Annotated in this window: 53 protein-coding genes (1 of these 53 only partly in view); 17 read left to right on the forward strand and 36 right to left on the reverse strand. The window is 45.3% G+C overall.

Going from position 1 to position 57,671, the window contains the following annotated elements; translation table 11 throughout:
* Nucleotides 1-369, forward strand: partial view of a glycoside hydrolase family 16 protein gene (locus AC6H3C_RS12210; RefSeq protein WP_497521149.1) — the final stretch only. It extends 654 nt beyond the left edge of the window; only the last 369 of its 1,023 coding nucleotides appear in the window; its start codon lies beyond the left edge, outside the window; the stop codon is at nucleotides 367-369.
* Nucleotides 370-508: 139 nt separating this feature from the next.
* Here the strand turns inward: AC6H3C_RS12210 and AC6H3C_RS12215 are convergent, their stop codons facing one another.
* From AC6H3C_RS12215 to AC6H3C_RS12230, 4 genes are all read right to left on the reverse strand, one after another.
* Nucleotides 509-2,797, reverse strand: coding sequence for a patatin-like phospholipase family protein (locus AC6H3C_RS12215; protein WP_497521150.1), 2,289 nt, complete (start codon nucleotides 2,795-2,797; stop codon nucleotides 509-511).
* Nucleotides 2,798-2,895: 98 nt separating this feature from the next.
* Nucleotides 2,896-3,819: a YitT family protein gene (locus AC6H3C_RS12220; protein WP_497521152.1), complete on the reverse strand. Its 924-nt coding sequence runs from the start codon at nucleotides 3,817-3,819 to the stop codon at nucleotides 2,896-2,898.
* 125 nt (nucleotides 3,820-3,944) lie between these two features.
* Nucleotides 3,945-4,292: a 50S ribosomal protein L19 gene (gene rplS / locus AC6H3C_RS12225; protein ID WP_497521154.1), complete on the reverse strand. Its 348-nt coding sequence runs from the start codon at nucleotides 4,290-4,292 to the stop codon at nucleotides 3,945-3,947.
* A gap of 146 nt (nucleotides 4,293-4,438) precedes the next feature.
* The gene (locus tag AC6H3C_RS12230; RefSeq protein ID WP_497521156.1) at nucleotides 4,439-6,121 is read right to left on the reverse strand and encodes a dipeptidase; all 1,683 of its coding nucleotides are present in this window, start codon (nucleotides 6,119-6,121) and stop codon (nucleotides 4,439-4,441) included.
* Nucleotides 6,122-6,369: 248 nt separating this feature from the next.
* On the opposite strand from AC6H3C_RS12230, the gene AC6H3C_RS12235 reads away from it, so the two are divergent.
* A complete protein-coding gene (locus AC6H3C_RS12235; RefSeq protein ID WP_497521158.1) occupies nucleotides 6,370-7,089 on the forward strand; it encodes a flavin reductase in 720 nt (239 codons plus the stop codon).
* 10 nt (nucleotides 7,090-7,099) lie between these two features.
* Here AC6H3C_RS12235 and AC6H3C_RS12240 read toward each other — a convergent pair whose 3' ends face one another.
* The 8 genes from AC6H3C_RS12240 to AC6H3C_RS12275 all read right to left on the reverse strand — a co-directional run bounded on the left by AC6H3C_RS12240 (nucleotide 7,100) and on the right by AC6H3C_RS12275 (nucleotide 15,327).
* Nucleotides 7,100-8,596 (reverse strand): IMP dehydrogenase, encoded by a 1,497-nt coding sequence (locus tag AC6H3C_RS12240; protein WP_497521160.1) that lies wholly within the window; start codon nucleotides 8,594-8,596, stop codon nucleotides 7,100-7,102.
* Between the two features lie 136 nt (nucleotides 8,597-8,732).
* A complete protein-coding gene (locus AC6H3C_RS12245; protein WP_497521161.1) occupies nucleotides 8,733-10,799 on the reverse strand; it encodes a hypothetical protein in 2,067 nt (688 codons plus the stop codon).
* A 139-nt stretch (nucleotides 10,800-10,938) separates the two neighbouring features.
* Nucleotides 10,939-12,258 carry a cell envelope integrity protein CreD gene (gene creD / locus AC6H3C_RS12250; RefSeq protein WP_497521163.1) on the reverse strand — a complete coding sequence of 440 codons (1,320 nt, stop codon included), beginning with the start codon at nucleotides 12,256-12,258 and terminating at the stop codon, nucleotides 10,939-10,941.
* Between the two features lie 62 nt (nucleotides 12,259-12,320).
* Nucleotides 12,321-12,617 carry a winged helix-turn-helix domain-containing protein gene (locus AC6H3C_RS12255; protein ID WP_497521165.1) on the reverse strand — a complete coding sequence of 99 codons (297 nt, stop codon included), beginning with the start codon at nucleotides 12,615-12,617 and terminating at the stop codon, nucleotides 12,321-12,323.
* Entirely contained in the window at nucleotides 12,589-13,242 is a 654-nt protein-coding gene (locus AC6H3C_RS12260) for a hypothetical protein (protein ID WP_497521167.1), read from the reverse strand. The genes AC6H3C_RS12255 and AC6H3C_RS12260 overlap by 29 nt, the downstream gene beginning before the upstream one ends.
* A gap of 102 nt (nucleotides 13,243-13,344) precedes the next feature.
* Nucleotides 13,345-13,629: a hypothetical protein gene (locus AC6H3C_RS12265; RefSeq protein WP_497521168.1), complete on the reverse strand. Its 285-nt coding sequence runs from the start codon at nucleotides 13,627-13,629 to the stop codon at nucleotides 13,345-13,347.
* 49 nt (nucleotides 13,630-13,678) lie between these two features.
* Entirely contained in the window at nucleotides 13,679-14,692 is a 1,014-nt protein-coding gene (locus AC6H3C_RS12270) for a phosphotriesterase family protein (RefSeq protein WP_497521170.1), read from the reverse strand.
* Nucleotides 14,693-14,868: 176 nt separating this feature from the next.
* Nucleotides 14,869-15,327 carry a cupin domain-containing protein gene (locus AC6H3C_RS12275; RefSeq protein ID WP_497521171.1) on the reverse strand — a complete coding sequence of 153 codons (459 nt, stop codon included), beginning with the start codon at nucleotides 15,325-15,327 and terminating at the stop codon, nucleotides 14,869-14,871.
* A gap of 302 nt (nucleotides 15,328-15,629) precedes the next feature.
* Here AC6H3C_RS12275 and AC6H3C_RS12280 point away from each other — a divergent pair, with 302 nt between their 5' ends.
* Nucleotides 15,630-16,169 carry a hypothetical protein gene (locus AC6H3C_RS12280; RefSeq protein ID WP_497521173.1) on the forward strand — a complete coding sequence of 180 codons (540 nt, stop codon included), beginning with the start codon at nucleotides 15,630-15,632 and terminating at the stop codon, nucleotides 16,167-16,169.
* Nucleotides 16,170-16,179: 10 nt separating this feature from the next.
* Here AC6H3C_RS12280 and AC6H3C_RS12285 read toward each other — a convergent pair whose 3' ends face one another.
* The 4 genes from AC6H3C_RS12285 to murB all read right to left on the reverse strand — a co-directional run bounded on the left by AC6H3C_RS12285 (nucleotide 16,180) and on the right by murB (nucleotide 21,295).
* Complete coding sequence (locus AC6H3C_RS12285) at nucleotides 16,180-17,040, reverse strand: alpha/beta hydrolase (protein WP_497521175.1); 861 nt, start codon at nucleotides 17,038-17,040, stop codon at nucleotides 16,180-16,182.
* Nucleotides 17,041-17,176: 136 nt separating this feature from the next.
* A complete protein-coding gene (locus AC6H3C_RS12290) occupies nucleotides 17,177-19,594 on the reverse strand; it encodes a TonB-dependent receptor (RefSeq protein WP_497521177.1) in 2,418 nt (805 codons plus the stop codon).
* Nucleotides 19,595-19,800: 206 nt separating this feature from the next.
* The gene (locus AC6H3C_RS12295; RefSeq protein ID WP_497521179.1) at nucleotides 19,801-20,172 is read right to left on the reverse strand and encodes a DUF8478 family putative metalloprotein; all 372 of its coding nucleotides are present in this window, start codon (nucleotides 20,170-20,172) and stop codon (nucleotides 19,801-19,803) included.
* Nucleotides 20,173-20,272: 100 nt separating this feature from the next.
* Nucleotides 20,273-21,295: a UDP-N-acetylmuramate dehydrogenase gene (gene murB / locus AC6H3C_RS12300; protein ID WP_497521181.1), complete on the reverse strand. Its 1,023-nt coding sequence runs from the start codon at nucleotides 21,293-21,295 to the stop codon at nucleotides 20,273-20,275.
* Between the two features lie 205 nt (nucleotides 21,296-21,500).
* Here murB and AC6H3C_RS12305 point away from each other — a divergent pair, with 205 nt between their 5' ends.
* Nucleotides 21,501-21,689 (forward strand): hypothetical protein, encoded by a 189-nt coding sequence (locus tag AC6H3C_RS12305; RefSeq protein ID WP_497521183.1) that lies wholly within the window; start codon nucleotides 21,501-21,503, stop codon nucleotides 21,687-21,689.
* Nucleotides 21,690-21,749: 60 nt separating this feature from the next.
* Here AC6H3C_RS12305 and AC6H3C_RS12310 read toward each other — a convergent pair whose 3' ends face one another.
* The 9 genes from AC6H3C_RS12310 to recG all read right to left on the reverse strand — a co-directional run bounded on the left by AC6H3C_RS12310 (nucleotide 21,750) and on the right by recG (nucleotide 30,671).
* A complete protein-coding gene (locus AC6H3C_RS12310) occupies nucleotides 21,750-22,466 on the reverse strand; it encodes a cell division ATP-binding protein FtsE (protein WP_497521185.1) in 717 nt (238 codons plus the stop codon).
* A 252-nt stretch (nucleotides 22,467-22,718) separates the two neighbouring features.
* Nucleotides 22,719-23,291, reverse strand: a complete 573-nt coding sequence (gene rsxA / locus AC6H3C_RS12315; protein ID WP_423127391.1) for an electron transport complex subunit RsxA — start codon at nucleotides 23,289-23,291, stop codon at nucleotides 22,719-22,721.
* 3 nt (nucleotides 23,292-23,294) lie between these two features.
* Nucleotides 23,295-23,888, reverse strand: coding sequence for an electron transport complex subunit RsxE (gene rsxE, locus AC6H3C_RS12320; protein ID WP_497521187.1), 594 nt, complete (start codon nucleotides 23,886-23,888; stop codon nucleotides 23,295-23,297).
* Entirely contained in the window at nucleotides 23,885-24,499 is a 615-nt protein-coding gene (locus tag AC6H3C_RS12325) for an RnfABCDGE type electron transport complex subunit G (protein ID WP_497521188.1), read from the reverse strand. Before AC6H3C_RS12325 ends, rsxE begins: the two co-directional genes overlap by 4 nt.
* Nucleotides 24,500-24,528: 29 nt before the next feature.
* A complete protein-coding gene (locus tag AC6H3C_RS12330; protein WP_497521190.1) occupies nucleotides 24,529-25,518 on the reverse strand; it encodes an RnfABCDGE type electron transport complex subunit D in 990 nt (329 codons plus the stop codon).
* Nucleotides 25,519-25,575: 57 nt separating this feature from the next.
* Nucleotides 25,576-26,907, reverse strand: coding sequence for an electron transport complex subunit RsxC (rsxC, locus tag AC6H3C_RS12335; RefSeq protein WP_497521191.1), 1,332 nt, complete (start codon nucleotides 26,905-26,907; stop codon nucleotides 25,576-25,578).
* An 11-nt stretch (nucleotides 26,908-26,918) separates the two neighbouring features.
* A complete protein-coding gene (locus AC6H3C_RS12340; protein WP_497521193.1) occupies nucleotides 26,919-27,842 on the reverse strand; it encodes a Fe-S cluster domain-containing protein in 924 nt (307 codons plus the stop codon).
* A 9-nt stretch (nucleotides 27,843-27,851) separates the two neighbouring features.
* Nucleotides 27,852-28,280: a SoxR reducing system RseC family protein gene (locus tag AC6H3C_RS12345; RefSeq protein ID WP_497521195.1), complete on the reverse strand. Its 429-nt coding sequence runs from the start codon at nucleotides 28,278-28,280 to the stop codon at nucleotides 27,852-27,854.
* 291 nt (nucleotides 28,281-28,571) lie between these two features.
* On the reverse strand, nucleotides 28,572-30,671 hold the full coding sequence (gene recG, locus AC6H3C_RS12350; protein WP_497521196.1) for an ATP-dependent DNA helicase RecG: 2,100 nt from the start codon (nucleotides 30,669-30,671) through the stop codon (nucleotides 28,572-28,574).
* Between the two features lie 176 nt (nucleotides 30,672-30,847).
* Here recG and AC6H3C_RS12355 point away from each other — a divergent pair, with 176 nt between their 5' ends.
* From AC6H3C_RS12355 to AC6H3C_RS12365, 3 genes are all read left to right on the forward strand, one after another.
* Nucleotides 30,848-31,546, forward strand: coding sequence for an ABC transporter ATP-binding protein (locus tag AC6H3C_RS12355; protein ID WP_497521198.1), 699 nt, complete (start codon nucleotides 30,848-30,850; stop codon nucleotides 31,544-31,546).
* Nucleotides 31,546-32,106 (forward strand): cob(I)yrinic acid a,c-diamide adenosyltransferase, encoded by a 561-nt coding sequence (locus AC6H3C_RS12360; protein WP_497521200.1) that lies wholly within the window; start codon nucleotides 31,546-31,548, stop codon nucleotides 32,104-32,106. Before AC6H3C_RS12355 ends, AC6H3C_RS12360 begins: the two co-directional genes overlap by 1 nt.
* An 88-nt stretch (nucleotides 32,107-32,194) precedes the next feature.
* A complete protein-coding gene (locus AC6H3C_RS12365) occupies nucleotides 32,195-32,416 on the forward strand; it encodes a DUF2795 domain-containing protein (protein ID WP_294593799.1) in 222 nt (73 codons plus the stop codon).
* Between the two features lie 47 nt (nucleotides 32,417-32,463).
* Here AC6H3C_RS12365 and AC6H3C_RS12370 read toward each other — a convergent pair whose 3' ends face one another.
* The 6 genes from AC6H3C_RS12370 to guaB form a co-directional block, all read right to left on the reverse strand.
* Entirely contained in the window at nucleotides 32,464-33,978 is a 1,515-nt protein-coding gene (locus AC6H3C_RS12370) for an OstA-like protein (RefSeq protein ID WP_497521202.1), read from the reverse strand.
* A 16-nt stretch (nucleotides 33,979-33,994) separates the two neighbouring features.
* A complete protein-coding gene (locus AC6H3C_RS12375) occupies nucleotides 33,995-34,957 on the reverse strand; it encodes an AAA family ATPase (protein ID WP_497521204.1) in 963 nt (320 codons plus the stop codon).
* A 16-nt stretch (nucleotides 34,958-34,973) separates the two neighbouring features.
* Complete coding sequence (locus tag AC6H3C_RS12380) at nucleotides 34,974-36,323, reverse strand: peptidylprolyl isomerase (RefSeq protein ID WP_497521205.1); 1,350 nt, start codon at nucleotides 36,321-36,323, stop codon at nucleotides 34,974-34,976.
* Between the two features lie 6 nt (nucleotides 36,324-36,329).
* Nucleotides 36,330-37,181 carry a hypothetical protein gene (locus AC6H3C_RS12385; RefSeq protein ID WP_497521207.1) on the reverse strand — a complete coding sequence of 284 codons (852 nt, stop codon included), beginning with the start codon at nucleotides 37,179-37,181 and terminating at the stop codon, nucleotides 36,330-36,332.
* Nucleotides 37,182-37,309: 128 nt separating this feature from the next.
* Nucleotides 37,310-38,671, reverse strand: coding sequence for a peptidylprolyl isomerase (locus AC6H3C_RS12390; RefSeq protein ID WP_497521209.1), 1,362 nt, complete (start codon nucleotides 38,669-38,671; stop codon nucleotides 37,310-37,312).
* 44 nt (nucleotides 38,672-38,715) lie between these two features.
* Complete coding sequence (gene guaB, locus AC6H3C_RS12395) at nucleotides 38,716-40,191, reverse strand: IMP dehydrogenase (RefSeq protein ID WP_497521211.1); 1,476 nt, start codon at nucleotides 40,189-40,191, stop codon at nucleotides 38,716-38,718.
* A gap of 156 nt (nucleotides 40,192-40,347) precedes the next feature.
* On the opposite strand from guaB, the gene AC6H3C_RS12400 reads away from it, so the two are divergent.
* From AC6H3C_RS12400 to nifJ, 7 genes are all read left to right on the forward strand, one after another.
* Entirely contained in the window at nucleotides 40,348-42,261 is a 1,914-nt protein-coding gene (locus AC6H3C_RS12400; protein ID WP_497521213.1) for a RecQ family ATP-dependent DNA helicase, read from the forward strand.
* Nucleotides 42,262-42,273: 12 nt separating this feature from the next.
* The gene (locus AC6H3C_RS12405; protein WP_497521215.1) at nucleotides 42,274-42,720 is read left to right on the forward strand and encodes a YybH family protein; all 447 of its coding nucleotides are present in this window, start codon (nucleotides 42,274-42,276) and stop codon (nucleotides 42,718-42,720) included.
* Between the two features lie 201 nt (nucleotides 42,721-42,921).
* Nucleotides 42,922-43,200, forward strand: a complete 279-nt coding sequence (locus AC6H3C_RS12410) for a hypothetical protein (RefSeq protein ID WP_497521217.1) — start codon at nucleotides 42,922-42,924, stop codon at nucleotides 43,198-43,200.
* Nucleotides 43,201-43,228: 28 nt separating this feature from the next.
* Nucleotides 43,229-43,501, forward strand: coding sequence for a hypothetical protein (locus AC6H3C_RS12415; RefSeq protein WP_497521219.1), 273 nt, complete (start codon nucleotides 43,229-43,231; stop codon nucleotides 43,499-43,501).
* Nucleotides 43,502-43,512: 11 nt separating this feature from the next.
* Nucleotides 43,513-44,340 (forward strand): hypothetical protein, encoded by an 828-nt coding sequence (locus AC6H3C_RS12420; protein ID WP_497521221.1) that lies wholly within the window; start codon nucleotides 43,513-43,515, stop codon nucleotides 44,338-44,340.
* A gap of 899 nt (nucleotides 44,341-45,239) precedes the next feature.
* On the forward strand, nucleotides 45,240-46,418 hold the full coding sequence (locus AC6H3C_RS12425) for an ATP-binding protein (protein WP_497521222.1): 1,179 nt from the start codon (nucleotides 45,240-45,242) through the stop codon (nucleotides 46,416-46,418).
* Nucleotides 46,419-46,525: 107 nt separating this feature from the next.
* Nucleotides 46,526-50,074 carry a pyruvate:ferredoxin (flavodoxin) oxidoreductase gene (gene nifJ, locus AC6H3C_RS12430; RefSeq protein ID WP_497521223.1) on the forward strand — a complete coding sequence of 1,183 codons (3,549 nt, stop codon included), beginning with the start codon at nucleotides 46,526-46,528 and terminating at the stop codon, nucleotides 50,072-50,074.
* A gap of 75 nt (nucleotides 50,075-50,149) precedes the next feature.
* On the opposite strand, the gene AC6H3C_RS12435 is transcribed toward nifJ, so the two are convergent.
* From AC6H3C_RS12435 to AC6H3C_RS12450, 4 genes are all read right to left on the reverse strand, one after another.
* On the reverse strand, nucleotides 50,150-50,512 hold the full coding sequence (locus AC6H3C_RS12435) for a DUF3127 domain-containing protein (protein WP_497521225.1): 363 nt from the start codon (nucleotides 50,510-50,512) through the stop codon (nucleotides 50,150-50,152).
* Nucleotides 50,513-50,616: 104 nt separating this feature from the next.
* On the reverse strand, nucleotides 50,617-51,321 hold the full coding sequence (gene bamJ, locus AC6H3C_RS12440) for a BamJ family beta-barrel-assembly machinery protein (protein WP_497521227.1): 705 nt from the start codon (nucleotides 51,319-51,321) through the stop codon (nucleotides 50,617-50,619).
* Nucleotides 51,322-51,339: 18 nt separating this feature from the next.
* Nucleotides 51,340-51,951: a BamJ family beta-barrel-assembly machinery protein gene (bamJ, locus tag AC6H3C_RS12445; RefSeq protein WP_497521228.1), complete on the reverse strand. Its 612-nt coding sequence runs from the start codon at nucleotides 51,949-51,951 to the stop codon at nucleotides 51,340-51,342.
* A gap of 82 nt (nucleotides 51,952-52,033) precedes the next feature.
* A complete protein-coding gene (locus AC6H3C_RS12450; protein WP_497521266.1) occupies nucleotides 52,034-53,191 on the reverse strand; it encodes an ISAs1 family transposase in 1,158 nt (385 codons plus the stop codon).
* 278 nt (nucleotides 53,192-53,469) lie between these two features.
* On the opposite strand from AC6H3C_RS12450, the gene AC6H3C_RS12455 reads away from it, so the two are divergent.
* From AC6H3C_RS12455 to rlmB, 3 genes are all read left to right on the forward strand, one after another.
* Nucleotides 53,470-54,288 carry a hypothetical protein gene (locus tag AC6H3C_RS12455; RefSeq protein WP_497521230.1) on the forward strand — a complete coding sequence of 273 codons (819 nt, stop codon included), beginning with the start codon at nucleotides 53,470-53,472 and terminating at the stop codon, nucleotides 54,286-54,288.
* Nucleotides 54,289-54,380: 92 nt separating this feature from the next.
* On the forward strand, nucleotides 54,381-56,330 hold the full coding sequence (locus tag AC6H3C_RS12460; protein WP_497521231.1) for an ABC-F family ATP-binding cassette domain-containing protein: 1,950 nt from the start codon (nucleotides 54,381-54,383) through the stop codon (nucleotides 56,328-56,330).
* Nucleotide 56,331: 1 nt separating this feature from the next.
* Nucleotides 56,332-57,093, forward strand: coding sequence for a 23S rRNA (guanosine(2251)-2'-O)-methyltransferase RlmB (gene rlmB / locus AC6H3C_RS12465; protein WP_497521232.1), 762 nt, complete (start codon nucleotides 56,332-56,334; stop codon nucleotides 57,091-57,093).
* On the opposite strand, the gene AC6H3C_RS12470 is transcribed toward rlmB, so the two are convergent.
* On the reverse strand, nucleotides 57,083-57,550 hold the full coding sequence (locus AC6H3C_RS12470) for an Lrp/AsnC family transcriptional regulator (protein WP_497521233.1): 468 nt from the start codon (nucleotides 57,548-57,550) through the stop codon (nucleotides 57,083-57,085). The genes rlmB and AC6H3C_RS12470 overlap by 11 nt on opposite strands.
* Nucleotides 57,551-57,671 lie beyond the last annotated feature (121 nt).

Genomic DNA, 57,671 nt, shown 5'->3' on the forward strand with positions numbered 1-57,671 from the left:
GCAAAAATTAAATTTCAGCCCAAAAGTCAGCTGGTCGACGTTTTTTACCTGGCTGACGATAAAAATGAAGCCCGGTTGAACCTGCTGGAATGTGGTAAAGTGTGCCGCCTGGGGTATGCCACCGGAAACGGTAAAAATTACTTCGAACCCTTGTCGGGCCTGAAGGTTGGACATTTCTATATTTTCAGAATGGAGTGGGAGCAAGGGAAGATTGTCTGGAAGATCAATAACCAAAAAATTTATAGTCTGGAGCAACAAGTGCCGGATAAGCCCATGAAGCTGAACATCAATTCCATCGTGGTTGATCATATTGAGAATTTACCGCACTATTTTGAAGTGGACTGGGTTCGCTTTTATCAAAAGAAATAGGTGAAAGAAAGCCGGCAGCGTCTGCTGTCGGCTCGTTAGTCACTTGGAGATAGCTGTATTTTCAGGATCATCTGATCCGAAAAATACAGCTATTCTTTTTATGGTCAGCGATCGATTGTTTACACGAACAAACCAACACTTAATAACCTCGTTTGTTGAAAATAATATAGCCAAAGCTTAACACGAAGTACAGGTTTTTGTCTTCTTTGTCAAAATAGTTGGCGGTAAAACTGATTGGTCCCAGTCCGGTGTGATATACCAAGGCCCCGGACCCCATAAACTGAACAGAAGAAGCAGATGAGTTCCCGTATACGGCTCGTTTATCTTCGGTTTTGTCAATGGTTTTAAGCGGAAGAAACCCGTATGCTTCGGCGCGGATGTGAAATTGGTCGGATAAATTGATGATGGTTTTTAAGCCCGACGCCACATATTTTGTGGCTCTGAAATTGTCAACAATAAAGGTTTGGCTGTATGGAGTGGGCATAAAAGCCGGCGCGCTCAACATGGTTGCCCGGTAATTGTTGAATACCTGCTTGTTGCTGTAAACTCCTTCTCCCAATAAGCCGATCGATAAATGCTTGTTCAGTTTGAAATAATTGTCGTAGGTGCCTCTCAACAGGTAAAACCGGTGGTTGTAATGACCTCTGGGAAACTCGTCGGAAAGCATCCCCGGTCTGAATTGTTCTGTGCCGTCAACATAGGTTAAACCGAGATAGGATGAAATGCCTTCGGTTGGAAACTGTTTGTAGTTAAACGAATTTTCTTCAAAATTAACCCTGCCCGAAAAAGCATCAACATTTGTCCGGTCGGCGTTTTCCGTACTGCGGATTTCGTCGTCCAGGTTGTATTTGTCTGTTGCCCGGGAATAACTTGAACCCAGCATTATCTTTCCTTTGGTCCCAATCGGGAAACCCAGTTCAAAACGGACGTTGTTTTCATCTTTAATAATAAAAGGTGGCAGGACATCTTCAAAAAAGAATTCATTGCTGGTTGAATAATAATCCCACCGGTTGTAGGTAATGTTGGCAGAAATGTAAAAAGGAAGTTGTGACGGGAAGTCAATTCTCGCACCGGCATTAAATGAGCTGTAGAAACGACCGAAATAAATATTGGAACTCAGGGTATAAGCCCGGTTCTTAAAAAAACGGTAATCAACACTGAGAAAACCCTGGTTGATTGGCTTGGTCGAAACGTTCCCTCCAAATTTAATTTCGAGTGGTTTGCCATGCCTCGCTTTCATATGAAGGTCAAAAATGCCATGATCTTCATTGTAAATTGAGACCGGCCTGAGCGATTTGAGTTGCGGATCGGCAATCAGTTTGAAATACTCTTTCCTTAGTTCTTCCAGTCCGATGATGTTTGAACGGCGTTTTATGCTTTGAATGATGTATCGCCGTTGCAGATGATCGGATACGCCTTCTACCTGAACATTTTGAAACTGCAAGTTCGGTTTCCGGGCATTAAATTCTTTTCTTCTCTCCTGAATATCTTCCAGGCTGACTCTTCTGGGAATTCGCGACTTAATGCTGTCAATTACACTCTGTGCTTTGCGGTATCCGGCCTGACTGATGAGGTCAATCTTGTTAAAATCCAACAGGCTGACGTTGCTGAATGTTGTTTCGAGCAAAATACCTTTGTCTTCAGGGACTTCATAGTCGGTTTTCTGCATAATCATATTTTCCAACTGGGCCATTACATCGTCTTCATTGGGCTTTCGCAGGTCGTTGGCTACTTTATGACCGATAATGATGTCGGGTTGAAATGCTTCCACGGTATTTTTTACCGGAAAATTGTTCACAATCCCGCCATCGAAAACCAGTATGCCGTCAATAACGATTGGTTTAAAATAGAATGGGAACGTCATGGAAGCCCGTATGGCTTCTCCCAAATCACCCGATCGTAGTTCGACTTCTTTGTTGTTGTAAACATCGGTTGCAATACATAAAAAGGGAACGAATAACTGATCGAAATTATAATTGCAAACCGCGTTGGTGGCCGCGAATAATTCCATAAAAGCAAAATCCATCTGTTCTTCGGGGATCAGGTTGGTCGGGAGCAGGATTTTCAGCTTATTTTCCCTGCGTTCGAGGTCAAGGCTAAGCCATGACGGTGTTTCTTCCGGTTTATGAAAGAAATAACGGTATTCTTCCTGGATTTTGCCGGTTGACCAGAATTTGAACTGGTCAGATTTAAAAAGTTCTTCCATCTCGTCGGTTGAAAAACCTGCCGCATATAAACCGCCGACAATGGCGCCCATCGATGTGCCCGAAATATAATCGATCGGGATGTTGTTCTCTTCGAGCGCCCTGATAACGCCAATATGAGCAAGGCCTTTCGCTCCTCCGCCACTCAATACCAATCCCACTTTTTGCGCCGGAAGTTCTGATATGAACAGAAAGAAAAAAAAGATGAAAAGTAAACGTTTCATGATTCCCGTTAAACGATTATTTGACTTTGGACGATAGCATTCAAATTTATAAAAACAGGAAGAATAACCGTGAAAATTTCGTTTTAAGTTAACGAACCTTAAGAATCTAATTTCATTTTAAGCGACTGGAATCCTTCACCCAAAATTTCCCGGGTATCCATGACCGTGATGAAGGCGTCCGGATCAATCTGGCTGATAAACTGTTCCAGTATCGTCATTTCGCGCCGGCTGACAATGGTAAAAATAATTTGTTTTTCATCGTCGGTGAACATTCCCTTGCCCTTGAAATAGGTGCCGCCACGTTCAAGGTCAACTAAAATCTTTTGTTTAATCTCTTCATGCTTGTCTGAAATAATAAACAAGGCTTTGTTGTAATCGATTCCTTCCATAGTGATGTCGATGGCTTTCCCGGTGATGTAGATGACCAGCCAGGAGTACAGCGGGATTTGCCAGTCCTGGAAAGCGGCCAGGCTAAGCAGAACAATGGCTGAATCGACATAGATCATCAGTTGTCCGAGCTGAATGCCTGAATATTTGGCAATGATCATGGCAATAATGTCCGACCCGCCGGATGTGGCTCTTGATTTAAAAATAAGCCCGAGTCCGAAGCCAATCAATACCCCGCCGAAAACGCACGATAGCAGGACGTCGGGTACCAGGGGGGCTTCGCCGTCGACCCGCAGGTAGGTAATCAGGTCCATGAAAACAGATGACAGGACAAAGCCGATCACTGTTTTTACGCCAAAGCGGGGGCCCAGGATCTTTATTCCGGCAATGGTTAACGGAATATTCAGGATCAGACCAAACAGACCAATTGGAATGCCGTCGGGCCAAAAAGAAAACATCCCCTTTGTGAGGTAATGCACCATAATGGCAATACCATACACGCCACCCGGAACAATCTTGTGCGGCGAGATGAAAAAAACAAAGCCAACAGCCAAAATAAAAGCGCCGATTGTAATGTAGCTGTATTCTTTAAACCACCTCAGGGTGAACAGTTTTTCTTTTTGAAGGAACGCCATGGTGTTTTTTTTGTAAATAAAACGTTATTATACAAAATAATCGTTGATTTTTATCAAGAATGAGGGGAACAGGTAAAAAAAAGGCCCCCGAATCCGGAGGCCTTTCAAATATCATCAAAGTTTGTTTAAACTCTTTTTTCTTTGATCCTGGCTTTTTTGCCGGTAAGGCCACGCAGGTAGAAAATACGTTTGCGGCGTACATTACCTTTTTTGTTGATTTCAATTCCGTCGATAAAAGGAGATGAAATCGGGAAAATACGTTCAACACCAACGTTTCCAGACATTTTACGAACGGTAAATGTTTTGGTAACGCCTGTCCCTTTCACCTGGATCACTACACCTCGGAAATCCTGAATACGCTCTTTGTTTCCTTCTTTAATTTTGTAGTGAACAGTGATGGTATCGCCGGCGCCAAATTTTGGCAGTTCATTTTCAACGACGAATGCGTTTTCTGCTACTTTAATTAAATCCATTTTCTTTAAGTTTTAGGGCAATATTACACATTTTCGCGTGTAAGAGATTGCAGAAATTTTGCGCAAAAGTAATAAAAAATACATGTCATCAAAACTTTCTTCCGAATTATATTGAAAGAAAATCAATTAGCCTGTTCAGTGACCAGTTAGTGGCCACCGGTATCCTTCGTCCGGAAATGATCGCCGGTACTTTTTACAATGGCATCGTACCACCATTGGGGATACCCTGGATGTTCCGGATTGGCGGGTAACCCGTATTCATTTCGTTCAAATTTACCGTCTTTTTCTTTCTTGACATTCCCGTCGATATATTTAATTAACAAGTACTGAAACAGTTTTTCCCACTCGGCGGTCATGTTATTCGATTCATTAACTGAGTACTGAGTCAGAAAAGCCCGCGCTTTTTCTTCCCCTTCTGTTTCGTACAATAACTTGGCCGCCTGATCGATGGCTGGTGTGTAGGCGATAAATTTGCCTTCGAGTTGCGCCTGGGTTGCCCGGATGTGCTTAATCATCACATCGTACATGAGGTAGGCAAAGTTGGTTACTTTATTGAAAGTCCAAAAGGCTGATGTTTCGGAATAGCTAAGCAGGTCGCCGTTGCCCTCGCGGAAGCATTCGGGAATCTCGGTAATTCCGCAGTAAATCGGTACGTAGCAGGTGCTGTAGGTATCATCGACGCCAAACCACAAAATGCCGCCAACCGGGTTCGGTAACCAGGAGCGGGATTGGGAGACAAATGAGAAGCCGGTTTGCTGGGTCGAAATGGCCCGTTCGTTGCAATAGTCAACCGAGTCAACCTGCCAGGTCAATCCTCTCCAGCGGTACGGCAAACGGTACGGACCGGCGCCCAAATCCTGTGTCATATCCAGTTCGGTTCCTTCGAAGTGGTCGCGCATCATCTCCATCACATCTTTCACGTTCAGTTTTTTGTCGGGTTTCACCCACAAAGGCATGCGGTTCGAGGCGAACTTATTTTCGTTTTCATATTCGATCAGACCTTTGGCATAGGCTGTAAATTGATCCATGCCTGAAGCCACTTTATTGAAACCTGCCCAAACCCGGGCCTCACAGAAACGGGCAGCGCCAAAGTCAAGAGGCGCATATACATCCGAAAAGCTGAAATCTTTGTTGACTCCGTCGAACCAACCTTTTTCGCGGGCAAATGAAATCACATCTTTTGAATAGATGCAGTTTTCTTTGTCGTTAAGCGGGAAGGTGGTAATACGGGCCTGGTTGGCGTGGCCGCTGATGTAGCCGTCGGGAATACGTTGTGCCACCCATACGGCGCCTTTTTCGCCCTCGCCTTTGCCAATCATTTCCAGGATCCAGACTTCTTCGGGGTCGGCAATCGAGAACGATTCGCCCGAGCTGGCATAGCCGTATTCTTCAACCAGTTTGGTCATCACGTCAATCGCTTCGCGGGCTGTTTTTGCGCGTTGCAGGGCCACGTATATCAGGCTCCCGTAATCCATGATGGCTGATGGCTGTGTGGCCAGTTCTTTCCGTCCTCCAAAAGTTGTTTCGCCAATGGCCAGCTGAAATTCATTCATATTTCCAACGACACTGTAAGTGCGCGCCGGCTCAGGAATACGTCCCATGAACTTGCCGGTATCCCATTCGTAAATGTCGCGCATAGCGCCTTCCGTATGGTTCATGGCCGGTTGATAATATAGTTCGCCGTAGAGGGTATGCGAATCGGCGGCATAGGTAATCATGGTTGAACCATCGGCCGAGGCGCCTTTGGTAACTAAAAAGTTGGTGCAGGCCATTACCTGCCCCGCCGCAAATAGGGCGGCTAAAAGTAAAATGCTGATTTTTCCCGTCATTATTTTGTTATTTTTTAAAGTTTTCAGTGAAAACAAAGATAAACATTCCGAAATAAGTCAGAAAGAATGAAAAAATTGAGCAGGATAAAAATGAGAAAGCTCAGGCTGCTTGCTTTTATTCGGGCGGCAAACATGAAGGGCGGCCGGCCGCAGCTTGCAGATGATGGAAAATATTCAGACCTTTAAGCAGGTTCATCAAAAACGGGATGAATCTGCTATTGACTAATCATATTCAAAAAAATAATCCTATGAAATTACGGGCATTTCACAAATTATCCTATGGTTTATACCTGGTGGCTTCGGAATACGAGGGAAAGAAAACGGGCTATATCGCCAACACGGTTTTCCAGGTGACATCGCAACCGCCCCTGGTTGCTATTTCCTGCCATAAAAACAATGAAAGCGCTGAGATTATCCGGAAAGCAGGGGCGTTTTCGGTTTCGGTTTTAAAGAAAGAACTCGATGTGAAACTGATTGGCGATTTTGGTTTTATGTCGGGTAGCGATATGGACAAGTTTGCAAACAGAACACTGACCACCGCCAAAACAGGTGTTCCCATTGTATTGAACGAGTCGGTTGCCTGGTTTGACTGCGAGGTCAGGGAAGAAAGCGATTTAGGTTCGCATTGGCTGATTATCGGGGAGGTGGTCGACAGCGATATCATAACGGATGAAGCCCCACTGACATATGCTGATTACCGGGAAAAATACAAGATGTTGTCGCCCAAAAACTCGCCTACCTATCTGGAACGTGATAAGCTGGAAGAGGAATCACAGTCGCAATCGCAATCACAATCACAAAAGGAAGCAGGAGCTAAGCACACTTGCGTAATTTGCGGGTACACTTATGATCCGGAAGTTGGCGATCCGGCATCGGGAATTCCTCCAGGAACGCCGTTTGAAGATTTGCCGGAAGATTACCGATGCCCGGTATGCAATGCTGCCAGGGAATATTTCAAGAAAATCTAAACGACCTTCTTTACATATTCGCGTCTTTCAGAATGACATCGTGCGCTCCGCCTTCTACAATACTGGTTGCCGACACCAGGGTGATTTTGGCTTTTTCTTTCAATTCGGGAATACTGATTGATCCGCAACTGCACATGGTCGATTTTATTTTGCCTAAGGTGATGTCCAGGTTGTCTTTCAGTTTCCCGGCATAAGGTACATAGCTGTCGACGCCTTCTTCAAATTTCAGGTTTTCGCTGCCGCCCATGTCGTAACGCTGCCAGTTGCGGGCCCGGTTTGAGCCTTCGCCCCAGTATTCTTTTACATAGCGGTTATTCACCATCAGCTTGCGGGTCGGGCTTTCATCGAAACGGGCGAAGTAGCGTCCCATCATCAGGAAGTCGGCGCCCATTGCCAGGGCCAGTACCATGTGGTAGTCCTGCACAATACCGCCGTCGGAACAAATGGGGACGTAAATGCCTGTTTTTTCGTAATATTCATCCCGGGCAGCGGCAACTTCAATAATCGCTGTTGCCTGTCCGCGGCCAATTCCTTTTTGTTCGCGGGTGATACAAATGGAGCCTCCTCCGATGCCTACTTTGATAAAGTCGGCCCCTGCTTCGGCCAGGTACATGAAGCCGTCACGGTCGACCACGTTTCCGGCGCCAATTCTGAGCGTTCCTTTATATTTTTTTTTGATGTATTCGATGGTTTCGCGCTGCCAAACCGAAAAACCGTCCGACGAATCAACACAAAGTACATCCACTCCTGCGTCTACCAGGGCAGGTACCCGTTCTTTATAGTCGCGGCTGTTGATTCCTGCGCCAACCATCAGCTTTTTATTGGCATCCGAAAACTCGTTCGGATGTTCTTTGTGGCTTTCATAATCTTTCCTGAAAACAAAGAAATGCAGTTTCTGATCTTTATCAATAATCGGTAAACTGTTGAGTTTATGATCCCAAATGATGTCATTGGCCTCGTTCAGGCTGATTCCGAGTTGGCCAGTAATCAGTTTTTCGAAGGGGGTCATGAATTCTTTTATTTTTTTATCCATTGCATCGCGGCTGGGACGATAATCGCGGCTGGTGACAATGCCGAGCAACTTTCCGTTTGAGCTTCCGTCTTCGGTAATTCCCAGGGTGGCATGTCCGGTTTTCTCCACCAATTCCAATACATCTTCCAGCGTATGTTCCGGTGTCAGGTTTGAATCACTTTCAACAAAGCCTGCTTTGAATTTTTTTACTTTGCGGACCATCTCAGCCTGTGTTTCGATTGATTGAGAACCGAAGATGAATGAGAGCCCTCCGTTTCTGGCTAAAGCAATAGCCATGTTGTGGTCCGAAACCGACTGCATAATGGCCGAAACAAAAGGAATGTTCAGTTCCATCGCGGGCTGTTCGCCTTTTTTGAAACTTACCAGCGGCGCTTTTAACGAAACGTTTGATGGGTTGCAGTTTTTATCGGTCAGACCAGGGATAAGCAGGTATTCACTAAAGGTTCTTGAAACTTCATTCGAGTATTTTGCCATAATGTGCCAGCTTTTTGTGTTAAAAAATTGCGCAAAACTACATTTATTTTTCTTTTCCGCCTTGCTTTTCAGGTCAAATTTACGTTATCAGTCCCGCAGGTGTTACCCGGATTGTCAGACCAGCCTTCCTGTTCAGTTATTCGCGTATAGTGGTGGATATGCTTGCCTGGTAATTGGAATAGTTGTACAGGGGGGTGCGTTTCGGACTGTACCATTTCGTGTGGTACCGGGGGTTATCATCCTGGGTGTAAACCCAAAGCTGACGGGTATCCCAGACAACTATTTCGTCGCGGCAGTCGCCGGTGATGTCAAGTACGGCATAACACAGGTCGGGGTGTCCGTCGTCGGGAAATTCGAGCACTTTACGTCCGTAACCATCCCAGGCTCCGCCTTCAGCCGCATTGGCATTTAAAACAAAAAACTCCTCCGATTTGCCTGTCCAGTTTAAGGGCAAACACATGCTGCCATATTGGTTGGGTTCAAAATCGTGGTAGATATTTCCGTTTTTATCAAAAAGATGAATCGTTCCCTGGTTACCCCAAAAGTTCACCGAAACGGTTTCCAGTCCGGGTAAATCGTCTCTGAAATTGGCCACAGCCGGGTTTTGAACATGGCCAATGTAGTGGCGCCGGTTGATTTGACCATCCAAGCCCGCGAAAAATATGCCTTCGTCGCTTGCCGCACAGAGAATTTTTGGATCTTCATCTTCATCAAAACGCACAATGGCAACCCCGTCGGCATGATCAGACAATTCGTCGTCCAAACTCCATAATGTTGTCCCGTCGTCATCAAACAGGGAATAGCCCATGAGCAGTTCGTCTTTCCCGTCTCCATCGGTGTCGTAAGCGTAGGGGTAATGTCCCGTCCGGCATTCGTTTTTCCACAACAGATTGAGCTGGGCATCAAATGCCCAGAAATACTGGTACCGGTCTTTCAGAATGAAATCGCTGTCGTATCCATTTCCCTGCAAATCGAGAAAATAGATGCAGTCGCCTAAAATGCGGGGAAAACTGTTGTGCCCCGATTCCATTGGTTTTCCACCGGGAGTGAGCGGGGTAGGAATTTTTTTGATGATCTCTCCGCTTGCTCCTTCTGCAATAATCAGTTCCTGGTTCATCGTGTAAATTACCTCGTTTTTCCCGTCCTGATTGATATCGTGGATTTGGAAGGCCACATCATTGGTTAAACTGGTTTTCCACGGATCCGGAGTTCCTTTCCTCCATAAAATCTGGCCATCCAGTGTCATGGCAGTCAGGCAGCTTAATTCGCTGTTACGGTCTTTGGGACCATGATGCACCACTTGCCCAAGCAGGATGTCCACCTCACCGTCGCCATTTAAGTCGCCAAAGCGGATATTCCGCCCCACACCATAGTCGGCCAGATAAATTTTTTTGTACACGCTCATTTTTGGGTTTTGCGCGATCAGGCTGTCCTGTTCCTGCTTAAAAGCCAGTTCGTTTTTTTGCATCAGCCGGTAGTCGTTTTTGCCTGCGCTTACTTTTACCGAATAAAATTCGGTGTATGAATCGGAAAGCAGACCAATTTTGCCGGCGCTAAATGCGTCGTCGCGGATTTCCCAAACCTGGTCGTCGGGAAAAAATACCTTGATTTCGGGACCGGATATGCTCACTTTTACACGAATGGTATCGTCGGAAACCAGGTGGTTGTATGCTTTTGTCAGCATGGTTTCGTCGGGCTGGCGAAAACCGGTGGCATGATTGACCTTCATTAAACAAAGAGCATCGTTGTCCATCCCGAGAAAATAGTAACAACGGTCGTTCTGATAGCGAAATACAATGCCGTTACGATGTTGCAGGGTGCCGGGCTTAAATTTCGCTTCAACGGTGTAGTCTGTCCAGAACGAAGAACCAGTAATCACCATCGGGTGCCAGTGCATGTTGTGGTTTGCTGCCGTTTGCACCATCATGTTTTGGCCATTGCTGTTTTTTCGTATTTCCCAGGATGGCGGGAGGTTATACCTGAAGGTCGACACCACCCAGTTCGACCGGGGACGGGCTTCGGGCAGGTAATGATATTCGGTATGGGCGCCAAGGTCGGTTAGCAGCGGGCCATGAAACTGTTGGGAGAAATCTTCGTTCAGCAAAATCGTCTTTCCTGATTGATGCCGGCACGAACTGCAAAAAAGAAGGATGATCGCTAACAGGGAGGCGACGAGGTCAGCATGAAAGGTTCTCGATTTCATATGATTGTGGTTTTTACATGGTAGATTGTTAAAAATACAATTATTTAGCCACGATATGAAGCGGCGGGAACAATTTATTCGTGCATAATTCGAACGAAAAACTGTGCCGGCTTCAGCTTGCCGGCACAGTCGGTTTTAGCTAATCGTACCAGTTAATCTTTCGGGTGAAAAACATGGTTAAGGCCAGTACCAGGAATAAGCCGACGCTGCCGACTAAGAGGGCGTACGATTCGAGTTGCAGTAAAATATAAATAAACCCGAACGAGATCGCCAGGATTGACGTTAACCCGGCCGCATTCGTCCACGATTTTAGAAACGACCGGGAGTAAATTAGAACCATGACTGAAACCAAAATGGCTGAAACCAGGTAGGCCGGATTAAATCCGAGGTGTTCGGAGATAGACAGTAGCAGGAGGTAAAAAATGAGTACGGCAAAACCGACCAGAATGTACTGGAAAGGATGAATCCGCTGATTTGTAATTACTTCGTTCAGAAAGAACGAAAGAAAAACGAAGAGGATGATCAACACGCCATACTTGGCGCTCCGGGTGCTTTTTTGATAATGATCGGCGACAATCACCAATTTTACGCCAAAATCGGCGCTTGTGATTTTGTATTCGTTGTCTTTCCATTCCTGCGCAAATTCACGGTTGTAACTCAGAACTTTCCATTGGGCGTCAAAGCCTTCTTTACTGATGTTTCGTTCTGCCGGCAAAAAAAGCCCCTGGAATCCGGGATCGTTCCACGACGATTTCAGTTTCACGACCGTTGTTTCGGCAGCCGGAGCAAATTGTAAGGTTTCCGAACCTTTCAGATCGAGATTGATTGTAAACTTTGCAGGCAGATTTTGTCCCTCGTCAACCGGAATGTCGAGCGAAATACCATTTTCTCCAATCAATTTGTTTTCCATGCCGGGCGAAAAGGGATAGGTTTTCCCATTCCAGTTAATTTCGACCATCGAATTAATTCCGCGCAGGTCGTTGATGGCAATGGCTAATTTGGCTTTGTCCCACTGAATGTCTTCAGGTTTGATTTTCAACCGGTCGAAATCCGGTTTTTCAAAGTCGCCGCTTATTTGAAGCGATGTTTCATACACCACACTTTGGTAAATACTCCGGTGCAGTTCTTTGGGGAAGATTTCTCCTTCAACCATTAGATTTTTGGGCAGAAAGTGATACTTGTGAATTTCCTCTTTCAATAATTTCCCTTCGTTGTCGAATATTTTTTCAACGTAAGGGATGGTTAATACGGGGCCCCTGACAGTCTGGTCGTACGACCATTTTTCGGCCACTTCGTGTTTCGCCGAATTTGCGGTTATTTCTCTTTCCTCAATCACTCCCATAATCATCATTTTGGGAATTAATAAGATCAGGATGATGAATCCGATGGCGATTACTTTGATGGTGAGCTTCATTTTCGGACTTTTTGCTTTTTCTTCTAAAAATTGAGTTGTTGTCATTTTTTTATTTTTATTAGGTTATCAAAGAACTTTGCAATACAAAGTTGAAGTTCAAAAAAATATTACAGGTTTTTCAGGATCTCTTCGAGGGTGTTGATGTGTTTTTCGAAAGCTGCTTTCCCTTTTGGGGTAATGCCATAGTCGGTATTCGGTTTTCGCTCGATAAAACTTTTACTGACCTTGATGTAGTTCACTTTTTCCAGGTATTTCAAATGGCTGGCCAGGTTTCCGTCGGTAACATTCAGGGTTTCTTTGAGCAGCGTATACGATACCTTGCTGTTAACCAGGAGAACCGACATGACTCCGAGCCTGATCTTGTTTTCGAATGCTTTATCGAGCTGTTGAAATAGGTTTTTCACGCTGGTTGAGTTTTACGTTCGTAGCGGAAATACATGACGGTGCCGTAAACGATGTGTACCAGCCCGAAACCAAGAGCCCAGAAAATAAGGCCCAGTCCGGGTAAAATAGCCGATAAGATGCCCAACAGGATTTGAAACAGGCCATGTAAAATATTTCCTGCCGGGTATATTTCGCGGCATTAACAAGCGCCAGCCCGTAAAAAACCAAACAAAAAGGAGCTACAACGCTGTAAATGCCCCGGAACGTGAAAATCAGGATCAGGATGCCGCCGCTAATCAGGGGTATGGCCAGGTTTATACAAAGTAGGCGGGAGCCGGTGTTCCAGAATTTCTGTCCCGTTTTTTTTGTTTTAACGGTTGTCAGCCAAATAACCGTTATAAATGAAGCCAGTAACAACACCGCGGCCAAAAGGATCAGCTGATCCAAAACCTGGTGCGGATATACTTTCCGGTAGATTGATGGCGCCGGCAAATAAATCATCCGGTAGGCGATAAGAGCGCCAATGATGGCGTAAACTCCGACTAAAATGCCGGATAAACCGCTTAATGACAGGAACCGGCTCGATTGTTCCATTATCTTTCTGATTTCTTTGATTTCGGCAAGATACTGATCTGTGGTTTTCATATTCTAAAAGTACTTTGAATTGCAAAGTAAATGATTATTTTTAATCATGCAATACCGGTTTCATATTTTTTTATCTGCTTTTGTTGTTAACCGGGAAATCGATTAGCATCCTTTCCTTTTCTTGGCCCCGGCGCCTCCTCCTCCAAAGAAAATCATCACGCCGAGCAGAAAACCGAAATTGTACCAGCCTCCGGCATTGGGGAATGCATAAATTTCATAGTCGGTAAACAGGCTCAGGATAAAACTGAACAGGATGATAAAGCCGTGAAACAGCCCGTGCAGAAACCCGGGAAGATGATCGGTGTTTCCGGTTGTTTGTGTGGCGCAACCAGCGGCCAGCAGCATGGAAAAGATCAGAATTAGCAAAATTGATAAGTTTCGTTTCATGGGATATTTTTTAGTGATTGGTCATTGGTCATTGGTCATTGGTCATTGGTCATTGGTCATTGGTGATCAGTCGTTTTTTTACCGTGAATGCCTCTGCGGGATTCCTGACCAGGATTTGGTTCAAATCGTCATCAGAAAAGCCCAGTTCTTTCAGCCGGGGAGTCAATGATTCAAAAATGGGCGTGTAAGGTTTAAAGGCCTGTTCCGGTTGTCCCGGGTCAAACCATCCGGCATCATGCGAAATCAGCACCTTGTTCAGCAGCCCTTCATCTTTAAAGCGTTGCAGCAGTTGGGGGTATTCCTGCTCATAGGCTTCGTCCCACCCGTATTTGTCGAGCGAAACCCATGCGCCCTGTTTGGCTATCCGGATCAGTTTCTCCGGGTCTTTTTCGTCGCTGGCATGCGTCCAGATAAAGGCTTCGGGAGAAACGCCTTCTTCTTTTAACAGATCCAGTTGCTGAAAAGCCCCAACTGCCGGCCCGGTATGGGCCATGATGATCAGTCCGGTAGCTTTGTGGGTAATCGCGGCTGCGCGCGCCAGTGTTGCGTGAAATTCTGACAATGGTTTTCGGTCGACTCCAATCTTAATAAACCCGGGTTTAATGCCTGTGCCTTCAATACCTTGTTCAAATTCAGCAATCCAGAATCGTGCGATGGTTTCAGGCGACATCAGTAAAATGTGGGAAGGAATAAAGCGGTTATTTTGTGCCCCGTAAAAACCGGTATTGGTCAGTATTTGTATGCCGGTTTCTTCCGAAAGTCGTTTTAACAGTTTTACATCGCGGCCAACATAAATAGGCGTACATTCCACAAATGTTTTCACGCCGTGGGCCTTTAGTCCATTCAGATAGGGGAGGACCTTACCGGCAGCTTCGTCCAGGGTATAGGCTTCGGGTTCATTGTTTTCAGCACGGGCAAAGTCAACCAGTATGTGTTCGTGTTCCAGGCACAGTCCCATGTCGTCGGTCGAAATGTCGCCGGTAACGGTAATGATTTTTCCTTTGGGTTGAAACGTACAGGCGGCCAGTGCCAGCAGTGTTATCAGCCATAGACGGTATATCATATTTTTCACGTTTAGTTATCCTAAGTTAAGGCGAAGAATTCAATTTTTTTCATAATTCATACCTGTCAGTTTTTACTGGCGGAACAGTATGCCCACAAGGGAGGAGTCAAAATGGATTGAATGAGCACCCCCCGGCCCGGTAATTACACGTAGCCAGTTATAAGCTGATTTATTTTTTATATTTCCCATTTTGGAGCAGATGCAATTCTTTTTCCATCCTCTGTTGTATATTCTTCTAATGAGTTTTCTTTTGCCTGTATACAAATGTACACCATGTTTTCTGCTGATGTGTTGCATAAACTTCTCACACCTTCAGGTGCAACTCTTATTACACTGCCTTCTTGTATCGGAAAACAATCATCGTCTACTTGATAATAACCTGAGCCCTTGAGTATAATATATGTTTCCTCGTCTTTGTAATGCCTATGGAAATACCCCAATTCTGATTTTGGCGGTATTGTAGTAAATGATATTTCCGTTCCCGTTGATTTGGTTGGCTCTTTTAAAAACACCTTCCCTTTAATCTCTGTTCTTAGTTTTGGATGAATAAGCGAATATGTTTCGATATCTTCTAATCTACCGATATTTACCGCAGTGTAATTCTTGTTTTCTGAAATCATTTCTACTTTTTTCATATTCTTGTAATTTTCGATCAGACATTCTTTGAAAATATTTTTGGGATAACGTTCATCCCGACCTCCTAAAAAACGACTTTAATCCGTTTCATGTTGCTTTACGAGGGAGTAGTTTCACACTTGCTCTGCAAGCAAAGCCTGACAGCCTACTCACTGTTTACTGCACGTAAATGTACAAATTATCAGTTGGTACCGGGTAAAGAAACGGGAAGGCAAGTTTATTCGTTTGGCAAACATTTTTTAGCTTTCTATTTTTTATCTTTAACCATGATTTACAACGAAACAGCATAAACCGGAAAGCGATGAGATACCTTGGACTTATCTTTTTGATCTTGTTGAATGTTCACTTGTTTGGCCAGGTAAACCAGCAGGAGGCATTCCTGTTTGAAGGATATATTTTTACGGAAGATTCCATCCCGCTCGAAAATGCGCATTTAATTAACTACCGGACCACAAAAATTGTCACAACAAATCGCCTGGGCTTTTTCAGAACCTCGGTATTCGAAGGCGACTCGCTTAAGATCAATCACTTATCGATGTCGCCGGTGACCATTTACGCAAAGAAACAGGCAGAGGGGCAAAACAGGTATTACCTTCCTTACCGCACCTACCTGATCAATCCCATGTCGATGCCAACCTACCAGAAAGAATACGAACATTCGGAAAATAATGCCGAACAGATCCGGGAGGAAGCTGAGGATCAGCTGTTGATTGATCCGAATATGCGAAGCGGCAAAGACAATCCGTATGACGATGACGAGGTAAATCCCGGGATAACGATCCTCAAGATCAATTTAAAACCTAAAAATAAAGACGCAAAGAAGGAGCCTAAAAAGGAATAACAGCCAAGTTTTAATGCTGATGAAATGCGTCTGAAATAAACGAAAGCACTTCAGGCAGCGACTCCCGCCAGTAAGCCCAGGTATGACCTCCCTGCCTGATGCGGAATTCGTGGGGAATGTCCCTTTTCCGCATGGCGATATGCACCAGCGAATTTCCTTCATACAAAAAATCATCGTCGCCGCAATCGATATACCAGCGTACCGCTTTTTTCTGGTCGTCGGGCATTTGTTCAATCAGGGCCAGGGCGCTGTGTTTCCGGTAGTAGGCTTCCACTTCTTCGTCCGTAGCGCCGGTTTCGCCCCAACGCTCAACAAAAGTCCGGGCATCGGCCAATGACAGCGGACCGGCCAGCGCACTCAGCGGGCAAGCCGACGAGAACAGCTCCGGATGGTGCAAAGCGTACATAAAGGTGCCGCCTCCGCCCATCGACAAACCGGCAATTGCCCGGTAACGTTTTTCGCCCTTAATCCGGTAGGTTTTTTCCATATAGGGCATCAGTTCGCTGAAGAAAAAATCTTCGTACCGCCACTCTCCTTTCAGGTCATTAAAATACCCGCGACGACCGGTATTGGCGTCGGGCATCACGATGATCATCGCCGTGGCCGATCCGTCAGCAATGGCTTTATCGGCCATGTGCTGCACTTCGCCAAATTGCACCCAGCCGGTTTGATCGTCGCCCGCGCCATGCAAGAGGTATAACACCGGGTAGCTACGCTCTGACGTTTCGTAACCGGGTGGCAGGTAAATGGCATACTTCCGGTCCATTTTCAGGATTTTACTCGAGAACGACAAGTTGTCGTAAACTTTACTGTTTTGTGCCAGCAGGGACACGGATATCAGGAAAAAGAGGGCTGAAAATAATGTTCTCATGCTGTTAACGATTTAGTTTGTTAGCGGCTTTAAAGTTATCATTTCAGCCCGACAGGAAAAAGGCCTTGTTCGCATTTATTTTACCTGCACGATTCTGTTATCGGCAAAATCAGCGTTTCTGGCACTGATTTCCAGATCAGAACAGATTTCCGAATTTAACTCCAAAATTAATAGTTCGGGGCTGAGACGGCCCGTAAATGTATCCGGCATCGCGGTATACGCCACGGTCGTAATCGTTCTGTATCCGGTTAAAAATATTTTTCACCCCGGCATAAAACTGGATTCCGGTTTCGTTTGTAAAATGAATGTCATACGACAGCAACAGGTCGGTGACTAAAAAATGATCCGTTTTTTTCAGTTGTTCCCCGTCAATGATGTCGCCCCGGCTGATGGCGTCGAGCACCAATTGCCTTTCGTCACCTTCAAAGTCGTTGGGATTCAGTCCGAAATGAGGGACATCCATCGCGCCGGTATAGTTAAACGAGAGGCTGGTATTAAAATGATGGCTTGGCTTCCAGAGAAAGGTTGCATAGCCGTAGCGTTTGGGCGTACGCACAAAATCTTTCGTTACGCTTTCTTCGTTTTCGCCCCAGGCCTGGGCCGACTCATAACGGCTTTGCTGAACGGTAAAACCCAGCTGTGTTTCCAGCTTCTCCGAAATAAATGATTTCCATTCCAGGTTAAGGCCGGCCACATAAGCGCCGTCGTCGGCATTAACCCGTATGTAGGCAAAGTTTCCGTCATCGTCAAGCGGATAAAACTCATTCGAAAACGGATCTTTCAAGCGGGTGTAGAACCCTTCGGCCAAAAAATCGTTATAGGTATTTCCCAGGCTAAAAACCGAATTCACCGATGCTGTAAACGCATGGGAGGTTTCCTGTTTCAGATTTTCGGAGTTGAAGGTGATAACGCGTGTTGCATTCACCAGTTCGATATGCAGATCTTCGTTGAAAACCTGCGGCGCCCGGTAACCTTGGGCATAGCCCAGCCTGAAGCGCAAATCAGGATTCAGTTTATACATGATGCCTGCCCGGGGAACCAGGACATGATTACTCAAATCGGCATCGCTTTCGCGGTCGTTGATCCGGTAATAATCGTACCTCAGGCCCAGCGACAGGTTTACTTTTTCCGACTTCCAGTCGTGCTGAACAAAAGATCCCAGGGTACTCACGGCCTGCCGGGTTAACGTTGTGTTTTCCTGACCGCCCGAACCCAGTTTCAGATCATGCAGGTAATCCGTGGTATGGTCGATTCCGAAAATCGTTGATGACTGCGCGAACAGAAAGCGGGAAGAGCTGAACCCGTAATGCGCACCGACCGAAGATGTCAGGTTTTTAGTGTCGCCATAGGCATTCGCATCCTGCTGCGCACCGTAATACGAATCGCGCAGCACATGCTGGGCCGACGCGTAAACAGTGAGCTTATCGTAGCTCCCGTTCGTAAATAAATCATACGAAAGGTTCGCTCCCGAAATTAAATGATTGAGCTGTTCGGCAATATCCGCTTCGTGCGGGAGATAATCCAGTTTATTTCCTCCCCGGCGGTATTCGCTGATCCGGTAGCCGTCCAGCGTGATTTTGCTTTTTTCTCCCGGCTTATGAAAAAGGCTGAAACCAAAGGTTGTATTTTTCATTTCTACCAGTTCGCTGAAACCATCGTCATTCAGATCATGTGAACCCCGGTTACGAAGCATGGAATAAAGGTAACCGCCGGTTTTACGGTTGTCGGCAATCACCGATGTATTGAGGTTAAGCTGTCCGTCAACCGAAGGCTCAGGGCCGTCTCCGACTCCAATGGCAGCCATACGCCCGTCAACTAAAAAGGTATTCCTGACCGGTTCTTTGGTAATAATATTCACCGTTCCGGCAATGGCATTTCCTCCAAAAAGGGCTGAGCCTCCTCCACGCACAACTTCCAGGCGTTCAACCATGTTGGCCGGGATCATTTCGAGCCCGTAAACACCGGCCAAACCGCTAAATACCGGACGACTGTTCATCAGAATCTGCGTATAAGGCCCCTCCATCCCGTTCATGCGCAATTGGGTGAAGCCGCAATTCTGGCAATCGGTCTCGGTACGCAGGCCCGGAGAAAACGATAAGCCCTCGGCTATGTTTACCGATTGCGTCATATTCATCAGTTTGGGCGAAATCGTTGTTACAATAACGGGGGCTTCGGCCCGGTTGGTCTGATTACGGTCGGCAGTCACCACAACGCCTTCGATGTTTAAAAAATCTTCTTTTATTTCAAACTTTAATTCCAGGGTTTTATTGGCCTCCGTCCTGATCGTTTTAGCGGAAGTTTTATACCCGACGCCGCTCACCCTTACCGTTAACTCGCCTACGGGCAGGTTAACGAGTTGAAAATGCCCGGTGGCATCGGTCGTGGTCCCGATGGTGGTTCCGTCGATGGTGACGTTAATAAACGGAACATGTTCGCCATGGCACTGGACATCGCCGATCAGGTTTGCATCGGTTTTAAGCTTCTGCGCATAACCTGCGGTTGTGACCATAAAATGCAGTAAAATTGAGCTGGTCAAAGCAATGATGTATTTCATGAAATCTTTGTTTATCGTTTGTTATTGCTAAATCAAATTCAGGTGAATTAAACTCTCTGCGAAAACTCGCTCCGGATCAGCCATACCTGTGGCAAGTTGTGCATAACGGTAACCAACAGTTTGCCGGGCCGGTAACACAGCTTTCCCGGGAAAATCGATACCGGGAAAGACCGCATGATCAGGTAAACTAAAAAACAGGCTGATTTTTACGTATCTGATTTAACAAACGGAGGAGACCGCCCTTGCTGACGGCTGTAAAACAATTGATTGTATCTGGATTGTTCGCAGCCGAATTGAACAGGCTGTGAAAACGCAGTCAATACCGCAACAAAAAGAGAAACAAAAAAGAGAAGCTGCAATTGTGAAAGCTGTATGAATTCGGTCGCAGAATGGTGATGTTTTTTGAAAGGAGCAGCATCCTGGCTTTTATTATAAGGGTGGGCGTGGACTACCACCTGGCCGTTACCCAAAATATGGGCATGCATAAAAACAGCATTGTTTACAATGAGCATTCCCATCAAAACAATGAGCGCGCTGGCTGCAAAATTCTTTATATTGTATTTAAAAATTATCAACACAAATGCTAAATCAAGTCGTTCTTCGACAGATTAAAACTCAAACCCGCCCCGATTGTTCAAAATTTAACATTCAAAAAAATAAAATTGATTTGATTTTTGGTCAGACGCCCAACACATTCACCTCCGGTTCGAGGTCGATGCCAAAGCGCTCGCGCACCGATTCCCTTATTTTCACCGATAGCCTGTACAAATCCTGACCACTGGCATTTCCGTAATTCACCAGCACCAGGGCCTGTTTTTCGTGCACCCCGGCATCACCTTCGCGAAATCCTTTCCAGCCGCATTGATCAATGAGCCAACCGGCAGCCAGTTTCGATTTTCCTTCACCGGCCTGGTAAACAGGCATCGACGGGAAAGCGGCCTTTAGCTTTTCAGCCGGTTCCTGATCGACTACCGGGTTTTTAAAAAAACTTCCGGCATTGCCCAATAAAACGGGATCGGGCAATTTGGATTCGCGGATCGCGATCACCGCCTGACGGACATGGTGCAGGCTCTCTCCACCCCGTTTTTCCACTTCTGCCTTCAGGTCGCCGTAACCCAGCTTGTACCCGGCAAACTTGTCCAGTCGAAAAACCACCGAAGTCACCACAAAACGGCCTTTCAAGTCGTTCTTGAAAATACTGTCACGGTAGGCGAAACGGCATTCTTCGGCCGGAATCCCGTATTCGCTGAAGGTATGCAGGTCGAAACCTCTTACCTGCTCTACAAAATTCTGAACTTCAACTCCGTAAGCGCCAATATTTTGAACCGGCGCCGCTCCCACGCTCCCGGGAATCAGCGACAGATTTTCGACACCGCAAAACGATTGACTGACACAATAGGCAACAAAATCATCCCACTTTTCACCGGCGCCTACTTCCAGCCAGATGTGATTCCGGTCTTCGCGCAACCGGCTAATTCCGGGCACATGGGCATGAATAACCAATCCGTCGAAATCGTTTACAAACAGCAAATTACTCCCTTCCCCAAGAAACAGCAAAGGCAGTTCGGTCCATTTATCAAAGGAGCTTAAAAAGAAGGGTAAATCTTCCGCCTCGGTAAATTCAAAAAAATAGCGGGCTTTAACATCCAGTCCAAAGGTATTGTATTTCTTCAGGGAATAATTTTCTTCAAAACGAACCATAAATTGTTTTTTTTTGCCAAAGATTGCTCGTATCCACACCAATAACAAGACAAATATTAATTTTTCTACTTGTATTGTTAATTTATGACATCATTTCTTGAAAATTACGAACAAAGGGCAGATAACGAATCATCCTTTTGCATAAATTTGCGGCACAAAGGAAGTCAATTCTGGCTTTCACACAAAAGTTAAACCCAAGTTTGTTATGAAAAAATTGATTTTTTTAGTTGGTATTGTAGCCCTGATGGCTGCTTGCGGCGCTCAGGCCGGTAAAGGAACTGCAAAAGAAACTGAAACCGAAATGAACGCAGTGGAAGAAATTGTTGCTGATTCAATTGTCGTTGATTCAACAGCAGTTGCTGTTCCCGATTCAATCGAAGCTGTTGCCGAGTAGTTTAATCCGGGGCCGAAGATGTTTTAAAGAGACTGTTTGGTTTCTTTAAAACATCTTCTTTTAATTATCCATTAATTCTGCAAAATCAACTTCTTCAGCCGTTTTAGAGGAGTCAGTCACTTGCCTGTCGGCACAGATCAAAGTCCGCGAAGGAAATTTATTCAGTAACAGGTAGTCGTGAGTAGCCATCACAATGGTTTTTCCCTGACCGTTAATTTCTTTAAAAATTTGCATTAAATCGTCCGATGTATCCGGATCCAGGTTTCCGGTAGGTTCGTCAGCCAGAATAATATCCGGGTTATTCAGCAATGCCCGTGCAATAACCACCCGTTGTTGTTCGCCGCCTGATAATTCATGAGGCATACTTTTCAGTTTATTCAGCATGCCAACGCGGTCCATCACCTCCAGAATCCGACTTCCAATCGCTCTTTCCTGCTTCCATCCGGTAGCTTTCAATACAAATTCCAGGTTGGCATAAACAGTCCGGTCGGTGAGCAAACGAAAGTCCTGAAACACCACGCCCAATTTCCGGCGCAGAAACGGAACTTCAGACCGCTTTATGCGGGCCAGGTTATATCCTACCACCAGGGCTTCGCCCGAATAAAAATCCAACTCGGCATTTAACAAGTGGATCAGACTCGACTTACCGCTGCCCACTTTGCCAATCAGGTAAACCCACTCTCCGCTTTTGATTTCAAGATTTACATTCTCCAAAACCAGGTGATCCTGCTGAAAAATATCGACCCCTTTTAATGAAATGACAGAAGTTTTCTCCATGAACTCAGAATTAACGTGCTATCTGCAAAACTAATTTTTTTTTCACTATTATCAGACTAAAGTAGGGATCACAAAATTTTGTTGTCTGCAAACCCGGTTTACGGGCAATATATTTTTGAGTTTTATATGATCTTCAAGGGCGTATTGATCGGATTGGTTCGGAAAAGATTTCGTATGACAGATATCCGTAAATATAAAAAAGGCAACCTTTCGGGTTGCCTTTGCGAATATCAAAAATGGTATTGTTGGTGACTACACCAATCCGCTAAATCCCATAAATGCCATAGCCAAAATGCCTGCAACAATGAGCGCGATTGGAGTTCCTTTTAATCCTTTGGGTACATCAATCAAATCGAGGTGTTCGCGCAATCCGGCAAAAAGTACCAGCGCCAGTCCAAAACCCACGGCGTTGCTGACGGCAAACACAACCCCTTCCATTAAGTTAAATTCTTTCTGAATGGTTAAAATAGCTACCCCCAGAATCGCACAGTTGGTTGTAATCAGGGGCAGAAATACGCCAAGCGCCTGATACAGGGCCGGACTCACTTTTTTCAGGATAATTTCGACCAGCTGAACCAATGAGGCAATAACCAGAATAAATGAAATGGTTTGCAGATAACCGATCTTGAACGGGTTGAGAATGTATAGCTGAATCAGGTAGGTGACAATGGTTGCCAGTACCATCACAAAGGTAACGGCCCCGGCCATTCCCACAGCCGTTGAAATACGCTTGGAAACACCCAGAAACGGGCAAACTCCAAGAAATTGGGTCAATACAATGTTATTGACAAAAACAGCTGATATAATGATGATGATATATTCCATGCGTTATTCTCCTATGCTTTTTTTGATTTTATTGGAAATGGCAATCAGGTAGCCAAGTACAATGAATGCCCCGGGAGCCAGGACAAAAAGTAACATGCCGTAGTCTTCAGCATAAACAGCCATGCCGAAGATTTTTCCGCTTCCCAGAAACTCGCGGATGGCGCCCAGTATGGTTAAGGCCATGGAAAAGCCGAGCCCCATGCTTAAACCGTCGATGGCCGAAGAGATCACGTTGTTTTTCGATGCAAACGCTTCTGCACGTCCCAAAACGATGCAGTTAACCACAATGAGGGGAATAAACAAACCCAGGCTTTTGAACAATTCGGGCAAATACGCTTGCATCGACAGTTCAACCACCGTAACAAACGAGGCGATAATTACGATAAAGCTCGGTATCCTGACTTTGTCAGGAATGACATTTTTCACCATCGAAACCACGATGTTTGCCATCAGCAATACAAAGGTTGTGGCCAGACCCATGCCTAAACCGTTTATGGCCGAAGATGTGACGCCGAGGGTAGGGCACATCCCCAGAAGCAAAACAAAAATGGGATTTTCTTTTAAAAATCCTTTTGTGAAGTTATTCCACTGATTCATAATGCACCTCCTTCAGTTTCTTCATGTTGCGAAATGGTGTCCTCCTCTGTTTTTTCAGGGGCGGATGATTGATAGGTTTCGTAGGCCCTCCGTATGGATTCCAAAAAAGCCCGGGACGTAATTGTTGACGCGGTAATTGCATCAACTTCGCCACCGTCTTTACTTACCACGAGTTTTGTTGTTTCGGGATTCTTACCAATAATGTTTTGGCCGGCTTTTTCCGTATTGTTGAACCAGGTATCCATTTTTGATCCCAAACCGGGTGTTTCTTTGTGTTCGAGCACCTGGTACCCGCTGATGGCGCCGTCGGGTTTAAATCCGACCATGACCTGGATTAATCCGCCAAAGCCGTTTTTCGAGTACGTTTTTACCGCCACGCCAACCAATTTATGCGAGCCGTCGAATGCCGGAAAAAATACCAGGCTATCGCCCCCTTCTGAGGGTATGGCTTTCCAGGCGGCACCAAGTTCTGTAAAATCGGGAAGGATGCTCTTTATCGCGTCGTTTTGTGCTTTTAGTTTTGCTGCATCAATGGCTTCCTTGGTCAGGTTGTGTACAAAACCTAAAATAGATGCAGACAGGAAAGAGACCAAAAATAAGGTCAATACCATGCTTAAGAATGTCGATTTTTTTCCGGCCATTACCTGGTTCCTCCAAAGCGTTTAGGTTTCACGTATGCGTTAATCAGTGGTGTAAAACCGTTCATAATTAAGATGGCAAATGAAATGCCTTCGGGATAGGCGCCGAAATTCCGGATCAGGATCGTAATCACGCCAATGCCAAGGGCAAAAATAAACTGTCCGCGGTGCGACATGGGCGAGGTGACCATGTCGGTTGCCATATAAATTGCTCCCAGCATAGCGCCGCCGGTAAGTAAATGAAATACCGGCTCAATGAATTTTTCGGGATTAACCAGCCACAAAATACCCTGGAATACAAAAATGCTCCCCAACAGAAAAACGGGGATGTGCCAGGTAATTACTTTTTTCCATAGCATGTAGCCAAATCCAAGCAGCAGCAGCAGGGCCGAAATTTCGCCCAACGAACCGGACATATTCCCGTAAAGCAGGTCCATCCCTGAGGGCAGACCGGACATCAGTTCGCTAACCGGCTGACCGTTTTTGACGCCTTCTTTTAAAAGAGCCAGCGGGGTGGCTGTAGTTAAAGCGTCAACGGCAGCCTGTTGATTCAGGCTAACAGGCCAACTGGTCATTTGAACCGGGAAAGAAATCAAGAGGAACACGCGGCCGACCAATGCCGGGTTAAACGGGTTGCTTCCCAGTCCGCCAAACGACATTTTGCCGACGCCGATGGCAACCAGTGCCCCGGCAATAATGATCCAGCCAGGAATTGAAGCCGGAACGTTAAATGCCAGCAGAATACCGGTCAACGCAGCAGAACCGTCGGTTATTTTGGGTTCTGTTTTCATAATAAAACGCTGAATCAGGTATTCGAAAGCCACACAGGCTGCAACTGACAGTAAGGTAACCCTGACTGCATCCAGCCCAAACATGAATACCGACCAGACCAACGCCGGCAACAAGGCCAGGATAACCCGGTACATGATCTTATTCACCGAGTCGCTGGTGTGTACATGCGGTGAAGGTGATATCGTTAGCAGTTTACTCATTTTTGATTATTCTGAATTATAACTGAATTGGTTGGTTCATTTTTTTTGAAAATCTGTTTATTTTTTTCGGTTACGGATGATTTGCCCCACTTTGTTTTTCCCCAGGCGGATGTAGTCGAGCAGGGGACGGTCGGCAGGACAGACGTAGCTGCACGAGCCGCATTCAATACAATCCATAACCCGGCTGTTTTCAGCGTTTTCCCAAATTTGTTTGTCCGAAACAGTCATCAGGTAATAGGGTTCCAATCCCATCGGACATACTGTAACACAACGTCCGCAGCGAATACAGTTTTGCATCGGCTTTCGTTTGGCTTCCGGCGCCTGCATGATGGTAATTCCGGATGTTCCTTTTGTGACGGGGATGTCGGTTGACGCAACGGCTTTTCCCATCATCGGCCCGCCGCTGATGATCTTTCCGGTATCTTCGGGTAACCCGCCGGCTGCATCAATTAATTCCTGAACAGGGGTCCCGATGCGGACCAAAAAATTGGAAGGTTTTTGAACTGATTTTCCGGTAATTGTCACGACCCGCTCAATCAGCGGTTTATTCTTTTGAACGGCTTCGTAAACGGCAAATGCAGTACCTACATTGCTTACTACGGCGCCAACGGCAATGGGCAATGCGCCCGACGGTACTTCGCGCCCGGTGATTGCTTTGATGAGTTGTTTTTCGCCTCCTTGCGGATATTTTACTTTCAGCGGAACGATTTCAACAGAACCATCTGCCGGCGCGAGTCCTTTCAGGTGGGCAATGGCGTCTTTTTTGTTGTTTTCGATGCCGATATACGCTTTGGTTACCTGTAAGGCGCACATCAACAACCGGACGCCAACCATCACTTCTTTGCCCTTTTCCAGCATCACCCGATGGTCAGATGTCAGGTAAGGTTCGCATTCAACTCCGTTGATGATCAGCATCTCGGCTTTCATGCCTTGCGGCGGTACCAGTTTGACATGAGTGGGAAAGGTTGCTCCGCCCATACCAACTACTCCGGCTGCATTTATTTTATCGATAATGGCTTTACTGTTGGCCTCGAAATCTTCGACTAATTGATCGTTGGTGATAATCTGTTCGTCCCATTCATCGCCTTCCACATCGATGAAAACCCCCATTTTCGGATAGCCGGAGGCATCAGTGGCCTGGTCAACTTTCTTTACAGTTCCCGAAACGGATGAATGGATGTTGGCAGATACAAACCCGCCCGCCTGAGCAATGATTTGCCCCACTTTTACCTGATCGCCTTTTTTTACGATGGCTTGTGCCGGTGCTCCAATATGTTGGGCAATGGGGATAAAAACGCTTTTGGGTAAAGCCAGCTTCTCAATGGCCTTGTTTGCTGACAATTTGTTTTCAGCAGGATGAACCCCTCCAAGTTTAAAAGTTTTTAACACGATTGGCCTCCTTATTTGTTTTCAGTATGATCTGGTTGATTATTATCAGCTGTTTCTGTTTTTTGGACAACCGTCTTTTCAGCCGGTTTTGCCGGAAGATCTTCCTTAATTTTTCTGGGAGGGAAATTAAGCTCGATGATGGCGTTTGTCGGACACTCGGTGACACATTTGCGACAGAGTTTACACTTGTCCGAATCGATAAATGCCAGGTTATTACCCATCGTAATCGCGTCGAACGCACAAACTTTGAAACACTTACTGCATCCGATGCAGGCTACTTCACATGATTTTTTGGCGATACCTCCTTTTTCTTCGTTTCGGCAGGCCACGTATATTTTGCGGTCTTTCGGTCCTTTTTTTCTCAATTCAATCAGGTCTTTCGGACAGGCTTCGACACAGGCGCCGCAGGCTACGCACTTGTCGTCAATCACTTCGGGCAGACCGGTTTCGGGATTCATGTGTATGGCGTCGAAGTCGCAGGCAACAACGCAGTCGCCGCAACCCAAACAACCGTACTGGCAACCGGTATCGCCGCTGTAAAGCGATGCGGCAACGGCACAGGATAAAGCGCCGTCGTACTGATTTGTTTTTGGGCGGTATTCGCAGGTTCCGTTGCAGCGCACAACGGCTACCCGGGGGGCCTGGGCGACGGCTTCCATGCCTAAAATCCCGGCTACGCCGGTCATGCAATCATTTCCCCCGACCGGGCAAAACAAGGATGAAAGATCGTCAGCTTTTACACAGGCCTCGGCAAAAGCACGGCATCCGGCATAACCGCATCCGCCGCAGTTTGCTCCGGGCAAAGCGCCCTCTACATCATCGATCCGTGGATCTTCATATACTTTAAATTTTTGAGCAACAAAGTACAGGATCACTGCTGCCAATGATCCAATTGCACTCAAGGTAATAACCGTATAAACAATTGTCATGCTCATAATGAATGATTATAATGGCTTGATTTCAAATTCGAAACTTTGTTTTAGTTTATTTCGGAATAAATACAGGACCAGGTAATAGGGGAGTAGCGCTGAGAGCGCTAAAAGTCCGCTGAGACCTTCATGGGCGGTGATGTTTGACGCAATGATCAGAACCGCCATCAACAGGATGAAGGGTAACAGATAGCCGTAAAACAATGCTTTATATCCCTGCGATGTCTTTCCGATAACCTGGACGTACTGGCCCGTATGAAAATCGCCCGAGAAATGTGCTATTTCAATTTCTTTGTCTTTCATATCTGCAGCGGTACAGGTCCCTTTGGCATGACAAGAGGCACAAGCAGATTCGTTTACAATGCCTACAATGATCTTTTTATCTGAAAGCTTCTTGATGATCCCTTTGTGTGTAATTTCTCCCGACATATTCGTTCGCTTCAAAGCTTTTTCCGCTGCAAAACTATTGATGTTTGCTATACTTGTTCATGTCATTAAATCATTTTTAAAACATTTCTTCTTATTTATACTCATTATAAATAAAGTTGCTTTTGCTGTGCTTTGTTAATGGTTTGTATTACAGTGTTTTGATTGGTTTTATTTCGCAGTATTTAATATGACAGGTTGTCGTGTAATCGATTGCGCGAATCTTCAAAATATTGATATATATCAAGTCTGATTCGCTTGTTTTGACTGCAATTTTATGCAGAATGCATACCCGGAGTACGGTTTTTATCAGCTGATGACACTCCAGTCGAATTCTGTGTTTTTCATCTGCTGCAAGTGATAAATTAACAGCTGGTTTTCGTGTTTTACAAGTTTGGGGTCATCGTTCAGGATGTCTGATGCAAAATCCCGGGCGATCCGGAGTATTTCTCCGTCTTTACCCAGGTTGGCAATATTCAGGTTAATGCCCAGGCCGCTTTGCTGGGTTCCTTCCAGATCGCCCGGACCGCGCAGTTGCAGGTCAACTTCGGCGATCTCGAAACCATCGTTGGTGCGAACCATCGTTTCGAGTCTTTTTCGGCTTTCGTTACTGATTTTATACGACGACATCAGCAAACAATAAGATTGTTCGGCGCCCCGGCCCACGCGGCCGCGCAACTGGTGAAGCTGCGAAAGCCCGAAACGTTCGGCGCTTTCAATCACCATCAGGGACGCATTTGGCACATCCACACCAACCTCGATCACTGTTGTCGCTACCATAATCTGCGTTTTTCCTTCTTTGAATAATTGCATTTCGCGGTCTTTTTCAGCCGGTTTCAAACGCCCGTGAACCATACTGAGTTTGTAGCGGGGAAAAACTTCTTTCAGCAGTTCAAAACCATCTTCGAGGTTTTTCAGGTCCAGTTTTTCCGATTCGCTGATTAGGGGGTACACGATGTAAGCCTGCCGGCCTGCGTCAATTTGCCCGCGGATAAACTGGTACACCTCTTTGCGCCTGTTTTCGTAGAAGTGGCGGGTTTCAATGGGTTTTCGTCCGGGAGGGAGTTCATCGATCACGGAAACATCCAGGTCGCCGTAAAGGGTCATCGCCAGTGTACGGGGAATAGGAGTTGCCGTCATCACCAACACGTGTGGCGGAATCCCGGCATTTTTTTTCCATAGTTTGGCACGTTGTGCTACTCCAAAGCGATGTTGCTCATCAATAATAACCAGACCAAGTTTGTGAAAACTGACCACATCTTCAATCAGTGCATGCGTTCCGATCAGCAGCTGTATTTCGCCCGATTCGATTCCCTCATGGATTACTTTACGCTCCTTGGCTTTTGTCGATCCGGTTAGTAAGGCTACTTTAACGCCAATTCCATGCAACATTTTTTTGATGGTATGATAATGCTGAATAGCCAGGATTTCGGTGGGAGCCATCAGGCTGGCCTGGTAACCATTGTCGAAAGCAATCAGTGCGGTCATTAAGGCAACAAGGGTCTTTCCGCTACCCACATCACCTTGCAGCAAGCGGTTCATTTGTTTGCTGCATCCCAAATCTTTGCGTATTTCGCGGATGACTTTTTTTTGGGCGCCGGTCAGATCAAAAGGCAGGTTGTTCTCGTAAAATTTGTTGAAGTTGTACCCGATATTCGAAAACACAAATCCTTTAAATACATCTTCCCGTTTATGCTTCAGGCTCAAAATTTTAAGCTGAATGTAAAAGAGTTCTTCAAACTTTAACCGAAAGGTCGCTTTTTGCAGCAGTTGTGTGTTTTCCGGAAAATGAATTTGCCGGAGGGACTGGCTCAGCGACAATAGTTTTAGCTTATCGCGGACATAGGGGGGGAGGGTTTCATAAACTTTTCCCTCAATGGCAACGGCCAGGTTGTATTGAAGTTTGTTCAGCGCCCGGGTATTTAAAAAGCGTTTCTTCAGATTTTCGGTGGTATTGTAAAACGCCTGAAGAACCCCTGCATTAATTTGTTCTTCACCGGCGCCTTCCACTTCCGGATGAATGATATTCACCCGTCCGTTAAATACCGAAGGTTTTCCGAAGATGATATATGTTTTATCCGTCTTCAGATTTTCGCGAATGTATTTTATACCTGAAAACCAAACCAGGTCGAGGCTTCCCGTTTCATCGAAAAATACGGCAGAAAGCCTTTGCTTTCGCGATTCGCCAATTGTTTCGAACGATTTGATTTTACCTTTTACCTGAATGTACGGTTGTTGGGCCTGAATTTCGGCGATCCGGTGAAATTTAGTCCGGTCGATGTATTTGTACGGGAAATAATACAACAGATCGCGAAAGGTGAAAATGCTGAGTTCTTTCTTCAATAACTCGGCTCTTTTGGGCCCTACACCAGGCAAGAATTTTATATCTTGATCAATATATTCAGGCATGTAGCAAAGATAAAAATTAACCTGTTAATTGATCCGTGTGTTTTTGAAATGGCTCTGTTTTTGTTATACGAATGGTTTTATTTCGGCTCATATGATTATATTTACTGAAGATTTTAATGTATTTGATATTGACAGACCACAATTAAAAACAGCCTGCAAACACATAAACTACACGTATGAAAGAAGTAATCAGGTTAACAGAGATCGTTAAAAACTATAAAGTGGGCACGCAGATTGTCCGGGCTTTGCGATCGGTAAACTTACAAATTAACGAAGGAGAATATGTTGCCATTATGGGGGCATCGGGTTCGGGAAAATCGACCTTAATGAATGTGATTGGCTGCCTGGACACGCCCACCGGCGGACGGTATGAATTGAACGGCAAGGATGTCAGCCATTTGTCGGATGACGAGTTGGCCGAAATCAGAAATTCGGAGATTGGTTTCATATTTCAAACGTTTAACCTGCTTCCCCGAAATAATGCACTGGAGAATGTGATGCTTCCGCTGATTTACGCCGGCGTGAAAAAACAGCAGCGTTATGCCCGTGCGGAGAAAATTTTAGCCGATGTGGGTCTGGCCGACCGTGTGGAGCACAAACCCAATGAGCTTTCCGGCGGACAACGTCAACGGGTGGCTGTAGCCCGCGCCCTGATTAATAATCCGGCAATCCTGCTGGCCGACGAACCTACCGGGAACCTGGATTCCAAAACTTCAGAAGAAATCATGCATTTATTCTCGGAAATTCATAAACAAGGCAATACCCTGATTGTTGTTACGCACGAAGAGGATATTGCCCGGCATGCACACCGTATTATCCGGCTGAAGGACGGGGAAGTTGAATCTGATGTTGTAAACCCTAACCCGGTGTATTAATGGACAAAGAAGTACGTATTTATACCAAAACAGGCGATGACGGGACCACCGGCCTGATTGGCGGAAACAGGGTAAAGAAATACGATATCCGGTTGGAAGCTTACGGTACCGTTGATGAGTTGAACAGCCACATCGGCGTGATTCTGACCACCGAAGTTGATGAGCGGGCGAAAAAAGTACTTGCCGAAATCCAGTCAAAGTTGTTTGTGATCGGGGCGCAGTTGGCTACCGGAGAAAATGCCGGGGCCTTTAAAGTACAAATTCCCTGCACCGATAAGGATATTGAGCAACTGGAACAGGAAATGGACCAGATGTTTGAAATTTTACCCAAGTTGAACCACTTTATTTTACCGGGAGGCAGTCCCGGAGCAGCATACGCGCATGTGGCCCGGACCGTATGCCGGCGCGCAGAACGTCGCATTATCGGGCTTGCCGATCAGGTTGATGTGGATAAAAATCTCATCAAATACATGAACCGGCTTTCAGACTACCTTTTTGTGCTGAGCCGTAAAATAAACCACGATCAAAACATGCCTGAAACCCCCTGGATTTCAGGTTAAAATGTAGCGAAAATATTTTGTCGATTTTGATGTATTTTTTTATATATTCGCAAATCATAAGAAAATCAAACTAAAAATACCTTCGAATATGTACTGGACACTAGAACTCGCATCAAAACTGGAAGATGCCCCTTGGCCGGCAACTAAAGATGAGCTGATTGACTATGCAATCCGCTCCGGAGCACCCCTTGAGGTGATTGAAAACTTGCAAGAGATTGAGGACGAAGGAGAAATCTACGAAAGCATTGAAGACATTTGGCCGGATTATCCGAGCAAAGATGACTTTTTCTTCAATGAAGACGAGTATTAAATTGTAGCAGGCAATTAATGATATGAATAGCAGGACGAATGATCCTGCTATTTTTCTTTGATAAAGATATCATAAACTGATTTGGGCCGGATGTTGTCGAGCCAGATGAAACCCGGAAGTGTTTTGTCTTCATCCATAAGATCCGGTATGGGTAACAACTGTCCGTCGGGCGAAGTAATAAAGGCAATTTTGTTCACTTTGCTTTCTTTCAGCGATATCCGGATATTGCTGCTTTCAGCCTTATTTAAACCGATCAGACCGTTATCGTCGCGGGCATAATAGAGCGATTGCCCGTTTCCGTCTACATCAATTTTATAAAGGTCGTTTTTTCTGACAAAACCGGTCATGTTTCGTCCTTTGATTTGGTTGAAACGGGCAGAATCTTCCTGTGAAATAATAAATGCCTGGCGTTTCATTTCGATTAACTGGTTTTCCTTGTCTTTTGTGATCACCTCCATGTACTCCGAACTCATCTGGTTGGCACCCGACCAAACCACCGGTTGGTGGAAGAGTTGGATGGTTGAGTCTCTGGACCAGTAAACAAGGGAATCACATTTTCCCTGCAAATCTTCGCGGAAGAATTTTACCCGGAAATAGGCCAAAAGTTGTCTTTCATCGGGAATCGTGTCCGGTATCATCTTCAGCGTATCGGCATGCAGAAAGAGTGTATCTCTTTCTGAATAAAACAGGAAGTGTGCAGAATCGGTTACCAGTGCATTTTTTTGAATATCGTTGTAAACAAGATGATTTCCGCGGACAATAATTTTGTTTTTGAAATCATGAACGCTGGCATTCCCGAGGGCCAAACCGTCGCCCGATGTTTTATTGTAAAAAATAGAATCGGCTACAACATGTTGTTCTTCGGTCCGGATCACCGGTCGTTCATACAACTCGGCATAACCGGTTTTTGTGTGGTAAAACCCGGAGGTGGCGTCGAGCGTGTCTTTTTCGTCGTATATGGTGGTTGGACCCACGATGGAGGCGACACCCGTTTGCGGGTTGTAGATCAGGGTGTCTGAAATTAAGGTATAGCTTGGCGTAACCGCTTCCACTTCGGTTTTAAATATCGCTTTGTCGAGATTGGTGTAATACTCGCCGATTTTACTGTAAAGCGTATTCGCGCTGTCTTTCACCGTTCCGTAATAATCGTAATAGCCAATGTTCCGGTTCATGTCAAATTTCAAGGTGTCGGTGGTTAACACAACCGATTTGTTTACCAGCCTGACGTTGCCGCGGGCCAGCGCCCAGCGGGTATCCCCGTTATAGTTCACAAAATTGGCGTATAAGTGCAGGGTGTCGTCTTTGATGATGTGTACCTTTCCAAAGGCATCAACTATGTTGGCGTTGGTATAGGAATAGGCGCTGTCGCACCACATCCTTACATTATTGTGGCGGATAATGACGTTGCCAAGTAAACGATGCGCGTTGGCAATGATTTTTTCATCGAATTGCATCACATCGGCTTGTTCGATGTCGACCTTCCTTTTTTGTTGGGCATATAAAACGAAGGGGAATAAAACAAGGAGGAGGAGTATTGATTTTTTTTGGAACTTACCTGCCATAACGGAGACAAAAGTATTAAAGTAATTCATCAATCAGCTGGTCCACGGAGATGTTTTCGGCCTCGGCCTTATAGTTTTTAATAATCCGGTGGCGAAGGATATTCTTGGCCACAGCCTTTACATCTTCCATATCAGGCGAATATTTCCCCGAGATGACGGCATGGGTTTTTGCTCCCAGGATCAGGTATTGTGAGGCCCTGGGGCCAGCTCCCCATTTCAGGTACTTGTTGGCCACAGTGGCTGCTTTTTCTGTTCCCGGGCGTGTTTTTGCTGCCAGGTCAACTGCGTAGCGAAGTACATGGTCGTTAACAGGTACTTTTAACACCAACTGTTGAAAATACCTGATCTCTTCGGCCGAAAGGATGATTGAAAGTTCATTGGAAAAGCCGGAGGTTGTATTTCTTACAATCGTCAGCTCGTCCTCAAACTTTGGGTAGTCTAGCCAAATGGAAAACATGAACCGGTCGAGCTGGGCTTCGGGGAGGGGATAGGTTCCTTCCTGCTCAATCGGGTTTTGGGTGGCTAAAACAAAAAATGGTTTATCCAACTCAAATCGTTCGCCTGCAGCAGTTACGGCTCGTTCCTGCATGGCCTCAAGTAAGGCAGCCTGTGTTTTTGGCGGCGTCCGGTTGATTTCGTCAGCCAGGATGATATTGGCAAATATGGGCCCTCTGACAAATTTAAATTCCCGCTCTTTATCCAGAATTTCAGTTCCGATGATGTCTGAAGGCATGAGATCAGGCGTAAACTGTATTCGGCTGTATTTCAAACCAAGCACATCGGCAATGGTGTTGACGAGTAAGGTTTTGGCCAGACCCGGAACGCCAATCAGCAGGCAATGTCCACGGCTGAACATCGAGATCAGGACTTGCTTGATAATCTCGTCCTGACCATAGATGCGTTTTTTTATTTCCGCGTGTAACAGGTCAATTCTGGCCTTCAGCGCGTCAGCAGCTTCTACCTCGTTTTTGAAGTTCATCGTTTACTAATCGTTTTTATTTGATCCAGCCTTTAAACTTAAAGTTACAGTTCATATAGGTTTCGTCAATACGAATATACGTTTTGGCCTGTTGTTCCGAAATCCACTTACTCAGCGCTTCTTCCCGTTTTTTCTCCAGGAACATTTCACTAAGAAGCTGATAGTCGTCCTGCAAGTTGGCTTTATGTTCTTTCGATTGACTGATTAGTTTCACGATTTTGTAAACCGGTCGCTGTTTGTCGTCAATTGTTAAAAACGGATCTGAAATTTCATTTTCCTTCATTTTTGCCAACACCTTACTGACATCGGGATCGAGTTCATCTTTTTTCCATTTTGAAGACATGGTGTAAGGGTTGATGGCCACGCCGCCGCCGTTTCGTGAGTTTTTATCTCCGGAGAAACGCATGGCTGCATTTTCGAAGGTAATCTCATTTTTTCTGATCTTGCTGGCAAGGCTGTCCAGTTGGCTGGAGGTTTTTGCCATCGCTTCGGGGTTTGGCTTGGGTATGATAATGATGTGACGGGTATTTACCTGTTCTCCTTTGCGGTCGATCAGTTGGATAATATGATAGCCAAACTCACTTTTTACGACGTTCGATACCCGGTCGCCCCGCAGGTTAAAAGCTGCGGCAGCATACGCATGGTCGAGTTGAGCTCGTCCCATGTAGCCCAGTTCACCGCCATTTGGGGCAGAGGGATCTTCGGAGTAAAGTACGGCCAGGGTGGCAAAGTTTTCGCCATCTTCAATTCGTTTTTTGAACTCACGAAGCCGGGCTTTAATCGCGTTTTCTTCTTCCAGTTCAATGGGAGGATACAGGCTGATCTGGGCATATTCAACCTGAGGCGCTACCTGAGGGATTTCATCATTTTTCATATTCCGGTAGTTGTAACGGACCTCGGCCGGCGTAATGGAAACTTTTCCAATAATTTTATTGCGCATTTGGTTGGTCATAAGTTGGTTACGGATTACCTCCTCCAGGCTGGCCTTAATTTGCATGATGGGTTTTTTGAAGTAATTTTCAACGGCTTTTTCCGATCCCAGGTTTTTTATAAAGTATTGCATCCGCTGGTCGAGTTGCTGGTTCAACTGGCTGTCGGTCACCTCGATGGTTGTGTCCAGTTCGGCCTCGGCAATTAATAATTTTTCAATCAGGAATTCTTCCAGGATCTCACATTTCATATCGCCGTCTGAAGCGACTCCTTGTGCCTGGTTCTGCATGTACATGCTCTCAATGTCCGATTTCATAATGATATTGCTTCCAACAACCGAAACAATATGATCAATCATTTTGTCTTGCGCATAAACAGCTGAAACGCTTGTGAGAGTATACAGGACAATGAAAGCGGCTAATACTTTTCTGAACATATCTGTCTATTTTTGAATATTATAAATTTTAAACTTATTCGATGCTAAACCTTCTTTATAAATATCGTTTTCGATGTCTCTCAGGAATTTCACTTTACGTTGGTTCAGAATAATGTTCCTGATATCGGATTCGATATACTCAACCGGGGCAATTTGTCCCTGGAAGCGAAAATCGCGGATACAAATAAAGTAATAATAATCTGTATCACTACTTTCTATAAACTTGTTTCTTCTTAAAAATCGTTCCTCATCGCTAATTTTATCGGGAATTTGCGCGAGGATGGTAGTCGAATTAATCCATTTGTCGCCAAACCGGTCATAGGCTTTGGCATATTGAATGCTGTATTCGTCGAGCTGGGCTAGTTTCTGAGGATCTTCATCCAGACAAAGATTTTTAATGATTTCAGGATTGGCGACCTCTATCGGCGTTTTTAAAAAGACAGCTTTTACAATGTTGTTTTTCAGGATATATTCCTGCTGATGTTCCCGGAAATACTGTTCAATATCCTCTGCTTTCACCATCGTATCCATTTTTTGGGCCATGAGTTCTTTCTTATAACGGTAGGTGATTAACGAGTTGCGGTATTCTTTCAGTTCTTTATCCACATTTTTTTGTTCCGGTGTCAGGTTTTGTTCGGCGTTTAAAATAACCAATTCGGTACGAACCCACCTTTTTACAAAATCGTCTACCCACAGGGAGCTATCGGTTTCAGACAGGTTCTCAGGAAGAATTTGTTTGACATCTTCCAGATAGAGATAATTTTCATCAACCTGGGCCAAAGGAGTCAGGGCCGGTTTTTCCTGCTGACATGCTGAAAGTAAAATCATTAAAATCAGGCTATTCCACAGGATTGTCATGCAAAATTCATGTGGTATTAAAAACGATCCTTTACACATTTTCACCATTCTTACTGGTATAAACTTAATTTGTTTTATCATGTTTTTTTATTTCTTCTGTTCTGAACGCTCAACCGGGTAGCCCCGGATTAAACGGGTTTGACGGTTTTCAAAGCATTCCTGTTCACTTTTATTTTATACTTTTTCCGGAGTTGTTTTATCCATTCCGTTTCAAGGAAGTCCTGAAAACCGGATTGGTATAAACCCCGTGCTTCTTCCAGCGATTTGGGTTCGGCCGCTGTTTTATTTCCATTGATGAAATGAAGTCCATCCAGGTAGCCAGCCGGTTCAGGCCCATTCCAAACCAAGTGATCAACCAGCGGGTTTTCACCTTTGCTGAAATTGCCTTTCAGGATATCTGCCTGATTTTTATATTCCAGATTCACCCGGTCTTCCATTTCTTCTTTGGAGATCCGGCTGTCGGCTGATATCATTTCATCGACAAAATCGCGAGCCGCCTGTGTTTTACACTGAATAACCCATCCGCTGAATCGTTCATCCCAACGATAGCGGCCTTTATTTTTCATATAAAATACCTGTAAACCAAGCGAATCTTCACGGGCGCGATTCCACACCATTTCCTCAGACAGGTTAAACAGTAAGATTCCGTCACGGAACTCCTGCATCAGCTGGGTAAATTCCGGATATTTTTCTTCCGGAAATTCATCGGCTTGTCCGGAAATTTGATTCAAGCTGTTGAATTCAATATTTCGCCTGATCCTCACGATTAACTCATCGCGCATTTCGGCTAAAGTTTTTACGGGCTGATCCAGCGGTCGCTTATCGTGAACCAAAATCAGGTGATAGCCAAATGGGGTGCGAACGGGCATAGTCAGTTCGCCAACCGGTGTTTTGAAGGCGGCATCCTCAAATGGATACACCATCTGAAATCCCCTGAAATATCCGATCAATCCTTTATTGTGAGGGACTGAGGGGTCTTGCGAGTATTTCATAGCCATGTTGTTAAAATCGGCTCCGTTGATGATTTGCTGCCGGATATCCATTATTCCTGTCCAGGCGTCCAGGGTATCCCGAGGAGAAACCGGCATCGGTAAACGTATTAAAATGTGGCTGACTTTCAGTTCGTTTGTTGCACGGAAATAGGCTGTTTCGATCATTTCTTCCGATATGGCAGAGCTTCGGAACTGCAAAATCAATTCTTTTTTGAATTGTTGGTACTCTTTTTTGAAAGCGGGGAGCGTGTCCATTTTTAATCTTTCCGCCTCCATCACTTTCAATTTGTAGTTGATGAACAGCTCCATGTACTGCTCCGGACTTTTCTTTTCGGATTGAATTTGCAGGTTCTGGTTATTCTTTTCATATAAGCTGATAAACTCGTCTTTGTAAAACAGACGGTCATCGATTGTCAGGATAACTTCCAGTTCTGCCGGTTGACAGAAAGCAACAAATGACGCAGAAAACATAGTAAGCAGGAGGATTATTCTAAACATCTGAGCTGGTTCAATTTTTTTAAGCCGGATCTGTGGAAATAAAACTATTGCCGCGAACTATAGTTCGGAGATTCGCGCGTAATGGTCACATCGTGCGGGTGGCTTTCCTGTACGCCATTATTGGTAATCCGCGTAAATTTGGCCTGCCAAAGTTCTTCGATATTAGGTGCCCCGCAATAGCCCATGCCCGAGCGTAATCCGCCGATTAGCTGGTAAAGCACTTCATACAGCGATCCTTTGAATGGTACCCGGGCTGTAATTCCTTCAGGCACCAGTTTGCGAATATCGTCTTCCGTATCCTGAAAATAGCGGTCTTTCGAGCCGGCCTGCATGGCCTCTATGGATCCCATACCGCGATAGGTTTTGAATTTCCGGCCCTGGAAAATAATGGTTTCGCCCGGAGATTCTTCAACTCCGGCAAAAAGCGATCCGGCCATAACGGAATAGGCCCCGGCAGCAATGGCTTTCACAATATCGCCTGAATAACGGATACCTCCGTCGGCAATTATGGGGACATCACTGTGTTTAAGTGCTTTTGCCACATTGTAAATGGCCGATAATTGCGGGATACCAACTCCTGCCACAACGCGGGTGGTGCAAATGGATCCCGGCCCGATACCTACTTTTACGGCATCGGCGCCAGCCAACACCAGGTCGGTAGCCGCCTCGGCTGTGGCAATATTCCCGGCTACAAAATCTATCCCGGGGTATTTGGATTTGGCTCTTCGCAGGGTTTCCAATACGCCTTTCGAATGCCCGTGGGCGGTATCAATAACAATGGCATCAACTTGTGCTTTAACCAGTTCGTCAATGCGATCAATCGAGTCTGCAGTAACACCTACAGCGGCCGCTACACGAAGTCTTCCTTTAGCATCTTTGCTGGCCAGCGGTTTATCTTTTGCTTTGGTAATGTCTTTATAGGTAACCAAGCCAATTAAGCGGTTCGATTTATCGACAACCGGTAATTTTTCAATTTTATGTTTTTGAAGAATCTCGGCGGCGCGTTCCAAATCGGTTGATTCGGTGGTATAAACCAGGTTTTCGAAGGTCATTACCTCGGCCACGGGCCTATTCATATCCGATTCAAAACGAAGATCGCGGTTGGTGACAATACCTACCAGTTTCTTTTCATCATCAACCACCGGAATGCCCCCGATCTTGTAATTACGCATCAGTTCAATCGCATCGCCCACCTTTTTCTCCTTCGAAATGGTGATGGGGTCGAAAATCATCCCGTTTTCGGCTCGTTTAACCGAAATAACCTGGTGAATTTGTTCATCAATGCTCATGTTTTTGTGAATTACGCCAATACCACCCTCGCGGGCAATGGCAATGGCCATAGGCGCTTCGGTTACGGTGTCCATGGCTGCCGTAACCACCGGCGTGTTTAAGCGGATCGACCGGGTAAAGTTGGAACTAAGATCAACCTGGCGTGGTAAAACTTCCGAATACGACGGGATTAATAAGACATCGTCGAATGTCAGCCCTTCAGAAACTACTTTATCCGTAAAAAATGGCATTGTTGATATTTTATTGAATTCAATAGTCAAAACTACGAATTTTTAGCGGATATTGATTTTTTTTAGGGCTTGCACGGGGCGATTAAAAAAATTAATTTTCATTAAAATTTGTTAAGTTGAGAACTATTTCCTATTCATTGCTGAAAAGTTGAAAAATTGAATGAGTATCAATCCATATTAACCCGTTATTGGGGCTATTCAAAGTTTCGTCCGCTTCAGGAAGAGATCATTCTGTCCGTTGCCGCCGGGAAAGATACGCTCGGATTGATGCCGACAGGCGGGGGTAAATCCATTACCTTTCAGGTATATTCCCTGTCGAAGCCCGGTACCTGCCTGGTTGTTACACCCTTGATCTCGTTGATGAAAGACCAGGTGGAAAACCTGCAAAAAAAAGGCATCAAGGCGATGGCGATTCATTCGGGAATGAGCGTACAGGAGGTGAGGCTGGCTTTTGACAGCGCTGCCTGGGGTGATTACAAATTCCTGTACCTGTCGCCCGAACGTATAGCGACCGAGCGTTTTCGCGAACGTTTGCCGCAAATGACCGTGAACCTGATTGCCGTGGACGAGGCGCATTGCATTTCTCAGTGGGGTTACGATTTTCGCCCTTCCTATTTGCGAATCCGAGAATTACGCGATTTACTGCCCTATGTGCCGATTTTGGCATTAACCGCAACTGCTACTCCAAAGGTTGAAACAGACATTCAGCAACAACTGAATTTTAAGCAGGAACATGTGTTGCGAAAAAGTTTTTTCCGCGAAAACCTGGCTTACCTGGTTCGTAACCGGGAAGATAAACTGCCCTACCTGTTGCAGTCGGTACAGAAAGCGAAAGGTACCGGTATTATTTATGTGCGTAGCCGAAAACAAACCCGGGAGATTGCTGAATACCTGCAAAAAAACAGAATTTCGGCTGATTATTATCATGCCGGTTTAACGGCGCTTAGCCGGACTAAAAAGCAGGAGGCCTGGAAAAGCGGACAAACGCGGGTGATTGTAGCGACAAACGCTTTTGGCATGGGGATAGATAAACCGGATGTCCGCTTTGTCATCCACCTGGGGCCACCTGATTCGCCTGAAGCCTATTTTCAGGAAGCGGGCAGGGCAGGGCGCGACGAAAATAAGGCTTATGCAGTACTCATTGCCGCCAAATCGGACGTGCTGGCCTTAAAAAAGCAGGTGGAGAAGGCTTTCCCGCCTGTCGATGTGATTAAACGGGTTTACCAGGCCTTGGGCAATTATTTTCAGTTGGCCGTCGGGTTTGGTAAAGATCAAATACTTGATTTTAGCTTGGGCGATTTTGCCGGACGATATAGTTTCCCGATTACCACGGTGCTGAACTGTCTGAAAATCCTCCAGCGCGAAGGCTACCTGGAACTGACCGAAGAACTGGATAATCCATCACGGGTTCATTTTATTGTCGGACGCGACGACCTCTACAAGTTTCAGGTGGCGAATGCCAATTTCGACGGTTTTATCAAGCTGCTGCTGCGATCGTATTCGGGCTTGTTTCAGGATTATGTGGGAATTGATGAAGACCTGCTGGCTAAGCGGGCGAACATTTCGATGGAAGTGGTGTACCGTTTCCTGAATCACCTGAGTTCGCATAAAATCATCCATTACATCCCGCGTAAGAAAACGCCTTTTATCATTTTCACCAAAGAACGCCTGGATATTGAACGACTGAAGATTTCGAAGGAAAATTATACCGACCGAAAAAAGGAATATCAGGAACGGATTGATGCCATGCTGCGTTATTCAACCGGGAAATTGAAATGCCGTAGTCAGATGTTGCTGGAGTATTTTGGCGAAAAGACTTCGGTGCGATGCGGTAAATGTGATATTTGTCTCGAACGAAATGAATTGGGCCTGAGCCAGCTTGAATTTGATAAAATTGCCGATCGGTTAAAAGAATACCTGCACGAGCCATGCTTGTATGAAGAGCTGATTTTTAAGATCGACCGTAACGAAGACGAAATCATCAAAGTTATCCGCTGGTTGATCGATAACGGAAAAATCACCTACCGGATTGATAACCGGCTGGAATGGAAAAATAATCGTAGTGAATAAAATGATAAGGTCATGAAAAAATTTATTGTTACACTTTTTTTAATCTATTCGGTTATGGGTTATGCACAGGAAAAAATGCAGATCGATGAGATGATCATCACACTCGAACGAGCTGCTCTCGAACGTTGGAACAATGGCGACCCTTCCGGTTTTCTGGAATTGTCGGCCGCCGATGTTGTTTATTTCGATCCGCTTCTGGAAAAACGTATTGACGGACTTGAGAATCTGACCAAGCTGTATGAATCGATTCGCGGTCAGGTCAAAGTCGAACGTTATGAAATGATCGATCCTCTCGTCCAGTCGTCCGGGGAAATGGCTGTTTTAACGTATAATCTGCGTTCATATGTCGGAGATCAGGTTCACAAATGGAATTGCACCGAGGTTTTCAGGTGTGAACCGGAAGGGCACTGGAAAATCATTCAAACCCACTGGTCAATAACACAGCCACCCTTAAAATAAAAAGGGCATCTGCTCGTGAGGCAATTTGCCCGGCGGAGGTAAAGGAGCATTTTAACGAGCCATTTTCATCGAGAAAGCGGCCGGAATAATCGGTGCGGTTGCCCGTTCAATAAACCGCGCGATGCAATCGCGCGGGAGCGGGGGAATTTAAAAGACAACAACTTTGAAGTTCTTTTAAAGCTACAGTCAGAGCTTATTGTCTTGATAAAAGAAAATGCAGATAACGGAAATGCTGGAGTTAAAAAGAAATCAATCCAAATCCAATTGAAAAGAATGTCTGGTCAAATTGTTCAAATTCGCTTGAATAAAAACCAAGTCAAACCATTGCATGGAAGCGATCAGCATTATTTCAATTTGTACAAAATTGATGGTAAATCTTACGCTTTCGAAAAAGGGATTGATCTAAAAGGCTCAGAATTTATTTTTTTAATTCCCCCCGCCTGCCTCCAAATCCTGTCGGGGGATTGTTATTTTCAATAACTTTAGCTTCATTGTAAAGTAATTAGTTATGCCAACGCCAAACCTGAAAAAGTATTTAAACACGCTCACCAAAGAGGAGCTGATCAAACACATTCTTGAACTGGATAAAAAATTTAAGCCGGTACAAGAGTATTTCAGCTGTATGTCAATCATGTATCTGAAAGCGCTGAAATACCTTAATTCAGCAGGCTTGCTTTCCGCTTTTGAAAGCCTGGCCAGGGATATCGTGGACAAAACAGTTGATATCGATTGGGGATTTCACGATACCCTGGGTGATTGCTTTTATCAGTATTACCGCTAAACAAAAATCATATGCAACGTTACATCGAACAATTGATTGCCGATATTCGCCGGGCAAGCTGGAATGTGAAGCCACCGCACGAGTTGTGGCTCGACTCGGAAGCCGACCCGGACAATGAAGTGGAACTGGAAGATATGTCGTTTATTGAGCAATATGTTGAAGGCGAAGAACTGCCCATTGCCGAAATAACGGGTCTGGAGCAGGAGCAGCTTCCGGCACCAGAACAACTCAGTGAACAGCAACAGGCCCTGTTGTCAGCAGAATTGGAAAAGCTGCTGGATGTGTTTCATTTTAAGCTCGACTTTCCTGAGTCGTTGCCGGCAAATTTGCGTTACCCGTTTATCCGGAACTTTTGGGCCGAATCGCATGTGCCGCTGTCCTTTGGCGAAAGCCACATTGAGTTTTGCGATTACGACCAGGAAAATTGCCCGTTCCCCGGCTACTGCACAACCTGCAAAGAAGTGGGGGTGCAAATGAAGGATGACGAAGAAACAGGAATGTTGGCAAAGGACTGGGATTTTGAAGTAGACGATTTATTGCTTTCGCCCTCAGCGATTGAATTAAGGATGCGCGTGCAGCGCGACTTTCTGGAAGATGAAGCTGAAATCGACCGGAAAATTGGGCTGCAAAATAGCTCTGAAGAAAGCTCGTTTGTTTTTGATTTTTTCGACGACCACGGAAATCGGATGAACCCGGAGTCGGTACCGGTTCCAGAGTTATGCACCATTTGTAAACAATACGAAAAGGAGGACCCGAATGAAAACCTGTTTTGCCAAATGACGCGCTTCGGCCAGCGAAATGCCCGGGACTTTAAATGTAGCGCCTTCGAAAAGCAGTAAGCCAATCCCGTCAATCTCATTCACTCCATGAACATCACCGGAACCCTGATCTGTTAGCTGACCAGGCGATGGTTGAGGAGATAAAACAATAATGGGAACCACTCGTTATGAATAGCTCCCATTCACTTCCGGCAACTTGCGTTGCGTCCATGTCAGGCTACTGTTATTACGACCGGCAGTTTGTCAATCAACGCTCATAACAAGCTGCCCTTGCTTTTCAGGAAATACCTGTTACAGCAGTTCCTTCCGGCTGTCCCTCAGGTATTCCTTTCAGAATCCCTTTCCGGACGAAGTCCTGTAGGATGTTGGGAAAGCCAGGTCTTTCGATCTTCTTTGCCCAATTAGAAAGACTTTCGGAACAGGGTTCCTTCCGTCTTTCACTTTCCACGGGGAAACGAATTTCTCCGTTTGAAAGTTCCTGTTCGGTCAAAACGTACATGAACTCGAGTGACTGTTTCGTATTGATTAAGTTACTTGTGATGTCTCACGTTCACTTAAACTTCGGCTCTTTCGGATGGCAGGTTCGAAAACCTGGTTGAGTTGAATTCAGTCCGTCTCAGAACGTTCATCGCCTCCGCATCCTCAGGAGCTGTCTTTTATCGCTCACCTGATAGATCAAATTTACAACAGAACAGGCGAATAAGTCAATAAAAATCAAGTGTTTAAATCAACCTTGTTTTCACATGGTTTATCAACAATTGTTAGTAATGGCTGAATCGGTTACAGCTAAAGGCTTAGCGACTCTTTTTCCATAAAGGGATGCCGCACTTATGAACACTCGCCTAACCGGCTCCTTATTTTTAATAATTATAAATTACAGTTTCAGGGGGAAATTGTCATCTCTGGATAGCAAAAATATTCCTTTTCTGTTTACTTTTGTTTGCACGAAAAATGAAGGGATGGAAAATCTCACGCAAATACATCAAACCTTAATCGAATACCCGAGGGAAACAATTCGTCGGGAATTGGTCGATGAAATTGACTGGTCGCACCGGATGATTTGCATTAAAGGTTTTCGCGGAGTAGGGAAGACCATTTTTTTGCTCGATTTGGTCAAAGAACGTTATTTTGAAGATAAATCCTGCCTGTACGTTAATCTGAACAATTTTTACTTTGCAAAGCGCAAGATTTTCAACTTTGCTGATGAGTTTTACAAAAAAGGCGGGAAGCTGTTAATTCTCGATCAGATTCATAAATACCCGGATTGGTCGGTCGAATTACGTGCCTGTTATGACCATTTCCCGGAGCTGAAAATCATATTTTCAGCCTCGCCCGTATTACGCGTCATCGAAGGCAATCACGATCTGAAAGACATTGTGCGTGTTTATCACCTTGAAGGACTTTCGTTCCGTGAATTTTTGAATTTTAAAGGTCATTTTCAATTTAAACGTTATTCGCTGGATGAGATCATGACCAATCATACAGCTATTGCGGCCCAAATTACCGATCAGGTAAAACCACTGGCTTATTTTAACGAATACCTGCAAACCGGATATTATCCATACTTTTTAACCAACAAATCGTATTACAACGAAACGCTTTTGAAACATATTAATCTGGCTTTGGAAATTGATGTGACTTATTTAAACCAGATTGAATTAAAATATTTACCAAAACTCAGAAAACTGTTGCAAATCATTTGCAGTCAGGTGCCTTTTACTCCCAATGTGAGTAAAATTAGTACCGATGTGGAAACATCGCGCGCTACGATTATGAACTATTTGCGGTATCTGAAAAATGCCAGGTTGATTAACCTGCTTTTTTCGAACGGGGAGGAAGACCAACTTAAAAAACCGGACTTGGTTTATGCCCATAATACGAATATCATGTATGCGGTTGACCCGGAGAATATCAATAACCGGAATTTGCGGACCACCTTTTTCTACAATCAGTTGGCTTACAAGCATACCGTAAAAGGCTCTGCAATGGCCGATTTTAAAGTGGCCGGCAAGTACGACTTTTCGGTGGGCGGGAAATATACCGAACCGGCCAATGACGAGAGTTACGCCGCTGCTGATATGATTGAGGGAGGGCAGGGAAATAAAATTCCCTTGTGGTTATTTGGATTTTTGTACTAAAAACTCCTGCTAACCTTTCCATTCAACGAAAGGGGGGTGCGAGGCTGAAACTTGAAACTTGAAATTTGGAACTTGAAATATTAAAAAACAATTTAACTGGAATAGACATGGTAAAGGAAAAAAAATTTATCACATGTGACGGAAATTACGCGGCAGCGTATATGAGTTACATGTTTAGCGAGGTTGCCTGTATTTATCCCATTACGCCATCTTCAACCATGGCCGAGTATGTGGATGAATGGGCAGCAAAAGGGAAGACCAACTTGTTTGGCCGTCCGGTACGTTTGGCTGAAATGCAAAGTGAGGCAGGCGCTGCAGGCGCTGTTCACGGTTCATTGCAGTCGGGCGCCCTGACGTCGACTTATACCGCATCGCAGGGTTTATTGTTGATGATTCCGAATATGTACAAGATTGCCGGAGAGCTGCTGCCTACGGTATTTCATGTGAGCGCCCGCGCTGTAGCGGCTCATGCGCTTTCTATTTTTGGCGATCATTCAGATGTTTACGCGACCCGTCAAACTGGTTTTGCCATGTTGGCAGCCGGTTCGGTACAGGAAGAAATGGACCTGGCAGGTGTTTCTCACCTGGCAACCATTAAATCGCGCGTGCCTTTTCTTTCGTTCTTTGACGGATTCCGTACTTCACACGAAATTCAAAAGATTGAATATTTGGATAAGGAAGATTTTTTACCCCTGATCGACCAGGAGGCCCTGGCTGGATTCCGCGCCCGCGCATTGAACCCGGAAAACCCGGTAACCCGCGGTACCGCTCAAAATCCGGATATTTTCTTCCAGGCAAAAGAAGCTGCCAATCCGTTCTACGATGCCGTTCCGGATATTGTTGAATCGTACATGCAGGAAATTACCAAACTGACCGGTCGCGAATATCACCCGTTTACCTATTATGGTGCTGCCGATGCTGAAAACATCATCATCGCCATGGGATCGGTTACCGAAACCATTAAGGAAACGATTGATCACCTGGCCGGGAAAGGACAAAAAGTCGGTTTATTGTCGGTTCACCTGTATCGCCCGTTCAGTGTAAAATATTTCATGAATGTTTTGCCTAAATCAGTAAAACGGATTTGTGTTCTCGACCGCAGCAAAGAACCCGGAGCCAATGGCGAACCCTTATACCTCGACGTAAAAGATTTGTTCTACGGTAAAGAAAATGCCCCTGTCATTGTTGGTGGACGTTATGGTTTAGGTTCGAAAGATACCACGCCTTCACAAATTTTGGCCGTATACGAAAACCTGGCCATGAACGAGCCGAAAAACGGTTTCACCCTGGGCATTGTAGATGATGTGACCTTTAAATCGCTTCCGTTAAAAGAAGAAATTAAGATTTCGCCCGAAAACATTTACGAGGCTAAATTTTATGGTTTAGGTTCCGACGGTACCGTAGGCGCCAACAAAAACTCCATTAAAATTATTGGTGAAACAACCGATAAATATTGCCAGGGCTATTTTGAGTACGACTCAAAAAAATCAGGTGGTTTTACTTGTTCTCACCTGCGTTTTGGCGACAGCCAGATTCGTTCGACCTATTTGGTCACCACGCCCGACTTTGTAGCTTGCCATGTTCCGGCTTACATCAACCTGTACGATGTATTGAAAGGCTTGAAAAAAGGCGGCTCATTCCTGCTGAACTCCATCTGGGATGAAGAAGAAACCAAAAAACGTTTGCCGGATCACATGAAACGTACCCTGGCCCAAAAAGAGATCAACTTCTACATCATCAATGGTACAAAACTGGGTGAAGAACTTGGTTTGGGAACCCGTACCAATACCATCATGCAATCGGCTTTCTTTAAAATTACCAACGTTATTCCTTACGAGAAGGCCGTTGAGCAAATGAAAAAAGCGATTGTAAAATCGTATGGTGCAAAAGGTGAAAAAATTGTTAACATGAACTTTGCCGCAGTTGATGCCGGTGGTGTGAATGTGACCAAGGTGGCTGTTCCTGCCGAGTGGGCCGATATTAAACTGGAGGAAGAACTGGCAGCAGCCGATCGCCCGGAATATATCAGCAAATTTGTTGATATCATCAATGCACAGAAAGGGAATGATTTGCCTGTTTCGAAATTCGTTGGGTACGAAGACGGAACCTTCGAACAAGGAACATCTGCTTTCGAAAAACGGGGTATCGCGGTGAACGTGCCTGAATGGCAGGCTGACAATTGTATCCAGTGTAACCAGTGTGCCTATGTTTGTCCTCATGCTGCAATCCGTCCATTCCTGCTGACAGAAGCCGAAAAGGCCAATGCACCCGAAGGAACAGAAACCCGTGTAGCTACGCCGACCAAACAATTCCCCGATTTGTCGTTCCGGATTCAGGTTTCGGTTCTCGACTGTACCGGTTGCGGCAACTGTGCCGATGTTTGCCCGTCGAAAGAAAAAGCACTGGTGATGAAATCGCTGGGTACACAGGAAGCTGAAGTTGCTCGTTGGGACTATATGGATAAAAATGTGAGCTACAAAGAAGCTGTTGTTGAAAAACACAAGTCAGTTAAAAACTCCCAGTTTGCACAACCCCTGTTCGAGTTCTCCGGAGCTTGCGCCGGCTGCGGTGAAACACCGTATATTAAACTGATTACCCAGTTGTACGGCGAACGGATGATGGTGGCCAATGCCACCGGTTGTTCTTCAATTTACGGAGGTTCGGCTCCGGCAACTCCCTATTGCAAACACAAAGAGAGCGGTCACGGACCAGCCTGGGCAAACTCCTTGTTCGAAGACAATGCCGAGTATGGTTTTGGTATGGCCGAAGGGGTAAATGCTCAACGCGACCGCATTGAAGCCATTATGGCTGAGGCTTTGAACGACGGCATCAGCGAGGCCGAAAAAGAGGCTTTCACCGCCTGGATCGAAGGTAAAAATAATGCTGAAGCGTCAAAAACAGCTTCTGCCAAAGTAATTGAAGTGTTAGAGGGAAAAGATGCCATTTATGCGAAAGACATCCTTGGCCTGAAAAAATACCTCGTGAAAAAATCAGTTTGGATCTTCGGTGGCGACGGATGGGCTTATGATATCGGCTACGGAGGTTTAGACCACGTGTTGGCCTCGGGCGAAGATGTAAACGTGCTGGTGATGGATACCGAAGTGTATTCAAACACCGGAGGACAGGCATCAAAATCAACTCCGGTTGGCGCTGTGGCTAAATTTGCCGCTTCGGGTAAAAAGATCCGCAAGAAAGACCTGGGGATGATGGCGATTACATACGGATACGTTTATGTTGCCCAGGTAGCGATGGGCGCTAACCAGGCGCAATACCTGAAAGCATTACGTGAAGCCGAAGCTTACCCGGGCCCGTCGTTGATCATTGCTTACTCTCCATGTATTAACCACGGTTTACGTGCCAGCATGGGTAAATCGCAGGAAGAAGAGAAAAAAGCGGTTGAATCCGGCTATTGGTCACTTTTCCGTTTTAACCCGCTGTTGGAAGCCGAAGGTAAAAATCCGTTTGAGTTGGATTCCAAAGAGCCTGACTGGAGCAAATTCCAGGAATTCCTGAATGGTGAAGTTCGTTATACATCATTGAAGAAGTCATTCCCGGAACAGGCCGCCGTGTTGTTTAAAGCAGCTGAAGAAAACGCAAAATGGCGTTATGCGACTTACAAACGACATGCAGCCATGAGCTACGCTCCGGAGGAATAAAAAACCATTCCGATAAAAGCAAAAGCCACTGTCCTTGCGGATAGTGGCTTTTTAAATTTTATGCTTTTGATCTTGCTAAAACGGAAGATCATTCCCTTCGTCCATCGGTTCCGGGGGAATATCACCGGCCGTATAATCGGGGACAAAACGTTCAGGAGCGTCGGCTGATAAATTGTCTACTTTCCACGCGTTGATGTTATGGTACCATTTCCCGTTGAATTCGCGCGACTCCACTGAAAACGAAACATTGACATCCGTACCGGGTTTCAGACCGTTTATCAGGCTTAATTTGTCGTTAAATAAGGTGAAACATATTTGCTTGGGAAATTGCTCATCGATTGTGTCAATGACAAATTCCTGCTTTTTCCACTCGTTGCCGGTCTTGCTGGTTCCGGAGTTAACCGGCAAAACCTGTCTGATTTTTCCTTTAATTTCCATATCGGTTCATTCAAGATTCTACGTACTTCAAAATTACGGATAAAAAAATACCCCCGGCAATAAAATGACCGGGGGATTTATGAAAAGTTATTAAGATTTACTTATTACTCAACAATCTCCAAAAGTTCAACTTCAAAGATCAGTGTTGTGTTGGGGCCGATGTCGCGACCTGCGCCACGTTCTCCGTATGCTAATTCTGAAGGAATATATAATTTCCATTTCGAACCTACCGGCATCAACTGCAGGGCTTCGGTCCATCCCGGGATTACCTGGTTTACATTGAAGGTGGCAGGTTCGCCGCGTTCGTATGAACTGTCGAATACGGTTCCGTCGATTAAGGTTCCCTGGTAGTGGCATTTTACAGTTTGCCCGTCTTCAGGTTTTGCGCCTTCTCCGGCAACCAGTATTTCGTACTGCAATCCGCTTTCAGTTGTTGTAACGCCTTCTTTTGCTTTATTTTCGTTCAGGAATGCTTCGCCGGCTTCGGTATTTTTATTGGCTTCTTTTACCGATACCTGCTCGAAAAACTTCTGGATGATCGTACGCGCATCTTCCGGAGAAATTTGAGCACCTTCTTCTTCTTTGAGTTGCTTGGCAAAAGCGTTGATCAAAATATCAATATTCAATTCATCAGCGCCCGGAGACGCATCCAGATTTTGTTTGTTATTTTGACCGATCAGTACACCTAAAGCGTAACTGGCAGAGTCGTTTTCGTTAGTCAGTTTAACAGATTTCAGGTTGCCGTTTGACTGACAGGCTGCCAAAACGATTAAAGCAGCCAGAGAGAGAAATACAGGTTTAAAGTTCATTTTAATTATTTGAATAGATTAAACAATTTCCAAAAGTTCGACATCAAAGATTAAGGTGGTATTCGGACCGATAGATCCACCGGCGCCCCGTTGCCCGTAAGCTAAATCTGAAGGAATAAAAAGCCTCCATTTTGAGCCTGCCGACATCAGTTGCAGAGCCTCTACCCATCCCTGAATCACCCCGTTTACCGGAAAAACAGCGGGAGTTCCGCGTTGCACGGAGCTGTCAAAAACTGTCCCGTCAATCAGGGTTCCGTGGTAATGGCATTTTACCTGGTCGTTCACGGTTGGTTTCTCACCGTTTCCGTCCACCAGAATTTTATATTGAAGCCCGCTGGCCGTTTCGGTTACATCTGCATTTTTCAGGTTTTCAGCTAAAAATTTCATTCCCTCTTCCAGGTTATTATCAGCACCGCTGTTTTGCTGTTCTTCCATGAAGCGCTGTAAAATTTGATTGGCTTGTTCAGCCGTCATTTTTACTTCCCCTCCTTTAAACAAATCTTCCATGGCAAGCATAAAGCCGGATGGGGAGATTGTTTTTACGCCCGACTGGATTAAATTGCTCGTAACACTCAATCCGAGAGCGTAGCTAAACTCATCGAGCCCGTCGTTAAATTTGTATTCTGACATATCATCTTAAATAAAGTTGCGAAGATAGGTTAATTTTTGAAACAGTTTTAATTCATTAGATTTTATCTCAGGGCAAACGCATTTAAATTTTGAGTAAAGTTTCCCTGTATTTTTCGTTCTGTAAAGCTTTTGATCTTTTTCTCTTTTTGCTGGCTTTCCAATGTTGCTCGTTTACCAGCAAAGCCATGACTGTTTTTCGTATGGTGTTAAAATTCTGGGCGGCATAACCTTTTCTTTTTCTGGATTGATCTTCGCCAAAGACTACATCCAAAGTCCAATGCAGGTTGTTCTCGATAGCCCAGTGGTTGCGTGTCCAGGTGTTGAACTGTTTTGCCTGGGCTTCCAGACTTGATATGTAATATCTTGTTTGCCGGGAAGTTTCTCCGGTTGACTTGATAACCCGTTGAGAATCGATCCGGAAAATTGTTTTCAGCCCTTCCCATTGATCCGCGCCTTCGATCATCTCAAGGTTGCTGTACGCAGAGCATTCGCGGGTTTCGATCCGGCCATGCCCGCAATCAACATCTACATCGGAACTGATGGATTTATTGAACCGGATTGTATCCAGAATACCTTCTTCGAGCGACGGCTGGTTGCCTTTGACTGCAAGAATATAATCGGCCCCCTGTTTTAATATTTTCGAGGCAATGTTCTTTTGGCAGCCCATTGCATCAATGGTCACGATGCACCCTTTGACATCCAGGAGAGAAAGCAGTTGGGGAATGGCCGTGATCTCGTTGCCTTTCTCCTGAGTGGCTACCTGTCCCAGGCACAGCCCGTTTTGGGTGGCGAAAGCAGAGACCATGTGTATCGCCGGATTGGTTAAATAATGGGAGTTGCACATGCGCTTGCCATCAATAGCAACCACCTCCTGGTCGCATTGAGCCCGCAAACTGTTGGCCCACTGGGAAAAACAGGCTGAAAACTCAACTGGGTCAATGGCCGAAAAAACCCGGTTAAGCGTGTCGTGCGAGGGAATGCCATAAACAAAAGAGCCGTACTTGCGCAACCAATGCTGCTGTTCCAGGCCAAAGTCCGCGATTTCCTCCCATTCGTCCATTCCGCACAAAACGGCGGACAGTACCAGCAACAGGATGTCATGCAACTGGTGCCGGAAATTACCCCTGTTTGTCCTTCTTGGTTCGCTCACCTTGCTGAAAATCTGGTGGAAAAGCGAACTCTTCCATGCTTCTGAAATTTGTTCTTCTGTCTTCTTATTAATATAGCAAAACTGGCAAATCTTTTATCCAATCATGTAACTAATCAACAGATATTTAGTATATTAGCAAAACGAAAGGCGGGCCATTTACAACATGCAAAACCCGCCTTTCAAAAATATTAATCATTCAAACATAATGAAGAGTTATGAGGAAACCAAGCTCCTCGGCAGGAGCTTATGGCTTAAACCAAACTTTTTTAAATGCGTTTGCCCTGATTTTAAGATTTGTAAAATAGGTTTGCTTGCAAAAAATTAGTAGTTTGGCTTGTTCATTCAGGTTTGTATTAAATGTTATTTTTATGAAAAAATATATCTTTTTTGCTTTGTTTTTATTGGCGGGTACCTGGTCTTATGCCCAGTCAAACTATCAGTATATCATTATCCCGACAGGTTTTTCCGGTATTGGCAGTGGTTTTAATCCCTACGGAGTCAGTTCGGCCCTGCAGCAGATTTTCAGTTCAAAATCCATCAAGTCGGTTTTTGAAACGAGCGATCGGCCTGCTGATTATTGCGAGACGCTGACTGTCGATCTGGAGAAAGTGCCGAACATGTTTCAAAATATACTGAAAGTTAGTCTGAAAGATTGTCAGAACCGAACGGTGTGGACCAATGAAGGCAAAGGGCGTTCAAAAGACTTTCAGCAAGGTTATGCCGAAGCGCTGGCCAACGCATTGCGTGATTTTGATGCTTTGCCCGAAAACACAACCATTCAACCCCAATCGCTTGTTCAGGAGGTGGCACGGTTAAGACAGGCTGAAATAAAGTCGCCCGTTCCGCCACAGGAGCAGGTTTCCGTTCATGCAGAAACGGTAGAGACAGGAGAGGAAGTTTACCGTCCGAGAAATCTCTATTACAACTATACCTATTTTGTCGATGTCGTGGCTGCCGACCAGGGACAAAAACGACTGCTGATTGTGAACGGCGAATTGTTGGGATACGAAAACCTGCAACAGCTGGCCGTGCTGATTCCATCCGGACTTAGCGGCGTATATACTGTACAGTGGTACCAGGCCGATGGCTCCATTGTTACGGGAGTTGCCAACCTGACAGCAAGCGAGTTGAAAATATCGTTGCCTGTTGGATCGGAAACGCAAATAATTAATCTACAAAAATATTAGAAGTCCGTCGTTTAATTTACGAACCAGGATGCAGATCATTGGGGCTTAGTCCCGATGTTTCTGTTATCTTTGCATTTTCAATTTTTGTAGTTATGGTATCGGTTGATCAGTTGGTTGTTAGTTTCGGGGGGTTTGATCTGTTTAAAGGGATTTCTTTTTTAATTACGACTAAAGACCGGATTGGTCTGGTTGGCAAGAACGGAGCCGGAAAATCGACACTTTTAAAAATACTTTCCGGATTGCAACTTCCTTCAGAAGGCTCAATTTCAAGTCCAAAAGACCTGCGTATTGGTTATTTGCCGCAACACATGACCGTTTCGGACACCAAAACCGTTTTTGAAGAAGCCAAAAAAGCTTTTGACGAAATTCTTGACCTGAAAAATGAAATTGAACGGCTTAACAACGAAATCGTCACGCGCGAAGATTACGAGTCGGGAGGCTACATGCAGTTAATCAACCGGGTGACTGAGCTGAATGATCGTCATCAGATGGTCGGCGGAGAAAATATGGACGCCGAGATTGAGCAAACCCTGAAAGGGCTTGGCTTTGAACGGAATGATTTTACCCGGCAAACATCAGAGTTTAGCGGCGGTTGGCGTATGCGGATCGAACTGGCCAAGATTCTCTTGCGAAAACCCGATATTTTTTTGTTGGACGAGCCGACCAATCACCTGGATATTGAGTCGATCCAATGGCTGGAAGATTTTCTGGCCAATTATGGTGGGGCCGTGGTGTTGGTCTCCCACGACAAGGCTTTTCTGGACCAGGTTACCAACCGGACCATTGAAATCTCGCTGGGCCGTATTTACGATTATAAGGCAAACTATAGCCGGTATCTCGAATTACGAAAAGAACACAAGGAAACACAACTGGCGGCTTACCGCAACCAGCAAAAACTGATTGAAGAAACAGAACAGTTTATCGAGCGGTTCCGGTACAAAGCAACTAAGGCCGTGCAGGTACAATCGCGGTCGAAAATGCTCGACAAGCTGGATCGCATTGAAATTGATGAAGAAGACAATTCCCGCTTGAAAATTAAGTTTCCGCCGGCCGTAAGATCGGGCACAGTGGTGGTCGATTGTAAACACCTTTCGAAAAGTTACGGCGATTTGCAGGTTCTGAACGATATCCACCTGACGATTGAACGCGGCACGAAAGTGGCTTTCGTGGGAAAGAACGGCGAGGGGAAAACGACCCTGGCACGGGTTATCCTGAACGAATTGGAGTATACCGGCGAGATGAAAATCGGGCATAATGTAAAAATTGGCTACTTCGCCCAAAATCAGGCACACTTGCTGAACGAAAACCTGACGGTGCTCGAAACCATTGACCAGATTGCTGTGGGAGATGTGCGCACAAAAATCCGCGATATTCTCGGCGCGTTTATGTTTTCGGGCGAAGATGTGGACAAAAAAGTGAAAGTTTTGTCGGGCGGCGAGCGTACCCGTTTGGCGATGATTCGCCTGATGCTTGAACCCGTGAATTTTTTAGTGATGGATGAGCCCACCAACCACCTGGACATGCGCTCAAAGGAAATGTTAAAACAGGCTCTGGCCGATTATGACGGAACGGTGTTGCTGGTGTCTCACGACCGTGAATTTTTGGATGGTCTGGTGAACTGCGTTTACGAGTTCAAAAACAAAAAAGTAAAACAGCATTTGGGTGGCATTTACGATTTTCTGCAAAAGAAAAAGCTTGAATCGCTGAAAGAACTGGAGCAGAAAGTCAAAGTAACTCAGGAACCGGTCGCTACAGAAAAGAAAAGGACGGAAGAAAACAAGCTGAGTTACGAAGAACGGAAAGAGATCAATAAAAATATGACCCGGCTGGAGAAAAATATTGAATTGGCAGAGGCCGATATTTCCCGGCTGGAAGATGAAATTGCCCGGATGGACGAGAAACTGGCCAATCCGGAATCAATAGACGATCGCAATATCTTTGAAAAATACGAGCAGTTGAAATCGAAACTGGAAAACGTGATGGAACAATGGGAAAACTATCACGAAGAATATGAATCTCTGCTGCAACAAAAAAACTGGTGACATGAATCAAACACAGAAAAAAAATGAAGACCTGATTTTTGGCATTCGCGCCGTTATGGAAGCGATCAATTCGGGCAAAGAAATTGACAAGGTACTCCTGAAAAAGGGGGAGGGGGGCGAGTTGTATAAAGAAGTGTTTGATTTGATTCGTGAAAATCAGATTCCCTTCCAGTTTGTTCCGCTCGAAAAAATTAACCGCATTACCCGGAAAAACCATCAGGGCGTCATTGCATTTGTCTCTCCGATAACGTTTTATGATATCGAAAACTACCTGCCAACCCTTTTCGAAGAGGGAAAAAATCCGCTGATCCTGGTACTCGACCAGGTTACGGATGTCCGCAACTTTGGAGCCATTGTCCGAACGGCCGAATGTGCCGGGGTTGATGCCGTGCTAATACCTGAAAAAGGAGCGGCGCAAATTAATGCCGATGCGGTAAAAACATCAGCCGGGGCATTGCACCTGGTACCCGTTTGCCGGGCACGGGATTTACGGAAAGCCGTACTCTATTTGCAGCAGTCGGGATTAAAATTGATTGCAGCTACCGAGAAATCATCGGCGAACTACGTCAACACGGATTATACCGGACCGGTAGCCATTGTTATGGGCTCCGAAGATTCGGGCATTGACCGGCAGATCCTTGAATTGGCAGATGAGCGGGTACAAATACCTATCCTGGGGAAAATCGGGTCACTGAATGTGTCGGTGGCAGCCGGTTTGCTCGTGTACGAAGCGGTCAGGCAGCGGGCAACTGTTACAGGTTGATCTGTACCTGCCGTTTAAATGTTTCTTCCAGCGAAATAAACGTTTCAGTACTGGAAACACCTGGAATTTTTTGGACTTTTTCGCTGAGAATTTCTTTCAGGTGCTCGTTGTCGCGGGCATAAACCTTCACAAAAATGGCGTATTGTCCGGTAGTATAATGGCACTCGACAATCTCGTTGATTTCGCGTAGTTTGATCGCGACATTTTCGTAAAAACCTCCTTTTTCAAGAAAAATACCAACGTAAGTGCAGGTTTTGTAATCTACTTTTTTCGGATCAATGTGGTAGCCCGATCCGGTTATCACATTTAACTCAATCATTCTGTTTACACGTTGATGCACCGCGGCGCGTGAAACACCCACTTCAGCAGCCACATCTTTGAATGGTATCCTGGCATTTTTTGTTATGATCTCGAGGATGTGCAGGTCTACTTGGTCCAGATTATTACGTAGTGTCATTTTGGTTGTCTGATAAATTATTGCTTGAGATAAAAATAGACAAAATTTAGCAAAAAGGAATAAAATACAGTGTTAATCATGCCTTCTGATACCTGCTGATTTCGGAAGACGATTTAACTTG

The organism is Gaoshiqia sp. US2, assembly GCF_059705485.1.

Bases quoted from the DNA above. Each gene is read 5' to 3' on its own strand.
- guaB (WP_497521211.1), bottom strand. From the start codon at position 40,191: ATGCCATTTTTTACGGATAAAGTAGTTTCTGAAGGGCTGACATTCGAC.
- AC6H3C_RS12275 (WP_497521171.1), bottom strand. From the start codon at position 15,327: ATGAAAAAAGTAGAAATGATTTCAGAAAACAAGAATTACACTGCGGTA.
- rlmB (WP_497521232.1), top strand. From the start codon at position 56,332: ATGAATCAAACACAGAAAAAAAATGAAGACCTGATTTTTGGCATTCGC.
- AC6H3C_RS12415 (WP_497521219.1), top strand. From the start codon at position 43,229: ATGCCAACGCCAAACCTGAAAAAGTATTTAAACACGCTCACCAAAGAG.
- murB (WP_497521181.1), bottom strand. From the start codon at position 21,295: ATGGTTCGTTTTGAAGAAAATTATTCCCTGAAGAAATACAATACCTTT.
- AC6H3C_RS12380 (WP_497521205.1), bottom strand. From the start codon at position 36,323: ATGTTCAGAAAAGTATTAGCCGCTTTCATTGTCCTGTATACTCTCACA.
- AC6H3C_RS12245 (WP_497521161.1), bottom strand. From the start codon at position 10,799: ATGAAATCGAGAACCTTTCATGCTGACCTCGTCGCCTCCCTGTTAGCG.
- AC6H3C_RS12360 (WP_497521200.1), top strand. From the start codon at position 31,546: ATGGACAAAGAAGTACGTATTTATACCAAAACAGGCGATGACGGGACC.
- bamJ (WP_497521227.1), bottom strand. From the start codon at position 51,321: ATGAACTTTAAACCTGTATTTCTCTCTCTGGCTGCTTTAATCGTTTTG.
- AC6H3C_RS12455 (WP_497521230.1), top strand. From the start codon at position 53,470: ATGAAAAAATATATCTTTTTTGCTTTGTTTTTATTGGCGGGTACCTGG.
- AC6H3C_RS12460 (WP_497521231.1), top strand. From the start codon at position 54,381: ATGGTATCGGTTGATCAGTTGGTTGTTAGTTTCGGGGGGTTTGATCTG.
- AC6H3C_RS12310 (WP_497521185.1), bottom strand. From the start codon at position 22,466: ATGGAGAAAACTTCTGTCATTTCATTAAAAGGGGTCGATATTTTTCAG.
- AC6H3C_RS12340 (WP_497521193.1), bottom strand. From the start codon at position 27,842: ATGAGCATGACAATTGTTTATACGGTTATTACCTTGAGTGCAATTGGA.
- AC6H3C_RS12470 (WP_497521233.1), bottom strand. From the start codon at position 57,550: ATGACACTACGTAATAATCTGGACCAAGTAGACCTGCACATCCTCGAG.
- rplS (WP_497521154.1), bottom strand. From the start codon at position 4,292: ATGGATTTAATTAAAGTAGCAGAAAACGCATTCGTCGTTGAAAATGAA.
- AC6H3C_RS12240 (WP_497521160.1), bottom strand. From the start codon at position 8,596: ATGGCAAAATACTCGAATGAAGTTTCAAGAACCTTTAGTGAATACCTG.
- AC6H3C_RS12285 (WP_497521175.1), bottom strand. From the start codon at position 17,040: ATGAGAACATTATTTTCAGCCCTCTTTTTCCTGATATCCGTGTCCCTG.
- AC6H3C_RS12260 (WP_497521167.1), bottom strand. From the start codon at position 13,242: ATGAAAACCACAGATCAGTATCTTGCCGAAATCAAAGAAATCAGAAAG.
- AC6H3C_RS12405 (WP_497521215.1), top strand. From the start codon at position 42,274: ATGAAAAAATTTATTGTTACACTTTTTTTAATCTATTCGGTTATGGGT.
- AC6H3C_RS12220 (WP_497521152.1), bottom strand. From the start codon at position 3,819: ATGGCGTTCCTTCAAAAAGAAAAACTGTTCACCCTGAGGTGGTTTAAA.
- AC6H3C_RS12365 (WP_294593799.1), top strand. From the start codon at position 32,195: ATGTACTGGACACTAGAACTCGCATCAAAACTGGAAGATGCCCCTTGG.
- AC6H3C_RS12215 (WP_497521150.1), bottom strand. From the start codon at position 2,797: ATGAAACGTTTACTTTTCATCTTTTTTTTCTTTCTGTTCATATCAGAA.
- AC6H3C_RS12385 (WP_497521207.1), bottom strand. From the start codon at position 37,181: ATGACAATCCTGTGGAATAGCCTGATTTTAATGATTTTACTTTCAGCA.
- nifJ (WP_497521223.1), top strand. From the start codon at position 46,526: ATGGTAAAGGAAAAAAAATTTATCACATGTGACGGAAATTACGCGGCA.
- AC6H3C_RS12435 (WP_497521225.1), bottom strand. From the start codon at position 50,512: ATGGAAATTAAAGGAAAAATCAGACAGGTTTTGCCGGTTAACTCCGGA.
- AC6H3C_RS12425 (WP_497521222.1), top strand. From the start codon at position 45,240: ATGGAAAATCTCACGCAAATACATCAAACCTTAATCGAATACCCGAGG.
- rsxA (WP_423127391.1), bottom strand. From the start codon at position 23,291: ATGGAATATATCATCATCATTATATCAGCTGTTTTTGTCAATAACATT.
- bamJ (WP_497521228.1), bottom strand. From the start codon at position 51,951: ATGTCAGAATACAAATTTAACGACGGGCTCGATGAGTTTAGCTACGCT.
- rsxE (WP_497521187.1), bottom strand. From the start codon at position 23,888: ATGAATCAGTGGAATAACTTCACAAAAGGATTTTTAAAAGAAAATCCC.
- AC6H3C_RS12270 (WP_497521170.1), bottom strand. From the start codon at position 14,692: ATGATATACCGTCTATGGCTGATAACACTGCTGGCACTGGCCGCCTGT.
- AC6H3C_RS12420 (WP_497521221.1), top strand. From the start codon at position 43,513: ATGCAACGTTACATCGAACAATTGATTGCCGATATTCGCCGGGCAAGC.
- recG (WP_497521196.1), bottom strand. From the start codon at position 30,671: ATGCCTGAATATATTGATCAAGATATAAAATTCTTGCCTGGTGTAGGG.
- AC6H3C_RS12330 (WP_497521190.1), bottom strand. From the start codon at position 25,518: ATGAGTAAACTGCTAACGATATCACCTTCACCGCATGTACACACCAGC.
- AC6H3C_RS12390 (WP_497521209.1), bottom strand. From the start codon at position 38,671: ATGTTTAGAATAATCCTCCTGCTTACTATGTTTTCTGCGTCATTTGTT.
- AC6H3C_RS12370 (WP_497521202.1), bottom strand. From the start codon at position 33,978: ATGGCAGGTAAGTTCCAAAAAAAATCAATACTCCTCCTCCTTGTTTTA.
- AC6H3C_RS12305 (WP_497521183.1), top strand. From the start codon at position 21,501: ATGAAAAAATTGATTTTTTTAGTTGGTATTGTAGCCCTGATGGCTGCT.
- AC6H3C_RS12355 (WP_497521198.1), top strand. From the start codon at position 30,848: ATGAAAGAAGTAATCAGGTTAACAGAGATCGTTAAAAACTATAAAGTG.
- AC6H3C_RS12290 (WP_497521177.1), bottom strand. From the start codon at position 19,594: ATGAAATACATCATTGCTTTGACCAGCTCAATTTTACTGCATTTTATG.
- AC6H3C_RS12235 (WP_497521158.1), top strand. From the start codon at position 6,370: ATGAAATTACGGGCATTTCACAAATTATCCTATGGTTTATACCTGGTG.
- AC6H3C_RS12265 (WP_497521168.1), bottom strand. From the start codon at position 13,629: ATGAAACGAAACTTATCAATTTTGCTAATTCTGATCTTTTCCATGCTG.
- AC6H3C_RS12375 (WP_497521204.1), bottom strand. From the start codon at position 34,957: ATGAACTTCAAAAACGAGGTAGAAGCTGCTGACGCGCTGAAGGCCAGA.
- AC6H3C_RS12325 (WP_497521188.1), bottom strand. From the start codon at position 24,499: ATGGTATTGACCTTATTTTTGGTCTCTTTCCTGTCTGCATCTATTTTA.
- creD (WP_497521163.1), bottom strand. From the start codon at position 12,258: ATGACAACAACTCAATTTTTAGAAGAAAAAGCAAAAAGTCCGAAAATG.
- AC6H3C_RS12230 (WP_497521156.1), bottom strand. From the start codon at position 6,121: ATGACGGGAAAAATCAGCATTTTACTTTTAGCCGCCCTATTTGCGGCG.
- AC6H3C_RS12280 (WP_497521173.1), top strand. From the start codon at position 15,630: ATGAGATACCTTGGACTTATCTTTTTGATCTTGTTGAATGTTCACTTG.